Annotated in this window: 61 protein-coding genes (2 of these 61 cut by a window edge); 20 read left to right on the top strand and 41 right to left on the bottom strand. The window is 43.0% G+C overall.

The window, feature by feature from the left end:
- On the top strand, positions 1 to 68 hold the end of the coding sequence (locus NRF22_RS07085; protein ID WP_263779868.1) for a TetR/AcrR family transcriptional regulator. The gene continues 526 nt to the left of window position 1, outside the view; only the last 68 of its 594 coding nucleotides appear in the window; its start codon lies beyond the left edge, outside the window; its stop codon occupies positions 66 to 68.
- A 175-nt stretch (positions 69 to 243) separates the two neighbouring features.
- Here the strand turns inward: NRF22_RS07085 and NRF22_RS07080 are convergent, their stop codons facing one another.
- Positions 244 to 537, bottom strand: a complete 294-nt coding sequence (locus NRF22_RS07080) for a bacteriocin immunity protein (protein WP_263779867.1) — start codon at positions 535 to 537, stop codon at positions 244 to 246.
- A gap of 391 nt (positions 538 to 928) precedes the next feature.
- Between NRF22_RS07080 and NRF22_RS07075 the strand changes: the two genes are divergently transcribed.
- From NRF22_RS07075 to NRF22_RS07040, 8 genes are all read left to right on the top strand, one after another.
- Entirely contained in the window at positions 929 to 1,810 is an 882-nt protein-coding gene (locus NRF22_RS07075; protein WP_263779866.1) for an Rgg/GadR/MutR family transcriptional regulator, read from the top strand.
- 254 nt (positions 1,811 to 2,064) lie between these two features.
- Entirely contained in the window at positions 2,065 to 2,337 is a 273-nt protein-coding gene (locus tag NRF22_RS07070) for a hypothetical protein (protein WP_263779865.1), read from the top strand.
- Positions 2,338 to 2,340: 3 nt separating this feature from the next.
- Positions 2,341 to 2,736: a hypothetical protein gene (locus NRF22_RS07065; RefSeq protein WP_263779864.1), complete on the top strand. Its 396-nt coding sequence runs from the start codon at positions 2,341 to 2,343 to the stop codon at positions 2,734 to 2,736.
- Between the two features lie 105 nt (positions 2,737 to 2,841).
- Positions 2,842 to 3,015: a hypothetical protein gene (locus tag NRF22_RS07060; protein WP_007745487.1), complete on the top strand. Its 174-nt coding sequence runs from the start codon at positions 2,842 to 2,844 to the stop codon at positions 3,013 to 3,015.
- A 153-nt stretch (positions 3,016 to 3,168) separates the two neighbouring features.
- Entirely contained in the window at positions 3,169 to 3,549 is a 381-nt protein-coding gene (locus tag NRF22_RS07055; protein ID WP_263779863.1) for a hypothetical protein, read from the top strand.
- Between the two features lie 144 nt (positions 3,550 to 3,693).
- The gene (locus NRF22_RS07050; protein WP_263779862.1) at positions 3,694 to 3,897 is read left to right on the top strand and encodes a hypothetical protein; all 204 of its coding nucleotides are present in this window, start codon (positions 3,694 to 3,696) and stop codon (positions 3,895 to 3,897) included.
- A gap of 40 nt (positions 3,898 to 3,937) precedes the next feature.
- Positions 3,938 to 4,195: a hypothetical protein gene (locus NRF22_RS07045; RefSeq protein WP_263779861.1), complete on the top strand. Its 258-nt coding sequence runs from the start codon at positions 3,938 to 3,940 to the stop codon at positions 4,193 to 4,195.
- Between the two features lie 51 nt (positions 4,196 to 4,246).
- Positions 4,247 to 4,567, top strand: a complete 321-nt coding sequence (locus NRF22_RS07040; RefSeq protein WP_263779860.1) for a hypothetical protein — start codon at positions 4,247 to 4,249, stop codon at positions 4,565 to 4,567.
- Between the two features lie 380 nt (positions 4,568 to 4,947).
- On the opposite strand, the gene NRF22_RS07035 is transcribed toward NRF22_RS07040, so the two are convergent.
- From NRF22_RS07035 to NRF22_RS06990, 10 genes are all read right to left on the bottom strand, one after another.
- Complete coding sequence (locus tag NRF22_RS07035; protein WP_007745478.1) at positions 4,948 to 5,157, bottom strand: hypothetical protein; 210 nt, start codon at positions 5,155 to 5,157, stop codon at positions 4,948 to 4,950.
- 70 nt (positions 5,158 to 5,227) lie between these two features.
- Positions 5,228 to 5,617 carry a nuclear transport factor 2 family protein gene (locus NRF22_RS07030; protein WP_263779859.1) on the bottom strand — a complete coding sequence of 130 codons (390 nt, stop codon included), beginning with the start codon at positions 5,615 to 5,617 and terminating at the stop codon, positions 5,228 to 5,230.
- Positions 5,618 to 5,724: 107 nt separating this feature from the next.
- Positions 5,725 to 6,285, bottom strand: a complete 561-nt coding sequence (locus NRF22_RS07025) for a hypothetical protein (protein ID WP_007745468.1) — start codon at positions 6,283 to 6,285, stop codon at positions 5,725 to 5,727.
- 28 nt (positions 6,286 to 6,313) lie between these two features.
- The gene (locus NRF22_RS07020) at positions 6,314 to 7,132 is read right to left on the bottom strand and encodes a phosphoribosyltransferase (RefSeq protein WP_263779858.1); all 819 of its coding nucleotides are present in this window, start codon (positions 7,130 to 7,132) and stop codon (positions 6,314 to 6,316) included.
- A gap of 79 nt (positions 7,133 to 7,211) precedes the next feature.
- Positions 7,212 to 8,705: a glutamate--tRNA ligase gene (gene gltX / locus NRF22_RS07015; protein ID WP_263779857.1), complete on the bottom strand. Its 1,494-nt coding sequence runs from the start codon at positions 8,703 to 8,705 to the stop codon at positions 7,212 to 7,214.
- Between the two features lie 22 nt (positions 8,706 to 8,727).
- Entirely contained in the window at positions 8,728 to 9,309 is a 582-nt protein-coding gene (rdgB, locus tag NRF22_RS07010; RefSeq protein WP_263779856.1) for an RdgB/HAM1 family non-canonical purine NTP pyrophosphatase, read from the bottom strand.
- 49 nt (positions 9,310 to 9,358) lie between these two features.
- A complete protein-coding gene (gene pgmB, locus NRF22_RS07005; RefSeq protein ID WP_007745458.1) occupies positions 9,359 to 10,030 on the bottom strand; it encodes a beta-phosphoglucomutase in 672 nt (223 codons plus the stop codon).
- A 26-nt stretch (positions 10,031 to 10,056) separates the two neighbouring features.
- Positions 10,057 to 11,463 (bottom strand): DNA repair protein RadA, encoded by a 1,407-nt coding sequence (radA, locus tag NRF22_RS07000; protein WP_007745457.1) that lies wholly within the window; start codon positions 11,461 to 11,463, stop codon positions 10,057 to 10,059.
- A gap of 2 nt (positions 11,464 to 11,465) precedes the next feature.
- Entirely contained in the window at positions 11,466 to 11,918 is a 453-nt protein-coding gene (locus tag NRF22_RS06995) for a deoxyuridine 5'-triphosphate nucleotidohydrolase (protein WP_028291884.1), read from the bottom strand.
- A gap of 73 nt (positions 11,919 to 11,991) precedes the next feature.
- Positions 11,992 to 12,174: a hypothetical protein gene (locus NRF22_RS06990; RefSeq protein ID WP_007745455.1), complete on the bottom strand. Its 183-nt coding sequence runs from the start codon at positions 12,172 to 12,174 to the stop codon at positions 11,992 to 11,994.
- 108 nt (positions 12,175 to 12,282) lie between these two features.
- Here NRF22_RS06990 and NRF22_RS06985 point away from each other — a divergent pair, with 108 nt between their 5' ends.
- Positions 12,283 to 12,573, top strand: a complete 291-nt coding sequence (locus NRF22_RS06985; protein ID WP_007745454.1) for a GNAT family N-acetyltransferase — start codon at positions 12,283 to 12,285, stop codon at positions 12,571 to 12,573.
- A 5-nt stretch (positions 12,574 to 12,578) separates the two neighbouring features.
- Here NRF22_RS06985 and NRF22_RS06980 read toward each other — a convergent pair whose 3' ends face one another.
- From NRF22_RS06980 to NRF22_RS06965, 4 genes are all read right to left on the bottom strand, one after another.
- The gene (locus NRF22_RS06980) at positions 12,579 to 13,613 is read right to left on the bottom strand and encodes an AI-2E family transporter (protein ID WP_007745453.1); all 1,035 of its coding nucleotides are present in this window, start codon (positions 13,611 to 13,613) and stop codon (positions 12,579 to 12,581) included.
- A gap of 138 nt (positions 13,614 to 13,751) precedes the next feature.
- On the bottom strand, positions 13,752 to 14,363 hold the full coding sequence (locus NRF22_RS06975) for a DNA-3-methyladenine glycosylase I (protein ID WP_263779855.1): 612 nt from the start codon (positions 14,361 to 14,363) through the stop codon (positions 13,752 to 13,754).
- Positions 14,364 to 14,648 carry a hypothetical protein gene (locus NRF22_RS06970; RefSeq protein ID WP_263779854.1) on the bottom strand — a complete coding sequence of 95 codons (285 nt, stop codon included), beginning with the start codon at positions 14,646 to 14,648 and terminating at the stop codon, positions 14,364 to 14,366. It lies immediately after the preceding gene.
- Between the two features lie 131 nt (positions 14,649 to 14,779).
- Entirely contained in the window at positions 14,780 to 15,448 is a 669-nt protein-coding gene (locus NRF22_RS06965) for a 2,3-bisphosphoglycerate-dependent phosphoglycerate mutase (RefSeq protein WP_028291883.1), read from the bottom strand.
- Positions 15,449 to 15,571: 123 nt separating this feature from the next.
- On the opposite strand from NRF22_RS06965, the gene NRF22_RS06960 reads away from it, so the two are divergent.
- Together NRF22_RS06960 and NRF22_RS06955 are read left to right on the top strand one after the other, a co-directional pair.
- Positions 15,572 to 15,991, top strand: a complete 420-nt coding sequence (locus NRF22_RS06960; RefSeq protein WP_007745449.1) for a MarR family winged helix-turn-helix transcriptional regulator — start codon at positions 15,572 to 15,574, stop codon at positions 15,989 to 15,991.
- Positions 15,992 to 16,013: 22 nt separating this feature from the next.
- Entirely contained in the window at positions 16,014 to 17,417 is a 1,404-nt protein-coding gene (locus tag NRF22_RS06955) for a DHA2 family efflux MFS transporter permease subunit (RefSeq protein WP_007745448.1), read from the top strand.
- Here NRF22_RS06955 and NRF22_RS06950 read toward each other — a convergent pair.
- The 5 genes from NRF22_RS06950 to NRF22_RS06930 form a co-directional block, all read right to left on the bottom strand.
- Entirely contained in the window at positions 17,414 to 17,569 is a 156-nt protein-coding gene (locus NRF22_RS06950; protein WP_007745447.1) for a hypothetical protein, read from the bottom strand. The genes NRF22_RS06955 and NRF22_RS06950 overlap by 4 nt on opposite strands.
- Before the next feature lie 61 nt (positions 17,570 to 17,630).
- Positions 17,631 to 19,856 carry an alpha-galactosidase gene (locus NRF22_RS06945; protein WP_007745446.1) on the bottom strand — a complete coding sequence of 742 codons (2,226 nt, stop codon included), beginning with the start codon at positions 19,854 to 19,856 and terminating at the stop codon, positions 17,631 to 17,633.
- A gap of 131 nt (positions 19,857 to 19,987) precedes the next feature.
- A complete protein-coding gene (gene trpB, locus NRF22_RS06940; protein ID WP_263779853.1) occupies positions 19,988 to 21,196 on the bottom strand; it encodes a tryptophan synthase subunit beta in 1,209 nt (402 codons plus the stop codon).
- 318 nt (positions 21,197 to 21,514) lie between these two features.
- Entirely contained in the window at positions 21,515 to 25,099 is a 3,585-nt protein-coding gene (gene addA / locus NRF22_RS06935) for a helicase-exonuclease AddAB subunit AddA (protein ID WP_263779852.1), read from the bottom strand.
- Positions 25,096 to 28,575, bottom strand: a complete 3,480-nt coding sequence (locus NRF22_RS06930) for a PD-(D/E)XK nuclease family protein (protein ID WP_263779851.1) — start codon at positions 28,573 to 28,575, stop codon at positions 25,096 to 25,098. Before NRF22_RS06930 ends, addA begins: the two co-directional genes overlap by 4 nt.
- A gap of 166 nt (positions 28,576 to 28,741) precedes the next feature.
- Between NRF22_RS06930 and NRF22_RS06925 the strand changes: the two genes are divergently transcribed.
- Entirely contained in the window at positions 28,742 to 29,188 is a 447-nt protein-coding gene (locus tag NRF22_RS06925; protein WP_263779850.1) for an Hsp20/alpha crystallin family protein, read from the top strand.
- Between the two features lie 48 nt (positions 29,189 to 29,236).
- Here the strand turns inward: NRF22_RS06925 and dltD are convergent, their stop codons facing one another.
- From dltD to NRF22_RS06860, 13 genes are all read right to left on the bottom strand, one after another.
- The gene (gene dltD, locus NRF22_RS06920; protein ID WP_263779849.1) at positions 29,237 to 30,526 is read right to left on the bottom strand and encodes a D-alanyl-lipoteichoic acid biosynthesis protein DltD; all 1,290 of its coding nucleotides are present in this window, start codon (positions 30,524 to 30,526) and stop codon (positions 29,237 to 29,239) included.
- On the bottom strand, positions 30,526 to 30,759 hold the full coding sequence (gene dltC / locus NRF22_RS06915; RefSeq protein ID WP_007745438.1) for a D-alanine--poly(phosphoribitol) ligase subunit DltC: 234 nt from the start codon (positions 30,757 to 30,759) through the stop codon (positions 30,526 to 30,528). Before dltC ends, dltD begins: the two co-directional genes overlap by 1 nt.
- Before the next feature lie 10 nt (positions 30,760 to 30,769).
- Entirely contained in the window at positions 30,770 to 31,999 is a 1,230-nt protein-coding gene (dltB, locus tag NRF22_RS06910) for a D-alanyl-lipoteichoic acid biosynthesis protein DltB (RefSeq protein ID WP_263779848.1), read from the bottom strand.
- The gene (gene dltA / locus NRF22_RS06905; protein ID WP_263779847.1) at positions 31,992 to 33,518 is read right to left on the bottom strand and encodes a D-alanine--poly(phosphoribitol) ligase subunit DltA; all 1,527 of its coding nucleotides are present in this window, start codon (positions 33,516 to 33,518) and stop codon (positions 31,992 to 31,994) included. The genes dltB and dltA overlap by 8 nt, the downstream gene beginning before the upstream one ends.
- A gap of 9 nt (positions 33,519 to 33,527) precedes the next feature.
- Positions 33,528 to 33,674, bottom strand: a complete 147-nt coding sequence (locus NRF22_RS06900) for a teichoic acid D-Ala incorporation-associated protein DltX (RefSeq protein WP_171900381.1) — start codon at positions 33,672 to 33,674, stop codon at positions 33,528 to 33,530.
- Between the two features lie 76 nt (positions 33,675 to 33,750).
- Entirely contained in the window at positions 33,751 to 34,608 is an 858-nt protein-coding gene (locus NRF22_RS06895; protein ID WP_007745430.1) for an alpha/beta hydrolase, read from the bottom strand.
- Complete coding sequence (locus NRF22_RS06890; RefSeq protein WP_263779846.1) at positions 34,595 to 35,878, bottom strand: PTS sugar transporter subunit IIC; 1,284 nt, start codon at positions 35,876 to 35,878, stop codon at positions 34,595 to 34,597. Before NRF22_RS06890 ends, NRF22_RS06895 begins: the two co-directional genes overlap by 14 nt.
- 43 nt (positions 35,879 to 35,921) lie before the next feature.
- Positions 35,922 to 36,755: a PTS system mannose/fructose/sorbose family transporter subunit IID gene (locus NRF22_RS06885; RefSeq protein ID WP_007745428.1), complete on the bottom strand. Its 834-nt coding sequence runs from the start codon at positions 36,753 to 36,755 to the stop codon at positions 35,922 to 35,924.
- An 11-nt stretch (positions 36,756 to 36,766) separates the two neighbouring features.
- On the bottom strand, positions 36,767 to 37,594 hold the full coding sequence (locus NRF22_RS06880; RefSeq protein ID WP_007745427.1) for a PTS mannose/fructose/sorbose transporter subunit IIC: 828 nt from the start codon (positions 37,592 to 37,594) through the stop codon (positions 36,767 to 36,769).
- Between the two features lie 15 nt (positions 37,595 to 37,609).
- Positions 37,610 to 38,095 carry a PTS sugar transporter subunit IIB gene (locus NRF22_RS06875; RefSeq protein ID WP_318528717.1) on the bottom strand — a complete coding sequence of 162 codons (486 nt, stop codon included), beginning with the start codon at positions 38,093 to 38,095 and terminating at the stop codon, positions 37,610 to 37,612.
- Positions 38,092 to 38,529 (bottom strand): PTS sugar transporter subunit IIA, encoded by a 438-nt coding sequence (locus tag NRF22_RS06870; protein ID WP_007745419.1) that lies wholly within the window; start codon positions 38,527 to 38,529, stop codon positions 38,092 to 38,094. The genes NRF22_RS06875 and NRF22_RS06870 overlap by 4 nt, the downstream gene beginning before the upstream one ends.
- Positions 38,530 to 38,703: 174 nt before the next feature.
- Positions 38,704 to 41,547: a sigma-54-dependent transcriptional regulator gene (locus NRF22_RS06865; RefSeq protein WP_263779845.1), complete on the bottom strand. Its 2,844-nt coding sequence runs from the start codon at positions 41,545 to 41,547 to the stop codon at positions 38,704 to 38,706.
- 16 nt (positions 41,548 to 41,563) lie between these two features.
- The gene (locus NRF22_RS06860) at positions 41,564 to 41,962 is read right to left on the bottom strand and encodes a hypothetical protein (RefSeq protein WP_263779844.1); all 399 of its coding nucleotides are present in this window, start codon (positions 41,960 to 41,962) and stop codon (positions 41,564 to 41,566) included.
- 164 nt (positions 41,963 to 42,126) lie between these two features.
- Here NRF22_RS06860 and NRF22_RS06855 point away from each other — a divergent pair, with 164 nt between their 5' ends.
- From NRF22_RS06855 to NRF22_RS06840, 4 genes are all read left to right on the top strand, one after another.
- Positions 42,127 to 42,345 (top strand): DUF3923 family protein, encoded by a 219-nt coding sequence (locus tag NRF22_RS06855; RefSeq protein ID WP_263779843.1) that lies wholly within the window; start codon positions 42,127 to 42,129, stop codon positions 42,343 to 42,345.
- A gap of 144 nt (positions 42,346 to 42,489) precedes the next feature.
- Positions 42,490 to 43,794, top strand: a complete 1,305-nt coding sequence (rpoN, locus tag NRF22_RS06850) for an RNA polymerase factor sigma-54 (RefSeq protein WP_263779842.1) — start codon at positions 42,490 to 42,492, stop codon at positions 43,792 to 43,794.
- 53 nt (positions 43,795 to 43,847) lie between these two features.
- Positions 43,848 to 45,650, top strand: coding sequence for a M3 family oligoendopeptidase (locus tag NRF22_RS06845; protein ID WP_263779841.1), 1,803 nt, complete (start codon positions 43,848 to 43,850; stop codon positions 45,648 to 45,650).
- Positions 45,651 to 45,773: 123 nt separating this feature from the next.
- On the top strand, positions 45,774 to 45,977 hold the full coding sequence (locus NRF22_RS06840; RefSeq protein ID WP_028291878.1) for a hypothetical protein: 204 nt from the start codon (positions 45,774 to 45,776) through the stop codon (positions 45,975 to 45,977).
- Between the two features lie 28 nt (positions 45,978 to 46,005).
- Here the strand turns inward: NRF22_RS06840 and NRF22_RS06835 are convergent, their stop codons facing one another.
- The 5 genes from NRF22_RS06835 to trpX form a co-directional block, all read right to left on the bottom strand.
- Entirely contained in the window at positions 46,006 to 46,659 is a 654-nt protein-coding gene (locus NRF22_RS06835) for an MIP/aquaporin family protein (RefSeq protein ID WP_263779840.1), read from the bottom strand.
- Between the two features lie 107 nt (positions 46,660 to 46,766).
- Positions 46,767 to 47,330, bottom strand: coding sequence for an SOS response-associated peptidase (locus NRF22_RS06830; RefSeq protein ID WP_263779839.1), 564 nt, complete (start codon positions 47,328 to 47,330; stop codon positions 46,767 to 46,769).
- Positions 47,331 to 47,404: 74 nt separating this feature from the next.
- The gene (locus NRF22_RS06825; RefSeq protein WP_263779838.1) at positions 47,405 to 48,181 is read right to left on the bottom strand and encodes an ABC transporter ATP-binding protein; all 777 of its coding nucleotides are present in this window, start codon (positions 48,179 to 48,181) and stop codon (positions 47,405 to 47,407) included.
- Positions 48,174 to 49,070, bottom strand: coding sequence for an ABC transporter permease (locus NRF22_RS06820; protein WP_263779837.1), 897 nt, complete (start codon positions 49,068 to 49,070; stop codon positions 48,174 to 48,176). The genes NRF22_RS06825 and NRF22_RS06820 overlap by 8 nt, the downstream gene beginning before the upstream one ends.
- On the bottom strand, positions 49,067 to 50,089 hold the full coding sequence (trpX, locus tag NRF22_RS06815) for a tryptophan ABC transporter substrate-binding protein (RefSeq protein WP_263779836.1): 1,023 nt from the start codon (positions 50,087 to 50,089) through the stop codon (positions 49,067 to 49,069). Before trpX ends, NRF22_RS06820 begins: the two co-directional genes overlap by 4 nt.
- 284 nt (positions 50,090 to 50,373) lie before the next feature.
- Here trpX and NRF22_RS06810 point away from each other — a divergent pair, with 284 nt between their 5' ends.
- On the top strand, positions 50,374 to 51,243 hold the full coding sequence (locus NRF22_RS06810; RefSeq protein ID WP_263779835.1) for an NAD(P)-dependent oxidoreductase: 870 nt from the start codon (positions 50,374 to 50,376) through the stop codon (positions 51,241 to 51,243).
- A gap of 20 nt (positions 51,244 to 51,263) precedes the next feature.
- Here NRF22_RS06810 and NRF22_RS06805 read toward each other — a convergent pair whose 3' ends face one another.
- Together NRF22_RS06805 and NRF22_RS06800 are read right to left on the bottom strand one after the other, a co-directional pair.
- Positions 51,264 to 52,526: an MFS transporter gene (locus NRF22_RS06805; protein ID WP_263779834.1), complete on the bottom strand. Its 1,263-nt coding sequence runs from the start codon at positions 52,524 to 52,526 to the stop codon at positions 51,264 to 51,266.
- A gap of 167 nt (positions 52,527 to 52,693) precedes the next feature.
- Entirely contained in the window at positions 52,694 to 52,930 is a 237-nt protein-coding gene (locus NRF22_RS06800) for a DUF4044 domain-containing protein (RefSeq protein WP_263779833.1), read from the bottom strand.
- 400 nt (positions 52,931 to 53,330) lie between these two features.
- On the opposite strand from NRF22_RS06800, the gene NRF22_RS06795 reads away from it, so the two are divergent.
- Both NRF22_RS06795 and NRF22_RS06790 read left to right on the top strand, forming a co-directional pair.
- Positions 53,331 to 53,798, top strand: a complete 468-nt coding sequence (locus NRF22_RS06795) for an HXXEE domain-containing protein (protein ID WP_263779832.1) — start codon at positions 53,331 to 53,333, stop codon at positions 53,796 to 53,798.
- A 271-nt stretch (positions 53,799 to 54,069) separates the two neighbouring features.
- Positions 54,070 to 56,343, top strand: a complete 2,274-nt coding sequence (locus NRF22_RS06790) for an excinuclease ABC subunit UvrA (protein WP_263779831.1) — start codon at positions 54,070 to 54,072, stop codon at positions 56,341 to 56,343.
- 171 nt (positions 56,344 to 56,514) lie between these two features.
- Here the strand turns inward: NRF22_RS06790 and NRF22_RS06785 are convergent, their stop codons facing one another.
- Positions 56,515 to 57,671 carry the 3' portion of a TIM-barrel domain-containing protein gene (locus NRF22_RS06785; protein ID WP_263779830.1) on the bottom strand. Its footprint extends 1,045 nt past the window's final position, so only the last 1,157 of its 2,202 coding nucleotides appear in the window; the start codon falls outside the window, past its right edge; its stop codon occupies positions 56,515 to 56,517.

The raw sequence follows: 57,671 nt of genomic DNA, 5'->3' as shown, positions 1-57,671 counted from the left end.
CCGATCAAGCCGCACTAGAACTGCTCATCGATGAGATTATTCTACCGATTTATTTAGAACATGAATGACTATGTTTATTTTTGAAAAAACGCAATGTTACACCGTTAAGCTAGCAACTGCCGGTTCATTTTGAATGGCGTTCGGCGGCAACTAAACGCTTTTTAGTTAGAAATCATTTTTCGTGCGCATGATCAGAATCATTTCTCTCATGCAGGCGCGAGACTGCTAAGATTCACGTGTTACTTAAAAAGAAGTTCCCCAGACGGTAAATAAGCCACCGCCAAAGCCTTTATCACTAAATTTCATCAGTTCTAGATAAAGTCCCTTGACGCTCTCTGACATTTTTCGGCTAACAGCCAGAGGTGTCAGGCCACCTTGCAGCCTACTGACAATTCTGGGAAAATACTGTTTCTTTTCCAAGGCATGCTGACCATCAATCAAAAGTGATCGTTCGTCATCACGAATATCGGTTGTTAAAATCAGATTGATTTCCTGCAGGATGTGGTCTTCATTACTCAAACCCTTATCTTTTTTCATGATTGTGCCCTTTCTCTCGATTGAATGATTTAATCTTTCGCACGCTTTTGAAAACTGTATCCAGCAGCTAACCGTATGTGACCATCTATATGCTTTGAGTATATCCAGCCATTAGCTTAATAATATAGCACTTTTCTGTTTGAAGACAAGCAAAAGACAGGCAGGCCGAAAATCTAACTTGAACCCCATCTGCTTGTGCGAAAATTTTACTTGATAATCAAGATATTAAAAGCATTTTTAATATATTCACTTCCTTGTCCATCTGGATCGATAATGATATATACACCCAAAATGGTCAGAAATAATAATTGGAAATTTCGAATTAGTTTTTTCATGATATTAGCCCTTTTTTGTTTACCATACTATCAGATATATGTCATAATAATTCCAAATGTACGAGGAAGATTTTAAAAAAGCCGGCAAGCTGTTCAGAGAAATTAGAAAAGACAATCACATTTCAGGACAGGAACTAGCTCAAGGAATCATCTCTTATTCCTCGTTAAACAAATTTGAAGTGGGCAAAAATCATCTTACCTTTTTGGATTTAGCCCGGCTCTTAAAAAGGATGAATGTAGATTTAGATTCCTTTTACGAACAAGTTTCTTCGACAAAGGAAATTGATTTAAGTCTCAGGGGTCGGTATGGGCAATTTCTAAGAGAAGTCAGACGTGATTACGAGGCTAACGATTTAAGTACGATAGAAACTAACGCCAAGCAGTTGCAAGAAGATTTTGGACACGATGGTAATGTGCTCAATCTGATCGAATTAACAACGCTTGCTGCATTAATTAAAGAATCAGAAGGGCGGTTCCATCTTAAAGAGACAATCGTTGAGCAATTAGAAGACCATTTTATGCAGCTTCAAAATTGGGATGCCTTCAATTTATCAGTTTTTAATAATACAGCACCCCTGGCTTCCACTAAAATGATAGAAGTGGTCGCAAAAGAACTCGTTTATAAGGATCAGGTAGGCCCTTTACATAGCAATATTTTGACTACTTTGACTAATATTGTTGACCTTTTATTCAGAAAAAACCAACAAAAAGAGGCGAAAGCAATGCTCGCTAAGGTCAAACACCTATTAGGTAAAGATGAGCCTCTGCTGCTTGTACGTTTCAAAGTCCAATTTCTAGAAAACTTATTTGAGCTAGACATCGAAAAAGGTCGTGACAAGAATCGCATTTTGATCCAACAGCTTCGTGACTTAGGCGCTGATCGCCTAGCTTCTTCCTATGAAGATTATCTTCAAAAATACTTAAGCTCTAACAAATGAAGCTTTACTCGCAAAAAAGGTAATGAAAAGAGTTGCTAATTCGCTTATTTAGCGAATTTTTTTGAATGCATATTAAAAGCAGTAGTCTGAACTTAATTCTAAGAAAGGGAGAAAATTAAAAAACGAAGAAGAAAATTCTAGCTTCAGCCTTGGTTGCAGTAACACTGTCGACAGCAGTCACGCCACTAGCAGCCTTTGCGGACACTGCTAGTCCGATTAATAGCAACATAGCCATAACTTATAATCAGCCTTATATGAGCCCGAATGTTGGGCAAGGAGCCGCGGTAGGCAAAGTTCTAGAAAAAACATCTGGTTACGTTTCTATTAGAATCACTAAAAGCCAAGTGGATGCACTATTTTATATCGGTGGCACAATTGTTGGGCTTGCATCAGGTGAGGCCGCACCTGCTCTAAGTTTTATTATTGGTGCAATTGGTTATAATGTTTCTCAAGTAAACTATAAATATGTAGAGTTATCTTTCAATTACAAAACACATAAATTCTATGGTATACACGTAGTGAGGTAGAAAATGACTTTATCAAAAATAACAATGATAGGTAAATGGCTGGCTTTGAGTCTGTTTTTGCTCACCATGATCAGCGAACCGAAAATACTGAGACCAACCAATCTGGCTAGTATCGCTTTTATCCTACTAACCTTATGGGCTGTGGCACGTTTTTATTTCTTGTACAACAGTTATAACCCGTCTCGTCGCTTACTGTGGACGATCATCTCGGATGTTGTCGCTTTGATCTTATGGCCCATCTCAGTTTTACAAATCCAGCCGGTCGGCCAATTTATGACAGGGCTCTTACTCTATTTGTCTTTTTATCTATCGATCATGATCTTTATGCCCAGCCCAGCCTGGTTCAAAGCAAATTTTAAACACTGGTTTAGGAACTTGTTCTTCCTAGACCGCTACTAATATTAAGGTTTCATCTATTAAAACCCATCTAAAGATGGGTTTTTCTGTGCCAAATCAGAATTCAGAGAGGATAACAGAGGTAATTTCATTGAAGGATGATAGGATATGAAAAAAGGTTTTTGCTTTCGCACAATCTCAGTGATCATTCTGTTAGTCATCTTATGGGTTAGTAATCGTCTTAAGCTTCCCTATCATGACTTAGCCGGCTATGTATTGATCGTGCTTGGCGTGTTAGTTGGTTTTTGGGGTAGCCATCTGGATCGTCAAAATAAAAAATAAAACGCTGTTCGTAAAATAAGTGACGAACAGAGTTGCTAATTCGCTCATTTAGCTAGTTTTGCTTAAACGCATATTGAAAGTGCTAATCTGAACTTAATTCTAAGAAGGGAAAGCCTAATCAGGTCAGAGTATCGAACCTACTAAGGTGCCATCATGGAAAAGACAAGCAAATTTCAGCCAGTTCAATACGTGAAAACGGTCTGTCAAACAGCCTTGTTCGTCTGGCTGTTGATAGGCTTAACTGTCTTTTTGATTCAAGGGCAATCAACTGTTTCACTCAATTCTGCTTTTGTTAGTTTTACGATTGCTTTTCCGCTATTGTTTATGAGACTGGACCATAGTTTCCAGCGTTTAGGCAAGACAAAAGCAGGCCTGATTATTTTCTTGTGTCTCTATCTGCCTACAGAAGCCTTGGCTATTTTTCACATTGATCATTGGACTTTGACTCTTCTTAGTTATGCTGCTGTCTTAGTGATCTGGATCATACTGAATTTGATTGTGGCCTTCGTTAGAAGGGCAAAGGCGGTATCGTGATGTTAGCAAATGGCATTGACCATGGTGGAATTTATGGGTAAATATATCTACTAGTAAGATTCTTGGTTAACCTTCTCCAGATAGTCTATTCAAAAAAATTGGTCACCGATTATCATCTCTTCGCCAAAATAAGGAGGAATGCGAATGAAAAACAAAAATGCACAAGCAGCGGCTTTAGCAGCTGGAATCAGTGTCTTAATTGCTGGCTGCATCAATGAATTTTTCCTCAACACGTTTTTAAAGGGTACTTGGTTGTTCATCACACAAATCATCGTTGTCTTGATTGCGGCTTTCCTTGCGGGCTATACAGCTAAACATCTAGATAATAAAGATCACCAAGAGAAGTAATCCTTGATACAACTTGTCTAAGAAAAGAGGAAACGCAAATTTGAAAAAACTTATCAAGGCAACTTTAGGTTACGTCCTCTTTTTCCTGATTTTTGATTTAGTGATCTCTTTTGGTCTTCGCGGCATCATCGACCTTGTAGCCGGCCACGGTTATCAAGTTGCTACTTATGTCAAACGAAGTATCTTAGACATGCCCAACACTTTTATCTTCTTTTTCTTTTGGGGCTGGGTAGAATATTCTTATCGAAAACACCAGGCTAAAAAACGAGCCAATGTCAGTAACACTAATCCTAAATGAAAGCTGATAGAAGAATGATCCGGATGATCCTTTAACCATAGGAGCTGATTATTGATCAGACAAGACAAACAAATTTTACAATTGCAGATCAACAACAAAGAAACAGAGATTCAAGTGACTGGCACTCTGGCTAAAAAGCTGCGTTGTTTAATGAAAGTCAAAGCCGGCAACATTGAAAAAATCAATTATTCCCCTTCAGCCAATATCAGCTTTGATCATCAACTACGCCGAGTCCTCACCGAGGCCGGTATCCCCTTGCTGCAAGCTTATCGAGTTATTCGCCTGCTTTCCGCTGATGTCCTGCTGCAGATTCTCAGAGCATATGACATCAGCGGAAAGCCAGATGGGCTTGTTTTGACAAGAAAATATTGAACCAAGTCAGCAAGTAGCAAACAGCATAGACTTTTATAAAATTCAGTGAAAACGAAAGGAAAGTATCGTCATGACATCAAAATAAAAAAGGCCTTAGTGGCTTCTTAGCAGCGCTTTCAGCTTTAGCTCTGCTTTTAGCCCTTTCAACAAAGTCTGTTATCTACATCATTGCTTTCCTGGTTATTTGGATTATCATTGGCAGAGTTAAACGGTTCTAAAGACCAGAAAAACCTATCTAGTTCCAACTAGATAGGTTTTTCTTGCTTAAAATTAAAATATAAGTTCATATGTTCGGCAATCCGGACAAGTTTTATAACTTTTCTTTCTACTTTAAAAAGTGATTTTCCTTGGTATAGGCAACCCGTATTATCCATCATTCATCATTTAGCAGTGTTTCTGCGATAACCGAGATATCCAGCTACGCTTAATGCGTAAGCGATGATCAACACAGTTCCCACGGTAAAAGCAAAATCGATAGACATTTTAAAAACATTGAGCCTATAGATTGCCACAAAGCTTGCAAATAAAATCTGCAACAGCCACATAATCATGGCTTGGCCAAGAATTTTTTTGTAAATAATTTTTTTCATCAGTTCTTACTGCCATTCTGCTTAATTAATTGATTCAGATTTTCAACTTCTTTTTTTGCTATCGTCATCATTATCGACCATAGGAACTCTTTTTAAAGGGATAAAATACGTCATGTTTTGTCTCATATTCAATAATCTCCGAAATTTTATTTTGACTGTTAAATTTTATTTTGGACAAACCATCAAAAACATATGTTTCCTTCTCTTTTGCTCGAAAAGTCCATGTGACAAAAAAATAATGGCCATCCTCATAGACATCGTGAAGGTGCCAGTCTAACACTACTTGTTTTTTTAGCTGACTTTCGATCCATAAATGAAGTTCATCTAAATTTCTATAACATGCACCGTAACATTCACGATAATAAATATCCCAGTCAAAGAGACAGTCAATATTTAAAAAATCTCGATCAACCCACATTTGAAAATATGAACGAATTGATTGAATTGCATCTGCTGCCATATTTTGTCCTTTCCAGCGACAGTATGAACCACCAATAGCAATTTAAGAATAACAAAAAAGATACCCTTAATCGTTGTTAAAGATATCCTTTTTCAATTTCGTTCAATTTAACGGAAAATATTTTGGAAAATGCTGACGACCTTTTGAAAGTCCATGGCAGAAAACTGTGTAAAGTTTACAACTGTATACACATAAAAAGCGTTGATCAGAGAAAACACAAAAGCAATAATAGCCATCTGCCTGGGGCTCTCAAAGAGGCTCATGATCGCAAACAGTAATGATAGCAGCAAAAGCAGCACGCCAAAGAAGAATAAAGCGGCCACAAATGACCCGGTATTATCATTGCTGCTGACGCTGCCCGCGTTTAAAATTACACGGGGATTGAGCACAATCAGAATTGGCGACAGCGTAAACAGCAGACTTAGCATTGATAAGATTAAGGCATTAATGCCATTGTGCCGGTTCTTGCCACGTGCCGCTTTTTCCAAACGGCGTTTTTCTTTGCGGCTTAATTGGCTCTCATCTTCGCCAACAGCAGGCAAAGGTTGATCAGCGCCACTATCATCAAGGCTGAACTCCTGACGGTTCAAAGCTTCGCGAAACTCGCTAGGCCTGGGATCGCGACCGTTGATTTTTTTGAATTCTTCTATCCACTCGGCTTTATTCATCGCATCCTACCTAGTCAACTAGTCCGCTTTAATCGTCATAACTCAATTCATCAGTGGCATTGGCGTTATCCAAGAAATTGCCGGCAACGTTGTATACGGCCACTGTGTCAGCCAAAGAACGCGTGATAAACATATCGTTTTCGTAAACCAAATCAATTTTTTCGTCAGCCACAATCTGCTTCAATTGACGCGATGAAACAATCTCCATCTTCAATTCATCAAAATGAACACCATGACGGTTCAAAAAGCTTTCCAGCTTGTCGCAGTGCTTTTCCCGCAATCCAGAATAGATGACTTTGATCGGATAACTGGGCAAAGTGACCGGAATCCATTCGCCAGTCAAGGCATTTGTCGCAATAATTCCTTCAAAACGCATCGCGGCATCGGCTAAAGCGGCTTTTTTGTGCAGGATATTCCACTCGTAAAGTTTGGGTTCTTCTAATGTTTCCAAGTGAAGATCGACACGATGGCCGCCTTTTTCCGTCGCATAGACAGATAAAGTCGTCACTTTTTTAGCTGTCGCGTCATCTAGTTTAGCCGCGGCCTGTTCAAAGACGGTACCCTCGTCGGTCGAATCGTCAACTAACAGGATATTGCTGTAGGATTTCGGAAATTTGGCTGATTCTTCCTGCAAACGATAACCAATTTTTTCACTAGCCATATTGGCATTTAGTTCGTTAAAGCTGACAACCGGTTTATTTAAAAATAAACCAATCAAGGTGGCCGGAATCATGCCTCGTCTTGGTAAACCGACAATCAAATCAAAATTATAAGACTGCAGTCTGGCCAAATTTTCCTTAATTAAATTGTTTAAATCATCAATCGTGCGGTAAAAATACTTTGGCATAATTCCTCCTTCTTAACTATTATAAAGTAAGCCATTACGAACAGTTGCAAGATCGGATTATATTGCCTTAGAGTATGAATTAGACCAATGTTTCCTGAATGTTTTTCAAGGTCCAATCCCGGCCCATCACAGCCAGAATTTCCGGCAGATTCGGTCCTTGCACTTCGTGTGTCGTGATCAAGCGAATCGGATTCCACAAGGGACGGCCCTTAATCGCCAGGTCAGTTTGTAATTGACGAATCAGTTTCATGAGATTTTCAGCTGTGAAGTCATCAGCAGTTAATGCAGCAGCGGCTTTTGCAAAAGCGGATGTCACTTGTTTACCTGCTTCCGTATCCAGCCAGGCAGCTTTATCTTCGTCTGAAATATCGTGTAATTTGAAAAATGGATAAGTGGCCAAAGGCGCAATTTCACTCGTGGCTTTAATCCCATCAACGCCAGCAATTTCAATAATCTTGGCCAAATGATCGGCTTGTTGATCCGCTTCTTGTTGGCTGATCAATCCGGCTTTGACCAATTCAGCGATCAATTGCGGCATGACACGGTCTTTTTCAGCCCGCATCCACTGGTTATTGACCCAAGCCAGTTTTTTGGCATCAAATTTAGCATTGGCTTTTGTAAAACGTGTCTCGTCAAACATGTCCTTAAACTGTTCGCGTGTGAAGATTTCATTTTCACCAACCGGCGACCAACCTAGCAGGCCGATGAAGTTGAACATGGCTTCCGGCAGATAACCCAGTTCACGATATTGTTCAATAAACTGCAGCGTATCTTCATCACGTTTGGACAGTTTTTTACCCGTCTCGGCTTTAATAATCAGTGCCATGTGACCGAACTTAGGTGCTTGCCAGCCTAAAGCATCATAAACCATCAGCTGTTTAGGCGTATTGCTGACATGGTCATCGCCGCGCAGAACATGAGTAATTTCCATCAAATGATCATCAATCACAACGGCAAAATTATAAGTCGGCATGCCATCGGCTTTTTGAATAACCCAATCGCCGCCGATCTCTTTGGAATTGATTTTGACTTTGCCCTTAACAATGTCCTGCCACTGGTAGTCGTGATCTTCAGACACGCGAAAACGGACAACGGCTTTTAAGCCGGCGGCTTCATCTTTTACCTGAGCAGCTTTAATCTGGTCAGCGTCCATGCCTGCATATTCATAGACATAATGTGGTGCCTGATGAGCAGCGGCTTGTGCTTCTCGTTCAGCCTTTAAAGTCTCTTCAGTCTTATAGGATTTATAGGCTTTGCCTTGATCCAAAAGTTCCTGGATGTAACGGTCATAAATGCCTAATTTAGCGCGTTCGGTCTGCCGATAAGGCGCATATTCCGGATTTGGTTTGTCCGGCCCTTCGTCCCAATCAACGCCTAACCATTTCAGATTATCCAGCTGGCTTTTCTCTCCGCCGGCCACATTGCGGGCTAAGTCAGTATCCTCAATACGAATAACAAATTGCCCTTGATAATGGCGTGCAAAAAGCCAATTAAAAATCGCTGTCCGAGCATTACCAATATGTAAGTGCCCCGTCGGACTAGGAGCGTATCTAACACGAATTTTTTCAGTCATAACAATAGTATAGTTTACGCGATCAAGCTGTAATTTGCGAAATTAAATCTTTTAAGGCTCTGGCGCGATGAGAAACTGTGTTCTTTTCTGCTTTCGTGGCCTGGCCGAAAGTCTTGTGCAACTCTGTCGAGAAGAAAATCGGATCGTAACCAAAACCATCTTTGCCTTCTTCATGATCTAAGATCAGGCCTTGACTGTGACCTTGGGCAACAATTTCTTTTGCCAAGCCGATTAAAACGATCACGGTTGTAAAATGAGCTGTGCGTTTTTCTGCTGGGACGCCTTCTAATTCGGTCAGCACTTTTTGAATATTAGCTTTGTCATCGTGATCACCAGCATAACGGGCCGAGTAGATACCCGGTCGGCCATCCAAAGCATCAATGACCAAGCCCGTATCTTCAGCCATGACAAAATTATTCGGATAGGCTTGAGCTACAGCACGTGCTTTGATTTGAGCATTTTCTTTGAAACTGCGACCAGTTTCATTAATTTCAGGAACTTTGTTCAAATGGTTGAGATCAACAATTTGAAATTGATCTCCCAGCAAAGATTGAATTTCTTCTGTCTTACCAGCGTTTTTGCTTGCGAGAATTATTTTATTCATATGTTTTATGATAGTAAAAAAACGCCTGTCTTTGGCGCTTTTAATGCAATCAATTCATTTTGTCATGAATGGCTGCCAAAGTAATGTCTTGAGTTCGGTCAAAATATAAGTCCGGTTCAGCTTTTTTAGCTGCTAAACCAATGCCTAAAGCCGTTTGACCAGCCGCTTTAATCGACTGGACACCAGCGGCCGCATCCTCCAACCCAATCAGAGCCATTGGCGGAAGCGCAAGCAATTCTCCAGCCTTGATAAAAATCTCCGGATCGGGTTTGCCGGCACTAAGACTAGCTGGATCGACAATGCCTTGAAAATAATCCGTGATCTGCAGTTGTTTGAGAATAGTGACTGCATTTTTAGAAGCACTGGCAATACTCATTCGGTATCCGGCCGACCTCAATTCATTTAAAAAAGCCCCAATGCCCGGCAGCAAATCATCGGCGGTTAATTTTGTAATCAGTTGCTGATAGTAACGATTCTTTTTCTCAGCCAATGATACTTTCTCGGCCTGTGTATAGTCGTCTTCATGATGACCAGCTTTTAAGATTAAAGCCAAAGAATCCATTCTCGATAGACCCTTAAGCTGATCAGCCAAAGCTTGTGTCCAAACAGTACCAACTTCATTAGCTGTCTGGTGCCAAGCCTTCTCGTGAAAACTGGCCGTATCTGTGATGACGCCATCCAAATCAAAAGTCATTCCTTTGATATCAGAAAAAACTGCCATAAATTACCTCGCAAAGCTATTATAAATCAGTTCAAATTGTCCTGCCTCGTATAACGCTGCAAGCCCAGCCCGATTTTCAGCGCTTCTTCCAGCGTCGCGACACCAATCACTTGCAGACCCTCAGGCAGAATCGTTCCCGGAAGATTATTTTTGGAAATAATCGCACGCTTAAAACCCAGCTTGGCTGTCTCTTTGAGACGATCTTCAATCAATGAAATCGAGCGGACTTCACCACCCAAGCCGACTTCACCTAAAAAGACATCCGAAGGGCTGGTCGCTTTTTCATGATAAGAACTCGCCACGGCTAGTGCAATTGCCAAATCAGCCGCCGGTTCATCAATTTTGACGCCGCCTGTAATCCGCACGTGGGCATCTTGGTTCTGCAGCAGCAGATTAGCGTGTTTTTCCAAAACAGCCAGGATTTGAGCGACACGATTACGATCAACACCAGTCGTGACACGCTGTGCATTACCAAAGACAGTCGGCGCGACCAAAGCTTGTACTTCAACTAAAATCGGTCGCGTGCCTTCCATACTGGCCGTGATTGAGGACCCTGTCGCGCCGGCCAAGCGTTCTTCTAGAAAAATTTCTGAAGGATTAGATACTTCGCGCAGGCCGCGATCACGCATCTCAAAAATACCTAATTCGTTGGTTGACCCAAAACGATTCTTGACCGTTCTTAAAATACGGTATTTGTAATTGGCATCCCCTTCAAAATAAAGAACCGTATCCACCATATGTTCCAAAATCTTCGGCCCGGCAATTGCACCGTCTTTTGTCACATGGCCAACAATAAAAATCGTAATTCCGTTCGTCTTGGCAATCTGCATCAGATCAGCCGTCACTTCACGAACTTGGGCAACAGATCCGATTGGAGACTGCAAATCGGGTTCCTGCATTGTTTGAACAGAGTCAATCACCAAAAAATCAGGCTCCATCTGCTGAATCACAGATTCGATCTGCTGCATATCTGTCTCCGGATAGACAACAAAATCGTCAGAACCAACACCCAGCCGATCAGCTCGCAGTTTAATCTGGTTGGCCGATTCTTCACCAGAAACATAGAGAACACTGCCACCGGTCTCGGTCAGCTGGCCGGATACCTGCAGCATCAAGGTAGATTTGCCAATGCCAGGATCCCCACCGATTAGAACCAGGCTGCCCGGTACAATACCACCGCCTAGGACACGATTTAATTCCTGCATGCCGGTCTGAACACGCGGTGTTTCGTTGCCAGAAATTTCCGATATACGTTGCGGCTTGGCCACGCGGCCATCAAGACTGATTCTAGCCTTGCGGTTAACAACGGTATCCGGCACAATTTTTTCTTCGACTAACGTATTCCACTGACCACAATTCGGGCAGCGTCCTAAATAACCGGCACTCGTATATCCACAGTTAGAACAGACAAATTGTGTTTTTTGTTTTGCCAACTTTACTCCCCTGTCGAACCAAATCCGCCTTGACGGAGGCCGGCTGCACGATCATCGTCCACAGTCAAAAAGGGCATGAAGATTGCCTGCACGATCCGGTCGCCTTTTTTAATCTGAACATTTTGGCCAGAGATTGACTGTATCTGCACAAAGATCTCGCCCTCATTTTTTTCATTATTATAGTAGTCAGCATCAATCACACCGACTGAATTAGGCAGCACCAGGCCGCGCTTATACGGTCCTGAAGAACGATTGATCAAATACAGGACTTCGTTCGTCTGCATATAAGCCTTCAAACCGGTTGGAACCAATTTGATTGTGCCGTCTGCCGGGATCAGCATATCAGCAGCTGCTTGGATATCATAGCCAGCGGCATGAGCAGTGGCTCTTTTTGGTAATTGAATACCTGCCTGCTCGTATTTTGTAACAATTTCAAATCCGCGTTCTTTTGTCATATAACTCATTATACGGAATCAGCTGATTATTTAAAAAAGGCCAAAATAAAAACCGAAGCTGTCTTCGGTTAATTTACTTGCTGTTTTCTGAATACTCATCCAGCATATGATCACCACTAGGCATATGCCGCTCGTAGGTTTGTTCCATGCTCTCGATGTGTTTGTTCAAGTAGTCCATTTGCTGAGCCGTACCAGAATGAATATCCCGTAACTCCTCAGCCGTATAATGACCGCGTTTGACAAATTTCATGTTCATATTGCTCTCCCTATTGCGATAAATCTGATTGGAGATTTTTTATTTGTTCCCAAAATTAATAGCTACAACCCCATTATAAAAGCCATCGAAGCTTTGTAAAATAGACTTATGACAGAAAATGCAATTAAGCAGGAACATGGCCGCTATTTCATTGAAAATTCGGATGGCAAAACAATAGCCGAGCTGTTATACAGCGAAATCGCTGGAAAGAATGCGATCAGTATCGACAGTATTCGAGTAGATCCCGACTATCGCGGGCACGGCTTAGCGAGCAGAATACTCAAACAGGCAGTAAGCGATGCTGCTGCTGCAGGAAAACGCGTCAAGCCTGTTTGTCCCTATGCTAAAGCAGCATTTTTAAAAAATCCCGAATACGCCAAACTTACTTTTAAAGCATAAAATACTCAACCATTATTTTTCGGCTTGCGGCTTTTTTCAGAGCTGTGAATACCAAAAATATCCAAGAAAAAGGAGACAATCGGTAATCCCACAATCAGTCCCCAATCACCAATTAGCTTGCTCATCACGATTAAGGTAATAAAAGCAATGAAGACAGGTAAATCCGTCCGGTCGGCCATAAGGCGTGGATGCAGAAAATATGATTCGAACATGTGAATCACGATAACCAGCACAATCACTTCGGCAACACGAATAAGGCCGCCAGAAGCAAAAGCAATCACTGTCAGTGGAATGACAGAAATTAAAACGCCTGCAACGGGTATCAGGCCAAGAAGAAAGACGATAATTGCCAGCAGGAGCAAGTCAGGCATTCTCAAAAAGAAAAGACCGATAGTCATTAAAAAAGTATTAATCGTACAGATCAGCAGCTGCGTTTCGATAATTTTGCCTAAGATCAACACAAATTTGCGTGCCAGAAAATGCACATTTCCGAAAAATTCGTGATAAGGCGATTTCAAAAATTCTTTGCCGAATGAAAGAATCCGTGGGCGGGAAATGCTGTAAACAAAGCTAAGAAAAACAGCCAGCACAAAATGTGTCAATCCGCGGCCGACATGGCCGGCTTCACGAAAACCCGTTACCACGACGTTCCGGCTATTGGACACCATCTCGCTACTATGAATGAAGCGATTCACTAATCGGTTAATACTGCGATTTAAAAGCGGGTGGTTAATGATCGCTTTGGAAACCATTTGTGGAATGACCTTAAGCTGGTCGACTAGCAAAGGCGCAGCGTAAGAAATAGCTGCCGCCAATAATCCCAAGATCAATATGTACAAGGACACCACGGCAAGCAGATAAGGAACTTGAAAGCGTTTTTTAAAATACAAGCTGGATTTAATGGCTAAATAAGCGAAAATTGTTGTCAATAGAACAATCCCCATGAAAGCACGTAAAAAGTAAATCACAAGAATTAAAAGTGCTAGTGTCAGATAGAGCTTGACATTCTTCCGTTTTAAAAATTGGATAAAATCATCCATATATATGACCTGCTTTCATATTTTTTGTCACTTGACGGTCCAAAGGACGAAAGGGCTGTTACGGACAATTAGAACAAAAATTCACTGCAGCAAACGGATATTTGACAATATTTTAATTTTTGAATAGAAAAATGATAATTAGTCTAATTGCCGATTTGGGTTGAAAGCACAAACAGCTTCATGATCATTGATAACGCCGGCGCCTTGCAGATAAGAGTATATTGTCACCGGGCCGGTAAACTTGAAGGCATCTTTTTTCATCTGTTTGGCTACCAACTGCGATAAATCATTTTGTGCCGGAATCTGGACAGGATCGGTAATGTGGTGGTCAATTATCTGACCATCGGTAAAATGCCAAAGATAGTTATCAAAAGAGCCATACTGCTTCTGCGTGTTTAAAACGGCACGCGCATTGTTAATTGTCGCCTGTAGTTTTAGGCGGTTGCGAATCAGGCCGCTATCAGCCATCAAAGAATCGATTGAGGTTAATTCGGCGACCTTTTGAATATCAAAATTAAAAAAAGCACGTTGAAATGCAGCGCGTTTTTTCAAAACAATTTCCCAGCTCAAACCAGCCTGATAAGTCTCCAAACAAAGCAGCTCGAATAAATAACGGTCATTATGGCTAGGACGGCCCCACTCATTATCATGATAAGCAGTCATATCGTCCCAAACTTTATAGTTTGTCAGCCATTGACAACGCCGTTTGCCATCATCGGCTTTTAAAGATTGTGTCGATAAAACCGTCACTTATTCAGCCTCAGCCTCAGCCTGGCCATCACTAAGCGGAATATCAAGATCAGCCGTCTGAGTACCGCCTGCAAATTCAAAGGAACCCGATGCGTGGTAATTATCGCCGCTTTTAGATCCTGTGAAATACAATTGGACATCCGTCACATCGGCGTCGTAAGATTCGGCTGCAGAAATAAATTCACCATTGATGGCCGAAATCCAGACAGGCAGATTCAGATTTTTATAAGAAAAATGCAAGGCCGTCGACAGCAGCGCTTTCTTCATTAATGTTTGATCATCCATAATTACCTCCTCAATTCATTTTATACTGCCTAGTATTGCATGAAAATAAATTAAAATATAGGGACTTGAACTTTAATCAATCGAAAGCTGTATCTGCAAAACAATGTCTGTGGGCATTTTCGGTACTAATTTTACAGATTGGTCTTAGAGAGAATGTGCAATTGATTATCAAAATCATAGACAATCGGCTCACCGTTTCCAACTTCGACATTCATAAAATCCGCATCATTAACCCGATCCAAGAATTTTAAAAGAACGCGAATGGAAGAGCCGTGAGCGACCAGCAAAACATTTTTCGATGCCCTTAAGTTTGCCGCGATTTGGTCCTCCCAAAAAGGTTTGACACGTTGCCAAGACATCTCAGCTGATTCGCCCAAAGGTTCGATCACGGCCGATGCCCGATAACGGCGGTCCTGATCAGGATGCTGTAAAAGCGGCGGCATCAAGGTATAGCTGCGGCGCCATTCACGAACCTGCTGGTCGCCATATTTTTTGGCAGTCTTAGCCTTGTTTAAGCCTTTCAAAGCGCCATAATGGCGTTCATTTAAACGCCAGCTTTTTATAATCGGCAGCCAAGGCTGATGAATTTCGTCCATCACAATGTAGCTGGTAACGATTGCGCGCTGCAGGACTGAAGTGAGGACGATATCAAATTGAGTGTCCGATTCTGCTAACTCACGCCCGGCAATATGCGCTTGGGCAATGCCTTTATCAGTCAAAGGTGCATCCGACCAACCCGTAAAGACATTATCACGATTAGCGGTTGATTGGCCATGACGAATTAAAACAAGTTTACTCATAGTTAAATAGTAACGAAAATTCATCTGGATTGTGCAGTATCAAACGTGAAGCTGGTTGGTTCTGACTGCGAACTGTTTCTCAAATTATACAACCTGTTGTATAATTCTTGAACGGAGGTTCCTTTGTCAGACCAGGACTTTACACTTGAACGCCAAATTTTAAAACTGGGTCATCAGCTGATTGCTTGGCGCAGCGTCGACCTCAAAAAGCATCAGTTGACGTCCAACCAATCAGAGACTTTGTTTTACTTTCGTGCACATCCGGATGCGGATATTGTTGATCTAAAAAATTATCTCAAAATCAGTCATCAGGCTGCATGCCGAATGATTGAGCGCCTAAAAAGCAAATCTTTGCTTCAGACAGGTATTTCAAGCGCAGATAAGCGTGTCAAACAAGTTTATCTGACAGAAAAAGGCCGCCAGCTGTGTCATGAATTGCAGATAAACGGCAGCCAGGCCGGCCGGACAATTTTAAATCGGCTCAATGACCAGCAAAAGCAGGAGCTCGCTGATTTATTAAATAAAATCAGCGATCAATCATAAATCTATCTTTCAGGAGCAAAAAATGGCAAATAAACAAGTTCGTCGGCCCTTTGTGGTCATTTTAGGTATTTTAGTCGTTAATTTTCTCGGATTATTTTCCGAGACTTCGCTTAACATCGCGCTGCCCGTCTTGCGCGAGACTTTTTCGGTCTCGTCAGCAGCGATACAGTGGCTGGTCATCGCTTATATGCTGATGATCGGTTTAGCGTTACCACTATCGACTCTAATTTCACACTGGTTTAAGACCAAAGATATTATTATTTTTGCGATTTTTATTTTCGCTCTAGGATCGGTGATTGCGGCCTGCGCAAACAGTTTTACCGTCTTATTGATCGGCCGAACCATCCAAGGAATCGCTACCGGTCTCTTCATTCCCCTTATGTTCACAATTGCCACGATTATTTTTCCCAGCAATAAATTCGGCAGCGTCATGGGTGTGATTGGTGTCGTTATGGGTTTTGCACCAGTCATCGGCCCGACTTTATCAGGAATTATTATTGATTCTTTGTCTTGGCGCTGGATTTTTTGGCTCTTTTTGCCTTTTCTGCTATTATCACTGCTCTTGACGATTTTCACGATGCCTAATGTGATCGAACAGACACATCCAAGAGTTGATTGGCTGTCGGTTATCTTGTCTATGCTTGGTTTCGGCTTGCTGGTCAGTTCGGTCGGCCTTATCAGCAACTTAGGCATCGCCTCTCCGATCGTGATCATTCTGATTTTGCTATCCCTATTGATTTTGTTTATTTATATCCATCGGCAATTGCGTATCAACCGTCCCATCTTGAATTTCAAAATACTAACCAATTCGCGCTATCGCAATGGCACTTTGATTGTTATTTTTAACTTCGGTATTGTGCTGGCCGCCATGTACTTATTGCCGCAAATGCTGCAAAACGGTTTAGGCCAGAAAGCAAATACGACGGGCTGGATTTTACTACCAGCCGGTGTGTTAAACGCCGTGATTTCCGTGATCGCCGGCCGTCTATCTGACCGTTTCGGTGCTCGATATCTCGTCTTGACAGGTACTGTGATTTTTATCGCCGGCTTGATTATGATGTCGATCATCAATTTAAAAAGCGGCATTCCTTATATTATCTCTGCCCAAAGTATGCTGCTGTCAGGCTCGGCCATGCTGTTTCCGCCGGCTCAAAGTTATTCACTGAGAAGCCTGTCAGCCGCACATTCCAGTGACGGCAGCACAATTATGAATACCTGTCAGCAGATTATGGGTGCTTTATCAACTTCAATTACAAATAGCCTGCTGGTCTTCGGCGGGACACTGCATCCGCTGCAAAACACAGCAGCCAGATTCATGTCTGCTTCGCGCTTTGCCTTTATTTTCGCTTTTGTACTGGCTGTTCTGATTCTAATCGTCGCCTTTCAAATCAAAGGCAAGGACAAGACTAGCAGGCAAACCGCTTAAAGACGCTCTAAAAGTAAATCCCATATGGCCGAAAAAGCTGCAATAATCGGATTTTTGCCAGCCTGTCGAGCTTCTCTGTATGACCTTCTTGCAAAAACGAGCAACAAAACAACCGCAATCAGCAACAGTGCCAGAACAATGATTATCGTCATAAGGGCTCCTTGTTCTCATTATATATAGTAAAAACCTCAACGAAAATAATCGTTGAGGTTTTTACTCGACAGCTTGTGCAATGAATAGATGGGCACTGAAATCTGCTGAAGCAGTCATTGGCTGATTAATGTCTAAAATCTGATCAACGGCGTAACCGGCGTCTTCCAGTTCGTCACCGAAAAATGTTTCCTCACTGCCATTGATGCGATATAGGCGATCTGGCGATAAGCCCATAAAATACAGGCGCAGATAGGCTGGATTAGGCCGATTGAGAAACTGGTATCTCGCCGCAATTGCTAGTGTCCGGTCAGCATTGACAACTTCCCAGCTGGCGACATTTTTATCGCCGGCAAAAGGACTCTGTAAGCGATAAAAAGTACCGAATTGGAAAAGCTGCCGATGCCGTTTGTAAAAAGCAACCTGTTTTTTAATTTCCTGCTGTTCTTTTTCGGACAGCTTTGTGATGTCCAGTTCGTAACCCAAATCACCGAAATAGGCAACGCGTCCCCGTGTCGATAGCGGCGTGATGCGACCAGTCTGATAATTAGGTACGTCAGAAACGTGGGCCCCCATCATCGACGGTGCATAACCATAAGAAGTCCCATATTGGATTTGGATCCGTGAAAGTGCATCGGTGTTGTCACTGGTCCAAGCCTGCGGTGCGTAATACATCATGCCCAAATCAAAGCGGCCACCGCCCGAAGCACAGGATTCAAATAAGACATCTGGGAAACGATCAATCAGACGCTGGTATAGATGATAAACACCCAAGATGTAACGATGTGCCATTTCTAATTGCCGGTCAGCTGGTAATTGGCTGCCGAACATATCAGTAATGTAGCGATTCATGTCCCATTTCACATAATCCAGATGCGATTCTTCAATGCGCTGCGCCATCATTTGGAAAACAGTGTCAACAATTTCATTACGCGTAAAATCGAGAACATACTGATTGCGGCCAGCGATTGGCTGACGTTTTGGCGAAACGATTAGCCAGTCTGGATGCTTTTTGTAAAGCTCACTGGCCATGGAAATCATTTCTGGTTCAAACCAGAGACCGAATTTCAGACCCAGCCCGTGCACAGCGTCAGCTAGATGAGGCAAGCCTTGAGGCAGTTTCTTTTTGTCGACGAACCAATCACCCAAAGACGTGTGGTCGTCATCGCGATGGCCAAACCAGCCGTCATCCAGGACGAAAAGCTCAATGCCTAATTCAGCAGCTTTCTTGGCGATTGCCAATAATTTATCTTCATTAAAATCAAAGTAAGTCGCTTCCCAATTGTTGACTAAAATCGGCCGCGGCTGTTTGGCAAAACGCGGATTGACTAAATGATTGGCATAAAAATTCGTCAGCTGCTGGCTCAATTGGTTAAAACCCTGCTTAGAAAAGCTCAAGACGGCTTCAGGTGTTTGAAAACTCTCGTTGGGATCAAGCGTCCAAGCAAACTCTTCAGGGTGAATGCCAATTAAAACACGTGTCAGATCATAATGATTCACTTCGACCTGATCAAGAAAATTACCAGAATAAATTAGATTAAAGGCAAAGACGTCGCCTGTATCTTCGCTAGTTTCTGGCCGTGCCAGCATGATAAAAGGATTTTCCTGATGGCTCGAAGCGGTTCGCAGGCTGCCGACACTCTGGATACCGGGCTTTAGAGCATTTTTGACTTCTTGTCTTTCTCGCGCCCAAGAACCGGCAAAACTAATCATCTGGAAACGGCTGTCCGGCAGATCCAATTGTGCACTCATAGCCCGCCTTAAAATAATTTTGTTGTCACTTAAATTACTAAAAGTCGTGCTTCGGACGATCACATCTTCCTGTTCAAAGACACTGTAATGCAGGCTGGCTTGCAAACCAGTCAATGGGTCAGCAAGATCAATCGTCAACGTCTGCACACCTTCAGATGGTTGGCTAAATGCTGAAGGCAGTTCGGACAAACGTGCCTTACCGTCTTCGATATGATAGCCGGCATATGCCAATTCACTGATTCGGCTGCCGTTCTCTGCTGCAATCTGATAAGCGGGATCTCTAAAATCGCCGCGGCCAAAAGCAGCATATTCGGTCTTCAAATTATCGGGCTGAAAATCATCAAAGTCCTTTCCCCAGGCAACCATCGCTTCGCGCCGCTCGCGTTTGGCCAGATTGTCATAGTGATCTTTAACATGGATTTTGCGGCCAAAGTATAATTGGCCTAAATCACCGTTTGCCATCACATGAAAAATATAGCTGCTGTGAGCTGTCTGCAGATGAAACACTTTTGCTTGCTGATTGACACTAATTGACATGAATTACCCCTTATAATCATTTAAAGCATCGCTTACATAATACTTGCAAAATAAGTAAGCGCTTACCGTATATGATTATTGTATTGAACCTAGGGCTTAATTTCAATCATTCAGCAGCCATAATCCTTTTTTCACAAGTCCCGGCCGATATAGTGGGCAACTTGTTCAACATCTTTATCGCCTCGTCCCGACAGATTAATAATCACAATCTGGTCTTTAGACATTTTTGGCACCATCTTGACAGCTTGGGCCACAGCGTGTGAACTCTCAAGGGCCGGAATAATGCCTTCCAGCTTCGACAACAATAGAAATGCGTCAACGGCTTCTTTATCCGTGATTGCGTAGTATTCAGCGCGATGCGTATCTTTCAAAAATGAATGTTCAGGACCAACGCCTGGATAATCAAGACCTGCAGAAATTGAATAAGCTGGCAGCACGCCGCCTTGTGCATCTTGTAAAAGATAGGAAAACATACCATCAGCAATACCAGGGCGGCCGTTAGTCATCGTAGCGGCGTTTTCTGGCGTATCAACACCTTTGCCGGCTGCCTCAGCACCAATCAAACGCACATTTTTGTCAGGAATAAATTCTGCAAAGGCACCAATGGCATTTGATCCGCCGCCAATGCAGGCAATAATCGCATCGGGCAGGCGGCCTTCTTTTTCAAGAATCTGGCGACGAGCTTCTTTGCTGATGACACTCTGGAAGTCTTTGACAATCGTCGGATAAGGGTGCGGGCCGACTGCTGAACCTAAGACGTAAAAAGTATCGTCTAGGTGCTGAGCGTAGTAGCCTAAGGCTGCATCAACTGCGTTTTTTAAGGTGGCTGTTCCAGCTGAAACAGAATGAACCGTTGCGCCCATCATTTCCATGCGAAAAACATTCAATTTTTGCCGCTGCATATCCATGGCACCCATAAAAATATCGCAGGACATACCAAATTTAGCAGCTGCCGCGGCTGTAGCGACACCGTGCTGGCCAGCCCCTGTTTCGGCCACGACCCTCTTTTTGCCCATGCGCCGTGCTAATAAAATTTGTCCCAAAACATTATTTAATTTGTGGGCACCCAAATGGTTTAAGTCCTCACGCTTTAAGTAGACTTTTGCGCCGCCCAAATATTTGGTCAGTGATTCGGCGTAATAGAGCGGCGTTTCCCTGCCGGAATAGTCCTTTAAATATCCAGCCAACTCTGTGCGGAATTCGGGATCATCTTTATATTGCAGATAAACCTTTTCCAATTTATTCAAAGCTGTTTTGACGGCTTCAGGGACATATTGTCCACCGTAATCACCAAAATAGCCGGTTCTTTTTACTTGTGCTGCTGTATTTTCTTCTGTCATTGTCTAATTCCTCATTATTTTTATTTTTACGGAGTCTAGACGGACGACCATTTAGATACAAAAAGCCGCATAGCGATTGATCCATCTTAGCTATGCGGCTGAATTCGATTCAAAAGGAAATCGTGACGGCATAGACTCTCTTCAATACAAATCAAAGCAAGTCTACGCTTAGAGTAAACTTACTTTCTGCTACGCCAGTTTTGCCAACGATTCAAAGTAATTGCCATCATCAGATTTCCTTTCTTAAAAGTTGTGTTTATTATTATCTGTTTAGATCATGAAGTCAAGAAAAAAAGGCAATAAATTAAAAATAGTTGTTTATAAGTGAATCAGTTTCTCGCCCTCTAAGCCTGCTATCACGCGATCAGCCACCTTTTTGCCTGGATACATGCTTGCCAAAGCAGTTGCATAAATATTCAGCTGCCCGGCATAACGCGCCGACAAATCAGCCATATAATTTTTCGTCAAACGATCCGTCTTGTAGTCAAACAAGATAACATCATCACCGTCAATAAAATAGCCGTCAATAATACCGTGAACTAAGACTTGATCGCCGCTACTGATACCCTGATAGAGTTTTTCGGCCGGCAGGAGCATGGCAAACGTTTCCTCACGTCTGAGACTGTCAACATGCGCTTGAATCTGCCTGCCTAACTCAGAATGTATCAGCCATTCCAGCTTGTCTAATTCAATCGCTTGGGCCAGCTCGGGATCACTAATAGTCTGATGAATTAAATTCGTCAGGTAATCTGTGGTCAGTTCTTTATGCCAGTCAATTTTTTCCAAGATTAAATGCGTGGCAGTCCCTTTATCTGTCGAACTGATATGTGTTCCCTGGCTGGACTGGGCGAAATCCGGCTTAGGCAATTCCGTGATTTCTGCAGCTGGTTGGTCATCGTCATCCATTTCCGGCAAAAGCAAAGCGTCTGGATCCTCAAAAACACGTTTTAATTCACTGACGTTATGATAGGCCGCCAGATTACTTTCTGTCTGAAAGGGATATCGGTAATCGAGAATTTTTTCTGCCCGTGATAAATTAATTTCCGGGTCGGATTTAATATCTGAAGCCGTCACTGCGGCCGTATCGTTTTCCGTTTCTTGTGCAGCCATGTCTATAATTTGGCTATAGTCAACCAGTTTGATTGAAAATACCAAGTCGGATTGATCAGCTTGTTTGACCAAATCCGTCAAATCAATCCGGCCAGTCTTAGCTAAAGCCATACCAATCCACTGCTGATAGCTCGTCGCACGCAATCGATCCTGCACAGCCAGCACGGCCGGGTCTTTTGAAACAGGTGTCTCCCAAGATAAAGCTAAATCAGTCTGCGATCCGCTAGCACCAATTAGATACAGGCGCTGTTCGGCACGCGTTAAAGCAACGTACAAGAGCCGCATCTCTTCAGCCCAGTTTTTTTCCTTAATCTTTTCTGCAACAACCATTTTTTGCAGGGTCGGAATTTTTACACGCGAAACCGGATCAACCAGATCAATCCCGATGCCTTCGTCAAAATCTGCCACCATCGCGCCTTGCGTATCGCGCGCATCAATTTTTTTGTCAAGGTTCAAAAGAAAGACGATTGGAAATTCCAAACCTTTGGCTGCATGAATCGTCATAACTGAGACAGCTTGCTCACCCATATCCGCCGGCGCTTGGGAAAAGTCTTCAGTCGCGTTCATCAACTGTTCGACATAGCGAATAAAACTGAATAAACCAACAAAACGATTGTCTGATAATTGCTGAGCGTATTCGTATAAAGCGTGCAAGTTGGCTAAACGTTGTGTTCCGCCGACCATCGCCGAAACATATTCTGGCCAATTCGTGTCATCGTAAATCTGCCAAATCAAATCAACAATCCGGTTATCAGCCGCGATTTCCCGATAACGATTCAGCTGCTGGAGAAAGTTGATCAGTAAATCTTTTAAATCAGCGTCGGTGCCGGTTTCAGCATACGTTTTCACGGCTGTAAAATAATCGTGTTTTAAATCCACTGTGCGAATCTCGGCCAATTTATTTTCGTCCAAGCCATAAATCGGTGACCGTAAAACAGCTGCCAAAGGAATATCCTGATGCGGGTTGTCAATAATTTTTAAGAAACTTAAAATCACAGAAATTTCAAATTCCTGCAGAAAATTACCAGCCGCGACATTCACTGGAATATTGTGTTTGAAAAAAACAGCCTGCAGCTCGTTTTCCCAAGCATGCGAGCGCCCAAGAATGGTAATATCTTTAAATTGAACTGGCCGCATGCTTTTTGAGTCGCGGTCAAAAAGCTGCTCGTGGCCAACTAAATCCTGAATTTTAGCCGCAATTAATTCAAGTTCGGCGTCAGTCTTGCCAAAATCCGCCTCTGTCTGTTGGCCGTCATCAATCACGATCGACATCTCAGCAACTTTCTTCAAGTCGGCCGGATAATCTTTGTTGGCCGCCTTTAATTGGACATCCCCTTTGTAATCAATTCCGCCTAATTTCTGGTCCATTAATTGATCAAAAACGGAATTCGAAAACTGCGTGACATTTTTTTCTGAACGATAATTATCAGCTAATTCGATCAGACGACCGCCTTGATGCCGACCATAGGCACGATATTTTTCCGTAAACTTCTTCGGGTCAGCTTGACGAAAACCGTAAATACTCTGTTTTAAGTCGCCAACCATAAACATATTGTGGCTGTTTGCCACACTCGTGAGAATACTTTCCTGCAAATCATTAATATCTTGGTATTCATCGACAAGCACTTCATGATAACTGCTTTGAACTTCTTCACGAATACTGGGAACTTTGAGAATCTGATAGGCAAACTGCTCGCCATCTGAAAAATCCAGCAGCGATAGATCGCGTTTTTTAGCAGCAAAATGTTTCCGAAATAGTTTTGTCAGCCCAACTAATTCTGTGACAATTTTATCGGCATTTTGGCTAATCAGCAGCCATTGATTTTCGTTAAGAAGCAGGAAATCCGTGGCAATTGAGCGATACGAGTCCCGAGCGGCCTTGATCTGCTTATCGACAAACTGATGAAAATACTCAGCTTCACCAGGTGTATTGCCCTTTTTGCGAGCGGATTTCGGCCAAGGATGCTGATCATAATAATTGCGAATCTGCTGCCAGTCATTACTTTTAAAACTGTTAATCAGCCCCTGCATCATGGCGGCAACATCAGTCAAATAAGGTTCGTAACTGCCATAATCCTGCAATTTTTCAATCTTCTCTTTGGCTGAGACGATCTGGTAATAAGCTTCGACAACCTTATCAGACAATTGTGGTGCTAATAAACGCTGCCAAAAATCGCCAGCAGTCAAACTATTTCCCAAGCGATAATGGCGGCCGAGCGAATCCAGCCACTCATCGGCTTCGGCACGCGCTTCGGCCATCGAATTCAATCTAATGACCAGTTTTTTCAAATCCTGATCTCGGCTGGCTGAAGAAAAATTCGCGAGCAGTTCCAGAAAACGGCTGTCTTTATATGACGAATTAAAAGTATTATCAATCACTTCTTGAATCAGCAAATCTTTTTCGGTCTGATCAGCCAAAATGCGATAGCGCGGGTCCAAGCCGATTGCCGCATAATATCGTTCGATAATTTTTAATGAAAAAGCGTCTAAAGTCCCGATTGCCGCGCTATTTAACGATAGCAGCTGCGCCTGTAAATGTTTTTTATCGGCCTCTGCGCTAGTCTCTCCGATCCCTTGACGAATGCGTTTTTCCAGACGACTTTTCATTTCCGAAGCTGCGGCATCTGTAAAAGTCGAAATCAGAAAACGATCAATATCCTGGCCTGCCAACAGCTGCTGGTAGACATGTTCAATTAAAACGGTTGTCTTGCCAGAACCAGCCGAAGCAGCAACCAGCAGATTTTCATCAGGAGCATGAAAAATAACAGCTTTTTGGTTTTCAGAATAGTTCATTTTTCCTGCTCCTTTTTCAATAAGGCCAAAATGCCTTTTCTGTTATTGGGATAAACATTCAAATCATGATAACGATCGCCAAAAGAACGATCGAAATTCATAACTTCCTTATAATCGGAATAAGTCAGTGCAGATCTCTGGTCGCCCTCCCGCAAAGGATACAAAGGAAAACGCCCTTGACTAATGGCATTGCCGGCTTGGACCAGTTTGTCCTGGTCATGTTTCATCAATAATTGCAGATCTTCTTTAGATAAGACATCATCGCTAGCAGCATGCTGTTCATTTTTTGTTAACGAAAAATGATAAAAATCGGCCTTCTCGCCAGCTTCCAGATGCTGCAAATTATCCAAATAGGCTGAATCGTCCAGTAAAAGACCACGGAATTGGAAATCCGGCCGCTGAAACTGTGCATTTTGGCCAAAGACCTGGTCCAGCGGCACACCCTTGGACAGCATATCTGCGATTGTGGCCGGCTGATTTTTAATCTGGGCGAAAACAGCCCCGCCCAACTGGCGAAATCCCAGCTGCTGTGTATTTTTTAAAAGATCCATCCAATAAGTCAACAACTGCAGCTCACTGCCAACATAAGCATCGCGAAAATTAAATTGTTTGCCATTGGACTTGTAATCAATAATTGTCGCAAAATCATGATTCTGATCCTGGCTATCAATGCGGTCGACTTTCCCGCGAAGATATAAGCGGTTGCCGTTTTCCAAAGTGAAATCCAGACCAATCAAAGGCGCCTGCTTGTTATCCTGATCCAAGCGGCCAAAAGCTGCCTCAGTGCGGATAGGGCGTGATTGGTTAAAGGCATTGGACAGCCGCATCAGACGGAAAGTCAATGCAACATCCTGTGTGAGGCTTTTAGCAACAGCCTGGAAATGGTCATCTGAATCCAGAATCTGAAAATCTTCTTGCTGCAGCAGGCTCTCAGCAGCCTGACGACTGCTTTCATCCAGTTCTTGATTGCTTAAATCGCGAAATGCGACTTTTTTTTCGATCATCCTATCAACGACTTTTTCAAAAATCGCATGATAGTAACTGCCTGAAAGCGCAGGATCCAGGGTAAATTGGCTCCGTTTTTTCAAACGCAGGCCATACTGCAGAAAATATTCATAAGGATTACTGAAATAGCGTTCGATTTGAGAAATTGATAAACGCAAATCTTTGCCAAAAAGCTTATCGACCAGGTCTTTTCTCAAAGTCACAACTTGATTTTCATAATGGCTCGCGGCCAAAACTTTCTTAAAGTTGGCGTTTCGCAAGGCAATTAACGAATATAAACCGTCAATAAAAGCAGTCCCATATGCTTTTGCACTGCGGCTGACGGCAGTAACCGAGCTATTGGCATTGCCCAAATAATTGACGAGATCCGCCTTCTTTTCAGGCAGATCCGGCACTTTGACTTCGTGCAAGTCCGAGACTTCCGGCAATGACAGGCGGGACAAATATGGCGAAAGCTCATTTTTTTTGCCATCGCTTCTAAATTTTGGATAACTGAAGACAACTGATTCTGTAGCAGATAAGACGGTCGAATAAAAACGTAGATTCTCGGCGGCCATCTGCTGACGGCTCGTGTCCTGCAAAAAATAATCTTTTTTGGCTTCAGCAAAATCACTGACTAATTGCTGACGATCAGAATCATCCAATAGGCTTTTAGAATCAATCTGCGCCGGCAGACTGTCTGAAGTCGCACCAATAAAGTAAAGCAGGCGGTAATCCTGCCGTTGGACAATTCCGCTTTCGGAAATCGTAATCTGATCCAGACTGGCCGGAATACCTGAAAAGGTGGCCGCTGCAAAACCATCTTTTAACATCTGCAAAAAATCCTGGCCAACAAATTCCTTGTCGGCAATCAAATGATCGATCTGTTCTAGGCTGTTTATCAGCATTTTCCAAGCCTGAACGCCTCGGTCATCGCCGCGATTGGCTTGTGCAATAAAGACCTGATCGACTTTAAAGTCCAGCAGCCAAGTCATTAAGGTCCTGACCGCCTGCCCATAAGTAGTCACTTTTGCAAAACGGTCCTTAAAACTATCCAGCAGCTGCACAATATAGACACGCATCTGATTAACCATTTGGTTGATTCGCTGGTCTTGTGGATCGCTTTTGGCCACATCTTGTTCATCACTGACCGCGACATACTGAAAATCACCATTACGCCAAAGAGCCTCTTTAGGGTTAGCTGCCAGAACAAAGTTTTCCAGATAATCCAAAGAATCTTGAAAATTCGTTTCGGATTCCCATTGGAATAGGCCGCTTTTTAAAATCCGCATAACCCGTTCGTAATCGAATTCTGCACTTGGTGTCAACAAACTTTCTAAAACAGAAGCTAAAGGATGATCAGACATGCGGGTATCACTATCCAAGAAATAAGGCAGATCATAGCGCTGGAAAAAGTGCGGCAGAATATCTTTGTAATTGTCCAAACGCTGAGCAATCACCAAAATGTCACGTGCCCGCAAAGTTGGATCGTCGACCAATTTGCGGCGAATCGAGCGGGCAACAAAAGCCGCTTCGTTTTCCTGGCTGCTGACGGCCCTGATCGACATCTGAGGCAATGGGCGTTTTTCTTGGGCAAAACCCTGTGTTTCTAATTCACGCCAGCTCTTTTCAAAATTCTGCTGCGACATAGATAAATTTCGATCGCGATGAATCCGCTCGATCTGGGCATCAGGAAAATTTTCTCTAATCAGGCGATTCGTCTTAAAAAAGAGATTGCCATCCCCAAAACGATCACTGGCACTATCGCCGATCAAAGCGACCGTCACTTCAGAATCACTGCCTAGTCTGCCTTGTCTATCCAAGGCAATAATTGCTTGTAAAACAGACATCTCAGTATTGGTAAAATTAGAAAAACCTTCAAAATAGAAATTTGCGTGCGATAAGTCTAAATCTGCCAAATCTTCAGCAAAATTTTTCAGCTTATCCTCAGGCAGCTCAAAGTCTGCCAGTAAAGGCAGAACTTGTGCTTCAATAATCGCCAGAAAATGAATTTTGTCAGCTAAACGATCTTGGCCGCTATGTGTTACCCCTAACTCAGCGGCAGTCAATCCGGAATCCCAAATTTCCTGCAGCTGTGCGGCAACATTGGCCACAAACCCTGGCAAACGGGCAGAACGCGCAAAAATTCCCAATTGTGCTAAGGGCAGATCCCGCAAGACTTGTCCAACTAGAATGGCGATTGATAAATCAGTCAGCGCCGTTTTCCCCTCTTCTTGTTTGGTCAAGGCCCAAGCCAGGCGTGAGAAAGAGTAAACCTGCAAGCGTGAAAAGGCCTGGTTATCTTGAGTTTTTGCGCCCAATAAGCCTCCAAAATCCTTTAAAACACCGACCTCTGACGAAAATTTAATATGGTTGGGTACCACATAGAAAAAACGCGCCTGCGGATCCGCCTGATATTTTTTATGTATACGAGCCAATAACTCGGAGCGAAAATCACTATCAGCAAAGGCTCGGATAATCTTTAAGGTCATAAGCCAATTTTAGCATCGTACAGGACAACACTTCATTCATACGAAACGTAATCAAAAACTTTCAGATTTTTGTTTGACCTTTATTGACTTTCTGACCAATACTGACTATTATAATAGGTGTAAGCGATAGATATGATATATCACTTAGCAATAGGAGGTATTGAATATGGCAAATGATTTAATTGATAGGAATGATGGACTGATGGACGTCGGCGATATGATGGGAAATTTGATGAATAATTTCTTTGGCCCGCGTGATGAGTTTTGGAACGGTATGCGTCGGAGTAATCCTTTGATGCGGACCGATGTTTCCGAGGATGACAAAGCTTACGCTTTACAGATTGAACTGCCCGGATTAGACAAAAAGGATATTAAAATAGATTACGCTAACAATAATCTGTCCGTATCGGGCACGCTGAATCGTGATTCGGAGCAAAGAGATAAGAAAAATCATCTCGTTGCCAGTGAGCGCCGCTCTGGCAGTTATTCTCGCAGCTACTATCTCCCTGGTGTTGATGAAAGCAAGATCAGCGCTAAGTATGAAGATGGCATCTTGAAGCTTGTTTTACCAAAGTCTGATGAGAATCAAGCACATCATATTGAAATTCAGTAAATCCAAAAAAGCCACTGTGATGATCAGCGGCTTTTTGTTTGTCCAAATTTATTTTTTAATCAGCTTGCGTGCATCTGATTCTGTAAAACGCAGCTGCTGCCATTTTTTGGATAGGAAACGATTATTAATCCGATAGTGAGGCTGCTTCTGCTTTTTGGTGAGAAAAGGATATACACCCTTATCAAAAGCCAACCAGCCGCGCCAGCCTAGGTGAATCGTATCTTCCATGAAATAAGGCTGGTCACCATCTTTGGACAAATCCAATACCCGGTTGAAAGATTGCTCATGCAGTTGATATTTGATTTTACGCACAGCACGCTGATAACGCGCTTCTTTTAAGCCTGTATAGGCAGCCCATTTATGATTAACAGGTGGTATTACAATCATGACATTGATATTGGACTGAGCAAATTGAGTCAGCAGCAACTGCAAATCGCCATACTCCGGTGAACGCAGGTAACTGGCTCTCCTTTGAACGCCGCGCAAACGCCGCACGCCAATCGGCCGAATTTTGCTGCGATAGAAACGATTAGAAATACCAAATGCGTTGTTGCTGCTCCCCCTAGCTGCCATACGGCCTGCTATGCGGCTTAGGCGACCATAAGAAAATTTCTTTGGCAGGTATTGGCTTTGCTTTAAAATTCGCCGGTCATAATTATCATTGATATGAAAATTACTGAATAGCTCATCTTCATGTTCTAAAACATTTTTTCGAGTTCGGATTTCCCATTTTTGAAAAGGGGTCAAGGCTTTTCCTTGGGCAATCCGCCGATACATAGCGGCTAAATCATCTTTGCGGCCTTTGCCCTGCAACGCAAGAAAGCGACGAGCTGCATATCGATCGACAGCTGTATTCCTTGCACGGCATAGCCAATCAGCACCTTGCAGATTGGAAAAATAAAAGTCAAAAGCTGCAGGTTCAGCTCCAACATGATCAAACCACTGCGGCGAAATAACAAAAACAGCCTGCTTATTTTGTAATTGCGGCAAAATGGTCTGCATGCCAAAATATTGTGTCAGTGACTGTGTTCCCCGCCGGCCTAATAAAAACGGCCGGTAACTGCGTTGATATTTAACCGCTAGCACTGAAGGATGGAAGGCATCCATACGTTCCCATTCAGAAGACCCGAAAAAAGGAATGTAACGCATATGCTGATCCGATAACGCTTGTTTTTTTAACTGCTGATTCTTAAAAACGACAGAATTCAAAGCAACTGCTGCCCGCTGTTCATCTTTGGATGAAAAGTGAGAATAATTAAAAGGCGCAAATAACAAAACAAGCAGAATCGCGACAGCCAGCAGTACGGGTCCAAAAATTCTCCAGAGCTTTTTCCCCATTAGTGATTCATCAGCTCCTTGACCTGCGCAATCACTTTATTGGGCGTATCCCATTGGCTGCGATCGAATTCAGAGACTGGTACATTGATCGAGAACTTTTCCTGCAAAGCTAAAATCAAATCAACAGTCGCCATTGAATCTATGAGACCATTTTCAAAAAAATTCTCATCACGCTGGTCAGACAAATCTTCACCAGCAATATTTTTTAAAATTTCTAGAACTTCTTTTTCCATTTTTACACCTCTATTTTTTGATAAACCATAAAACATTCAAGAATCCCGAGAACAACAAGAAACTGAACATCACCACGTGAAAAGTAAAGATAATCGCAATGCCTTGTGTCAACCAATTAGACTTCAGCCATTTTAGATGGCGGCGCTTATAACGCAGCCAGGCATCGTTAATCATTAGACCCAAGCCATGAAATAGGCCATAGGCAATATAGTACCAAGTGATGCCATGCCAAAAACCCATCAGCAGCATATTCAAGACATAAGCCACACTTGAATAAGTGGTGGATTTTTTGAATAATCGTTTTTTCTTCATGGCGAAGACCATCCGCATGAAAACGTAATCTCGAAACCAAAAACTCAAGCTGATGTGCCAACGATTCCAGAACTCTTTCAGGTTTTTTGACTTAAAAGGAGCCTTAAAGTTCATTGGCGTTTCGACGCCCATTAAATACGAAATGGCGACAGCGAATAAGGAGTAGCCCGCAAAATCAAAGAACAAGTAAAAACCATAAATATACATGACCCACAAAAGTTCAAATGATGGCCCCTTGCCAGCCGCCAAAGCCATATTTTCAGCATTAGGAAGCATTAAGCTGCCGAAGATATAAGACAATACGAATTTATACAAAAAACCGATAAACAGATATTTAACAGCTTTGCCAACCAAATCCACATAATGGTTCCGGTCCGGAATCTGCTGATAATCTTTTTCAAAACGCCGATAACGATCAATCGGGCCCGAAGAAAAGGTCGGCATAAAAACCATGAATCTAAAAAAATGCCAAGCTTTGAAATCTTTTTGGACACCGTCCCGCATTTCCATAATCACGCCGACCGCACGAAAGGTCAGATAAGAAATACCAAGAAAACCGATGATCGATTTGGCGCCTTCATCGATGGCTGGCGTCATTTTCACAATGATCAAGGGCAGAATGGAGGCGAACACAGCTAGATAGAAAACCCAGGCCTTATTTTGGCGATTCCGGTAGACATGATACAGCCAGACGGCTAGCAGCTGCCAGATAATATAGCCGATTAGAGCTAATCCCTGACCCAGCTTATCGTCTGTAAACATTAAAACAATGAAAACTAACGAAAAGACGGCTTCATAAATCTTAAAACGCCGGCCGAAATATAAACCGATGGCTAAAGGCAGTATGGCTATCAACAGGTAAATAAAGTAAGTCGGATCCGCATAGGGCTGTAAATTAGGCAGTTGATTTCCGAAAAAATCAAACATTATTGACCTCAGCGATGGCCTTTTTGATGTCAATTTTTCCGTTGGCTGAAATCGGCAAACTGTCTTTGTAAACAAAACGGCTGGGAATCATATAGGACATCATCCGTTCTTTCAAATCTTCTTTAAGCGCTTTTGTTAAATCAGCATCCTTGGCAAACTGATTATCTTTGGGCACGACCCATGCCAGTAATTGGGCAACTTTATGATCCGAATCGTATCGTGGAATAGCCACGGCTTGTTTGACCAAATCACTTTGACTTAAACCATGGTTCACTTCCTCAAGCTCGATCCGGTAGCCGTGCAGTTTGATCTGAAAATCTTTACGGCCCTCATAATGCAGCAGACCGCGTGCATCCAAACTGCCTAAGTCTCCGGTACGATAAGCCCGCTGCCCTTGATAATGGAAAAAGGCTGCTGCAGTCTTTTTTGGATTGTTCAGATAGCCCTTTGAAACACTTGGGCCGTAAATAATGATCTCCCCAGATTGGCCACAAGGTACGGGTTTCCCTTGCTCATCAAAAATCGTGACTTGCGTATCAGATTTGACATAGCCCACAGGCAGACGATCGAATTGATTTACAAGCTGCTGAGTTATTTGAACTCCCGAAACAGCTACAGTAGCCTCAGTCGGCCCGTACGTGTTAAAAATTTTAGCGCCAGGAAAACGTTCTTGCAGCTTGTCGGCAGTCTTTTTAGTCAGCTCCTCACCGCAGAAAAGAAAATGACTCAGTTGAGGTAAATGAACTTGATCGAAATCCGGATTTATCAGACAGACTTCTGCAAAAGAAGGCGTCGAAACAAAAACCTGCAAATCATACTGCGGCAGAATCTCAAAGAGTTTTTTGAAATTATCAGCAACTTCTTTTGGCAAAGCCCGCAGCTGCCCGCCGGCTAACAATGCCGGAATCCAGTCCATGACAGATAAATCAAAAGAGAAAGGTGCTTGGGCTAAAGTGGAGGCATGTTCAGGAAGATTAAAATCAGAACCTAGTTGCCAATTGGCAAAACTTAAAATGTTGCTGCTGCTGATCTGTACGCCCTTGGGTTGACCCGTTGTACCAGATGTAAAAATGATGTAGAAGGTATCATCACCAGTGACGGCATGAGTCATCTTGTAGGCAGTCTGCTGCAAAAAAATATTTGCCAGCTGATCAGCTTGAATCACCGGCCGGTCTGAAATTTTTATCGGCAACGCATCACAGGCAATCACAAGAGCGGGATCAGCAATGGTTAAAATCGCCGTTAGCCGCTCGCTAGGCGAGTTTACATCGACAGGGATATAAGCGTGACCAGATTTAGCAGCAGCCAAAAAACTCGCAATCATCGAAAATTCCTGACCACCAAAAATCATGATCGGTGCATTTGTTTTGATTGGCTGACAATCGATATAAGCAGCCAAGGAATCAGAATATTCTTTGAGGTCGCGATAACTGTTATGTCTGCCCAAATAATCATATGCCGGTGAATCAGGATGGATAGCGGCTTGTGCATTGATTGTTTCTAAAATATTTTTAATCATAATCACCTGTTAAAACTCGTTATAGATAAATCCGCCATCGTTAATACCGGTATATCCATATAAATAAAGCAAAATGACCAGCACGACAAAATAAAATACTGTTTCTAACAAAAATTGAACGGCTGGACGATGGAAAAAATCAAACAAAATCTTCACGCCTTCTCCTTTTCGTAATCTCAAATCATGTTACATTAATTACATCTCTATTGCAAATTTGTAACAAAAAATAAGTTTAGTTGGTCCCACCATTATTCGTATTCGGCAATGGGGAAATTGGAAAATCAAGGATACGTCTTTGAATTAATTCAATGATTTGTGGATTAGTGGGTAGGTCAGAATGTTGAGAATCAGCGCCAGAAACCGTAATTTGCGTATAAGAATGAACAACGTTTTGAAAAATATAGCGGCCGGCAAGGACACTCTCGATCGGCACAATCCCATCATCTTTGTAGGTCTCAGTGCCGGCAATCGAATATACAACAAGAGAAGGCGGTAGATGATGACGCCTTTTTATCAAATCGGTTAGCAACTGTGTCCGATCATTGGGCGAACTTTCAGAAAAATTGTAGGGTGAACCAACAGTCATCAAAGTACCAACCGTATTTTTTTTGCTGTTAAAGTAATTTTCTAAGTAAATTGTCCAATCTAATCCACCATTGGAGTGACCAAAGGCATTGAAATGATTGAAATGATAACGTTTCTGCAAAGCCTGCATGGCTAAATTCAGCCAACGTGCCTGACGCTTAATCGTCTCATAACCATCGCTGTTATTTTGAAAACCAATCACAATATAAGGCTGCTGGTCATTAGCTTTGATACGGCCGGAATAAGTAATTGTGTTATTCGTATTGACTCTGACGCGCAATAAAGAGTGCGGCGTACTTTTGCTGTTCAGAATTAGAATCAAGTTATTAAAACGCGTATTGCTGGCAGCCGAGCCAGGAATCATAATCGTAGGATTCAATCTAGAATTATAGACAACTGCCTGGTTTTGAATACTCTGCCGCACCCAATTGCGGCCGACGAACAACGATGCCAGTGAGAAAAGCAGCAGAAATAATCCAGCAGACACATTTTTAATCTTTTTCATCGCGATCCCTTTCTAACCAGCGATTCACAAAAGGAAAATAGATCAGCATCCCCACTGCTAAATTGATAACAACCAGCAGCAGATTTCGCCAATCAGCACCTGATGATAAAAAAGCCACGAACAGACTCGGTGTTCGCTGAGGAAGCTGATAAACAGCAGGATTAACCAAATTCATTTTTAAGGCAATTGCTGAGATCGATACAGCTGCTAAAGGTGCCAATACAGCAGGCAGCAGCAGCAAAGGATTGAAAAAAATCGGCAGTGCGAAGGCCAGAATCTGATTGCTATTAAAAAGGCTGGGCAACAGAGCAATCTTAGCCATTTTTTTGGATTGCGCGCGCCCCTTCAACAATAAAAGCAGAATTAAGGCGAAACTCATCGAAACGCCGCCAAAAACTGCAAAAGCATCATAAAGCGTGTGCAGGCTTAAGACGTTTGGCACGGTTGAAACTTTATTGTCCAAAGAAGCGTTCAAATTACCAATCGCTGCCGGAAGAGAAAAAGTGTTACGTGTTAAAGCCAGTGGTACCGGTAATCCCAGCCACAAGAAAAGACTCGCCGTGATGGCCAGCAGGAGAACACCAGCAAAATTTGTTGACAGCAAGTAGACAAAACGGTCATTAAACCACTGTCCCAGATTAACCATCTGGGCAAATTGGTGATTTTTTAAAAGATATGCCGCCGCTAAGGCTGCCGAAACCAGGCATAAGAGACAAAACATGATCAATAATTGCCGATTAAACGTATTCGGATGCCGAATCAATAGCTGCATACAGCGCGTGAGCACAAAAGTGACTGCTGCCACAACGAGCAGGTTTTGGCCGGAAGCTTGAAAAAGAAAATCGTTGCTGAACAACAAAAAAGTCACAATAAAATTAACCAGAGGAATTAAATCATGGCGGTTGTCATGGTCAAGGGGCTCCATTAAATGCTTAGCATAGAAAAAAGCAAACAAAGGCAGCAGCAGACGCGTCAAGTAAAAGTCCAATTGAGATAATTCGATTGCCGGAGCTTGTAAAAAAGCCGGTAGTTTGATATTAAATACGGTCAGAAAAAAGCCCGGTTGCGTCAAGAAAATAGACACAAACAGGTGGAAAAAAACCGTCACAACGACAAAAGGCAGCATTTTTTTCAAAGCTGCATAAAAAGCTGCAAAGAAAGAAACTTTGTTCATCGCGTTCTGCCAGTGTTCCAATTGTGTCAACAAGGCTGCCAAGGTTTCCTTCATCTTACAACAGCCGCTGCTATGATCAAAACGAAAAGCAGCCAAAAAAAATCTGCTCCTTTCAGAGCAGATTTGTACAAACAACGATTTAACCAAGAAATCCTAACCACTTGCCGATAATACCTAAAGCGAAAATACCAAAGATAATTGTCAAAGGACTGACGCCTTTTTTCAGCAGCCAAGAAACAAACAGTGTTAATACCAGCGCCAACGCGCCCGGCAGAACCGTATCCAATATATTTTGTATCGTTTGCGTTTTGCCGCTAATCCTTGTTGCAACAATAGGAATATTAATCGTCGTCCACTTGGAGACCAAAGCACCCATGACGAATAATCCCATGATAGAGGCGCCTTCAGTCAGCTTCTTGATGCGATCGCCAGCCATATCGCTGATAATCTCACTGCCTTTTTGATATCCGTACTTGAGCAGATACCACTTGATAGAAAGACGAATGGCGTTGATTAAAACAAAGAACAAAAGCGGCCCTAAGATACTGCCTGTTTTAGCAATACCAGCACCTAAAGCTGCCAGCACTGGCCTTGCCGTTCCCCAAAGCAGTGGATCACCGACACCAGCCAGCGGGCCCATGAGCCCGATTTTCATGGCGGCAATCGCAGTGCCGTCAACCTTGCCGCCATTAGCTTTTTCCTCTTCCATGGCTGATGTAACACCAAAGATAGGTGCTGTCAGCCAAGGATGTGTGTTAAACCATTCCATGTGCCGTTCCAAAGCCTCATTACGCTCTTTGCCCGGTGCATAAAAGCGCTTGATAGCCGGAATCATAACAAAGCAGTAGCCCATGTTCTGCGCACGCTCAAAGTTAAATGAACCAAGCAGAAACCAGGAACGTACGTACATGTGGCGCAGATCGCTTTTGGTTAAAGTCTTTTTTGTGTCTGTATTTGCTATTGCATTATCCATTATGTCTCCTCTCAATCATCCAAATCGTCATCTAAGTCATCATCGCCGTTTGAAGCAGAAGCCGTTGCCAGTTTCTCACTAGTACCGCTGCTATGATGATTGTTTCCATTATTGTTGTTGTACTTCAGCTGGATGTAAAGCAGAGCAAAGATCAAACCCAAGCCGCCAAAACCAACTAGGTTGAAGTTCGTAAATGCAGCAAACAAGAATCCTAAATAGAAGAAAGGCTTCAAATGCGGTACATCCATCATGTTGATCACCATCGCATATCCGACAACCACGATGATACCGCCGGCAATCTGCAAACCACCTGTGATAACAGTTGGAATTGCTTTTAATCCCGCCTCAACAGCACTCGTACTAATCATCATGACAATAGCTGTCGGCACCATCACGCGCAATGCCTGCAGACCCATGGAAATTACATGCATCCATTCAATTGCGCGGTAATTGCCCTTCTTGGCAAAATCATCACCTTTATGAACAAAGAAAACCACAATCGTCCGAACAAAGATCGTTAATGCCTGACCGGCTGCAGCCAGCGGCACAGCAATCGCAATACCCTCACCAATGTTGGCGTGTGTGTTGATAACCAGCAGCGTTGACACAATTGAGGCCAAGGCGGTATCCGGTGCCATAGCCAGACCGACATTCATCCAGCCTAAGGCCATCATTTCCAAAGTACCGCCCAAAATGATGCCCATGTTCAAGTTGCCCAAAATCAAACCCACCAGCGTGCAGGCAACAAGCGGCCGATGCGTCTGTCCTTCATCCAAAACGGAACCGACGCCAGCAATGCCGGCCACTAACAAAACTAAAATACCCTGTATAATATTCACTTTCCGTTATCTCCTTTATGATTTATCGTCGAGGATTTTCATGAAGTCTTTGCTGGCATCCCCCGGCAGCTGCTGCAGATCCAGACTGATCCCTTTATCGGCCAGTGCACGAAAGGCCTTAACATCCTCTGGTGTCACACTGACTGACTCTGTCACGTGGATTTTGTCCGGCGCAAAACGCATACCGCCAACATTCACTTTTTTAACTCCAACGCCAGCGTTAACTGCCTCCAGCAATTCTGTCGGATTACCAAAAATCAGCATGGCTGTTGTATCTTCATATTTAGGGTTTTGAAACACCCGCCCCATTTTTTCCGGGCTGACTGCACTGGCTTTCACATTAGACGGCGCCACAGACAAAACCAGTGTTTTACGCATCGGATCATCAGCAACTTCTTTACTAACGACGATAATACGGTCTGCCGGCAGCAACTTGATCCACTTGGTCAAAACCTGGCCGTGGATATAACGGTCGTCAATTCTTGTCACTGTTACTTTCATAATGTATCCCCTCCTTCGTCGCTAGCTGTCGTGTTCACACTTTTAATCTCGTCACTAAAGACGCGTACAGTTCCAGGTGCAATTTCCTTCAGATGCGATACGATAGCTGACAGTGATCCAGCCAGCATTGAACCTGCCTCCAGCAGCATTGGCAGATTAACTCCAGCTACAATATCGCGCTCCGTATGACCATAGACCAGTTGCGTCGCTGCGTTGTAGGGGCTGCCGCCAAAAAGATCGACAAGAAACAAAACCTCGCTGCCTGGCGCTAATGTGCCTAAGACCGTTTGATAATGTGCTTTTAAATCATCAACACCCTCACCCTTTGAAAATGTCACAACATGAATCTGGTCACTGTGACCGAAAATCATCTCAAAAGCACTTAGCAGACCAGGTGCTGCTTGTCCGTGACCACTCAGAATTATTGTTACCATTCTTATTCCTCCTCACTTATCTACATGCAAACAGCGTGCCAGACTTGTTTTAAACAAAAAAAGACGAAAAAAATACCTCTGTCATCCGTAAAAAAAGCAGAACAGGGGTGTTTTAAAACAACTGATGATTATTTGGAACGATTTACGATTTTTTTGAAACAAGTTGGCCGGAATTTAAAACAACTTTGAAACACTTTCCCCTTCATCAAGAAATATCGAAGCAATATATTTCTTTTCGTCCAAGGGCAGCGTGACAGCTAATTCTTTCTCATAATAAGTCAGCGACTGGCTAATAAATTTTTCCGCACGCGCCAAGGCAGGGGTGGTCGGTTCCGTGAAAGTCAAATTGTCTTGACGCAATGAACGCTCAAAAGCAAAAGCCGTATGAACAATACTTTTGATAATCAGGCTATTGGAAAAACGGTGATTCAAACGCTGCTGGACCTGGTCAATCCAATTATTCAGCAATTGATTAATTAAATAAGGATTCAAGTAGACCAAATGTGCTTTTAAAATATCTTCGCATAAGTCATAAGCCACAATCGTCTTGTCAGACGAAGGCTGCTGCTGAGGCAAAGTTGGTTCATGGCGCAAGACAGCCTTCAACACATCCTCGCCATTTCCACCAATGAGTTCCTCTAACGACACGTAAGGTACCGGCAGGCTTGGCCGTTTTGTCCCAACAGCTGCGATGACCTGATAGTCAAGTACGATTTTAGCAATCTGTTCCGTCATTTTTAAAGCCGAAACCGTCTTAACGCTGATTGCTTCCTTTGTATTGCTGTGAATAATTTGTTCCAATATGTCCTGGATTTTTTTGGCAGTCCCGCTGCCTGTTGTGCAAATAGCCAGAATCACTTTTTGTGCGGCAGTTTCATTGGGCAGATCGCCCTGCATCACCAATTCGCGAAAATCTTCGCGGACAGAATTATAAATCGAGCCAAGATCCATATTCAAATAATTCACCTTGCGAATCACATCCAGCACAATCGAAGTTGTGACATTTGCGATCGTTTTAATTGCGACGCCTGTTTCGGCTGTTAAACGCTGTTCTAACATCGCTAAAGAACCCATATCAACGAGCAGCAGGACGCCTTTGCCTTGATCCAAACGAGGTACGATCGCAGTCATCTTGCGAAAAATATCTTCCGGCGACAAATTAAGCGGCATGTCCAGCGCTTGTGCATAATGGCCGCCGAACAATTCATTGGCTACCTGCACCATCGAAGAAGCCGTACTATTGCCATGCGAGACCACGAGCACACCAACTTTGTGGTCAACAGACAGTGTCTCAATCGAAGCCAACAGCATCGTCAGGTAAATGACTTCAATATCCGGCAGGTAAACGTCAAAACTACTTTTAATTCTCATAGCAAACAACTTGGCCACTTGATACTCTTTAGCATGGCTCTTTTTAATCTCTTGGATTTCCGGTTCCAGCAGCAAGTCTGTTTTAAGGCCGCGTTTGAAAAAAGCGTCAATATGCATGCCCATATAATAGATAAAACGCTGATCCAGCTGCGTATGCAGTTTTTCTTCGGCCAATTTTTTCAGCTCATGAGTGAAATCCAGTAATTCCGGCGAGACAAATTTTGCTAAATTCTGTTCGACACGTCCTTGATCAAAGAAATTTTTGATGTGCAAATGCAGATCAGTCATGATATATTGGTGAATTTCGTCGTCTGAAACGCCGTGTGACTTTAACAAACCGACTTTGTTTTCAATTTCGCTATAGATATTGCCTTCGCTATTCTCAGGCTGATCAGCCGAACCGTCGACATTAAAAACCGTATTTGTATCAACGAGCGACAGCAATTCCTTGGATTTTTTCAGATTAGAACTGCTTGATAGCCATTCTTGGCGAATTTCTTCAGGCAGATCATTAACTTTAACTAAGACCCTATCCGTTGTATTCAAACTGTTTAAAAAAGCTTGCGCACAAACCAGCTGAATCTGAGATTTTAGTTGGCCAACATTACCGTAATTGTTGACCGTAATCAAAGCCGTCAAGACATCAATGGCTACTACCAGCTGTTTTTTGATTCTTTGCGCTTCTTGTTGAAACAAATACTTGGCTAAAGAAACCTTTTCGGATAAAGTCCGTTCGGCCAAAGAAGGAATACGAATCGTCATGGGAATCCGACGCAGAAAAGTACTTAAGAGTGCGGAAGCCGGATCCTCGGTTGTGGCACCAATAATTAAGACATTGGCCGTACGATCCTTGCTGCTTTCGCCCAAGCGGCTGAAGTGGCCGTTATCAATGAAATAAAACAGCATTTCCTGTCCTTCAGGAGGCAGGCGATGAATTTCATCCAACAGCAAGATGCCGTGATCGGCTTGTTCAACTAGGCCAGGCGTATCTTTGTCAGCACCTGTATAAGCACCTTTCACGTAACCGAAAAGCTGAGACATCAGCAACTGAGGGTTGTTATAATAATCAGCACAGTTAAAAGCCATCATCGGCGCGTCTGCACTTAATAAGCCGCGGGCTTTGGCAAAATCGTAAATTTTCCTCGCAAAGAAGGTTTTCCCGGAACCTGTCTGTCCGACCAGCAGCATATGCAGGCCGTGCGGTGGATAGGAAGCGGCGGCTTTAGCTTGAGAAATGGCGTTTTTCAAACTCCCTTGGGCACCGATGACCTGTGCAAATGGGTCGCCATGGAGGTCAATAGCGATTTTTTGTGCAGATACATTAGCTGGTACGCCAGCTGCTGCTTTAGCAGTTAAGCTCGATTCCAGCTGCTGTAAATCTGTAAATTCATAATAAGCCAAATCTGAGATACCGAATTTTTCCCGCACCCAGGATATAGGCAGAAAACGTACCGGAAAACTCTTGATTTTCACCGCTTTTTTGAGCCTCACGAGTTTATTTAATTCTAAAGAACAATTCGCACGGCTCACTTGTGTCTGAGCAGCTAATTCTTCAGCTGTGCTGCCGGGTCGTTTTTTTGCTTGATCAATCGTCTGCTGGACCCAGCTGTCATTCAGGCTTCTCTCGATCTTATCGATTCGTTTCATAAGACCCTCCAAAGAATTAGGCTTTGGCCAAACGCTGCCGCAGCAGTTTTAAATTCTTTACGTGCCAAGATGTTTGATTGATTTTCGGCAGGCTCATTTTTAAGGTTAACGGCTGATGACTATGCGGGTCCTCTTCGGTTGTTTCGATGATTAATTGATCCGCCAGTGCTTTGCTTTTGAGAGTGATACTGGCAATCTGATTTTTTGTAAGCACAAAACCGTTTGAAAATGCATCGAAAGCGTCATTATAGCGAGCTGCAAAGAAAAAATCATCACCGATATAGACGCAATTTGTGACTGGATTTAAATTCACAATATTCACAGAAATCACGGCATGACCTGGTTCATACACCAATTTAGGATCTACTTGCTGCATATATGTTTTGAATAATGCTTCTTTAATAAATAAGCCCATCGGCTGTCTCCTTAACTTAAAACAAATTCCCTCACATATCCATTTTCCTCTAAATTGTGTGTGAAAACAAAATTGTTGTAAACCTGTTTTAAAACACGTATGTATAATTGGATGAAACAGCCGTTTTGAGCTGGGAGCAAAATATTATCATAGATGGAGGCAGCATGAAAGTTTGGAAAATCAGTTCCTGGACCTGGTCAATTATTTTCGTGATTGGTGCCTTATTTTTATGGTTTCGCCGAGCTGATGGCTCAGGCGCCGCTAATAACGCGGCTAATCAAGCTGCGTCTTTAAGCACCTGGTTCATTTTGTTTGTCGTCATCCTGCTGGCCCATATGATCTGGCACCATTCTTTAAGGGCACGCAGGCCAAGGAACCATTAAAATGATCAAAAGATCCATACGGATCGTCTAAATACAAGGCCATCTTTTTTCCCGATGGAGGCATGTGAACCATATCGAAGTAAATTGTGTTATATAGTTTATATGCGTAGTTCTATCATTGAGTGATAGAGAAGAGAGTTTTCAGTGAGACAGCAGAATTTATCCCAGCGGCCGCAGCAGCGCCAAGGATTCACAATGACGCAGCAGCTGCAGCAATCCATTCAAATGCTTCAGCTGACCAATCAAGAACTAACCAGCTTTCTTAATGATGCCAGCAATAATAATCCCTTTTTAGATGTCAAACTACCCGCTTGGTATCAAAATTCTCTGGATGGGCTTGTTTCTGCTGACAACAATAGCTGGATCGAAGCACAAGCAGATCGAGATCAATCTTTAGATAACTACCTGCTTGATCAAATTAATTTAACTATGCGCGATGCACCTTTGAGAGATTGGGTGATTGCGCTTGTTTTTCAGCTTGATGAGAATGGTATATTGCCACTTTCACTATCTGATATCCAACGAGAACTGGCCATTTCCAAAGTCCAAGCCATGGATGCCTTAACACTGCTTCAGCAGTTAGACCCGCCTGGTATCGGTGCACAATCACTCAGCCAAGCAATGGATCTGCAAATTCAACGCGATCCCCAAGCACCGAAATTAGCCGCTGTACTCATGCAGGATGAGCCTGATTTATTAAAAAATCAGGATTTGCAGTTATTAGCCGACAGGCATCATAGCAGCACCGCTCAGATATCTGAGGCATTACATTACCTGCAGCGTTTATCACCTGCACCGGGCGCTTTTTTCAATCAGCCGCGAACCGAAGTACTGCTGATTCCGGATATTGCTATCCATCTGGTAGCTGACCATCCAGTCGTCGAAATTCTCAAAGTTAATCAACCAGAATTAAAGTTCAACGAAAGCTACTTCAATCGTTTGCAAACTTCGCCAAATAAAGACATTGATTTAGACAGTTATCTTAAAACTCAGCGCCAGCAATATGACTGGCTAACAGCTAGCCTCGATCAAAGGCAGCAGACGCTTTTAGCTGTTGGGCAGGTACTAGCTGATAAACAGCTGGCCTTTTTCACGCAAGATGATCATCCGATTGCACCTTTATTGATGCGGGAAGTCGCCTGGCAGTTACATAAAAGCGAATCCACAATCAGCCGCACGATTCGTTTAAAAGCCCTCCAAACCGATTTCGGGATTTTTCCATTAAGAGATTTCTTTACACGCCGGTCATTTTTTGAAACACACTCCGATCAAGAAATTCAAACCCGGCTGCTGAAACTAATCGCACAAGAGGATCCTAAATCACCCTATTCGGACAGCGAACTGACTGCCATATTAGTCAAAGAAAATATGCCAATTTCTCGTCGAACTGTGGCTAAATACCGGCTGCAGCTTAAAATTCCGGCTGCGCGCCATCGAACATTAAAATAAATTGTCATCAGGCCAAGGAAAGCTATAATAGTTTCATATTATAAGGAGAAAAAATGACGTACTCACAAAATTGGAACATTGATCGCGTGTTCCCAGGGCTGGATTCTAAGGAACTCGAATCAGCCTTTCAAGCGGCTGAAGGCGAAAATCCGTCCCTGGCATCTGAACTAACTGCATTATCCCAAGCATCGAGCAATCAGGCCATTTTGGCTGCTGCTGATTCGCTGCAGACAGCTGAAGGTAAACTGCATACAATTGGTTTTTACTTGAATGCCTGGAGCTCAGTCAATTACGGTAAAAGTGAAATCGGCCCTAAGTTCGACCGTTTATCAAAAATCGAGATTGACTACACAGTACAAGAACAAAAGTGGGGTAAATTTTTAGCTGCCTTGTCTGATACACGTTTTAAAGAACTTTTAGCCGATGATAAAGCCAAGCCGATTGCCTTTATTTTAAATGAAAGCCGAGAAAAAGCCGCTAAACTGCTTGATGATCAGACGGAAAAACTAATCAACGAATTTCAAGTAGATGCACTGCATGCCTGGTCAGCACATTATGACACGATTTCTGCAGGTTTGAAGACCAGCTACACAGATACAGATGGCAAAATCCAAGAAGTCTCGGCTGGCCAAGCACTGAACCTGCTGGACGGCATCAAAGACAAAGATGCACGTGCCGACTTGATGAAAAACTATGAAAAAATGTGGGGAAAAGCTGAAAACCTGTCCGCTGACACACTGAATCATTTAGCTGGTGCCCGTCTGACTGACTACAAAGCCCACGGTATTTCTGATTTTCTGGAAAAACCCTTGGAATTGAATCGTCTCTCCAAAGCCTCTCTGACAACCATGTGGGACACAGTTGCTAAAAACGAAGGCATGCTGGTCAAATTCTTTGCCCGCAAAGCCAAACTGTTGGGATTGGATTCTGACCAGATCTCCTGGCAGGATCAGACAGCTCCCGTGCAGGTTCCTGGTTATCAGCCGCGGACCTTGACTTACGATCAAGCTGCCAATTTTATTATCGATAATTTTTCCAAATACTCGCCAAAAATGGGCGCTTTTGCCAAACATGCCTTTGAAAATCAATGGATTGAATCCGAAGACCGTCCTGGCAAGCAGCCTGGCGGCTGGGACGAATCGATTCCCGCTTTAAAAGAAGACCGTATTTTCCTGACCTTCACTGGATCAGTCAACGATGCCGCAACCATTGCACATGAATTGGGCCATGCCTTTCACTCGCATAATCTGTATGATCTGCCGCAGTGGCGTCAAAATTACGCCATGAACGTGGCTGAGACAGCTTCCACTTTTGCCGAAACGATTATCAATACGGCTAATGTTGAAGCAGCACAATCAGATGCTGAAAAAATTACTCTGTTGGATGCCAAAATGTCCAATGCAACAGCTATGTTTATGAACATTCGCGCCCGTTTCATCTTTGAAAGCAATTTTTATAAAGAACGCCAAAAAGGTGTCTTGACGCCTGCACAGCTGAATCAGCTCATGGTCGCAGCACAAAAAGAGGCCTTTGCCGGTGCCTTATCTGATCAAGGTGTTCATCCCCATTTTTGGACCTCCAAGCTGCATTTTTACATTGACGATGTGCCCTTCTACAACTTCCCATATACCTTCGGCTATTTGTTCAGCTTAGGTATCTTCGCTTGGGCACAAAAACAGCAGGATTTTGAGACTGCTTATATCTCCTTGCTGCGCGACACTGCCAACATGAGTTCTGAAGAATTAGCGAAAAAACATCTCGGTGTTGATCTGACTCAACCTGATTTCTGGCAGGCTGGCGCTGATCTGATTAAAAAAGATGTCGATGAGTTCTTGGATTTGACTGAAAATCTTTAATATTTAGAAATTAAAAGACGACTATGTGCCGTCTTTTTTTGATTGCCAAACTTTTACCTTCTTTTAAAGTTGCCTTGCTATCATTATCTATAGGTTGAACTTTAAATAATCGGAGGAAATCTAATGCCTTGGAGTGAGAAAGAGTATCCAACCTCAATGAAGAATTTGAAAAAAGTCGCTCGTGATAAAGCTGTCGACATTGCTAACGCTTTAAAAGAGAAAGGCTATAGCGATCAAAGGGCTATTGCAATCGCGACTGAACAAGCTGAGAAATGGTATCAGGATCATCACGATCAAAGAGACCCTTTCAAAAAAAATAAATCATAAAAAAGCGAACCTCTCTGGGTTCGTTTTTTTAATCTTCGCTTTGCAGCAAAAATTTTGACACGTATGCTGCAATGATCGCACCGACTTCTGGGGCGATGATATAAAGCCACAAGTGCGATAAGGCCGAACCGCCAGCGAAAAGTGCCGGCCCAATCGAACGTGCCGGGTTCAATGACCCGCCAGTCAGATTTAAGGAAAACACAATCATTAAAGCCAAAGTAAGGCCAATAATTAAGCCGGCAAAATCGCTATTGCCGTGTTCTTTGCTAGTGACGTTAAGAATAATTGTCAAGAACAGGAAAGTGGCTAACGTTTCAACTGTGAATGCCAGCCCGACAGAAATTTTCGGAAAATCTGTCTGACCCAATTGATTGGCAGCTTGGCCTAGTCCTTTGGCAAACAGTTGGACAAGCCAAGAAGCTAAGCAGGCCGCGATAATCTGAGACACAATGTAGCCAATTGCATCAGCCAAACCAATGCGCTTATTCAACCACATCGCAGTCGTCACGGCTGGATTGAAGTGGCCGCCGGAAATACCGCCAAAAGCATAGGCAGAAATTGTGACCGCCAATCCAAAAGCCAGTGCGATCGTCAAAACACTGCCGCGAGCAATCACAACTGAGCTCGTGCCAATGAAAACCAATAAAAAGGTGCCTAGAAACTCGCTCACATATTTTCTCATGCGATATCCTTCCAAGAAAAGAGAATAACTTTATTTTAAGTTTTTTCATTGATAAAAGAAAGTTATTGCTGTAATTTACGTGAATGTGGCCAAATATACGTACAAAATTATACTTTTTTAGAAAAAAGTTCGGGCATTGGATTCGCAATCATCTCGCTAGCGGCATTAAAATCCGAGAGCCAGGCGGCAATTTGTGTTTTCTTTAAAATCAAGGGCATGCGATTATGGACTGGTGCAACCGACTGATTGGGCTCAGTTGTAAACAAGACACTTCGTGCTTGACCATCAAAAAAGTTGTAACATCCGGCAATATAAAGTGCCTCATGATGGTTCGCATAATTGAACCAGACCTTTTCCTTGTCTAAGTTCCATTCAAAGAATCCTGTCGTTGGATAAACACAGCGCCGTTTTTTAAAGCTTTCAGCAAAAGTCCGTTTCTCTAGCAAAGTCTCTGAACGCGCATTAATCAAAAGTCGTTTGTTGTCGAAAATTGGAAAACCCCAGGCCATCCCCACAACTTTAATTTTCCCTTGATCGGCAATGACTACAGCCGTTGTATCTCCTGGGAAAACTTCGCCGGTCTTGATTTCATAGCCGTTAGCCTGAGCCAACCGTGTGATTTGGCTGATTTCTGGCGAAAAATCAGATTGAAAAGTATACCGACCGCACATTTTCGGACTCCTCCTCACATTGCTTCTATCTTTATTTTATCTTAATCGCGTCATAAATCGGTCGGTCAGCCGCTTTAGGCCTCTGCATCGAAAAATGAGAAGAGTTTATCTTTTGTCAAAGCAGCCTTTTCATCACGATTAAAATCATGTGAAACGGCACCATTATCAATCACAATCAGACGGTTGCCGTATTTTAAAGCATCGTCCATGCGGTGCGTAATCATGAGGCAGGTCAGATGATCCTCGTTGACCCGCTGGGCCGTTTTCTGCATTAGTTCGGCACTGGTCTTTGGATCCAAGGCAGCCGTGTGCTCATCTAATAGTAAAATATCCGGCTTTTTGTAGGTCGCCATGAGAAAACTCAAGGCTTGACGCTGACCACCAGATAAATTTTCAGTCGCTGTATTTAAACGCTGATCTAGTTTATTGCCCATTGGAGCTGTGATACGCTTGAAATCCGCCATTTTTGAACTCAAATGACGCGGCAGTAAACGGCGTTTTTCACCTCGCTTAGCAGCCAGTAACAAATTTTCAGCAACGGTCATACGCGGACTGGTCCCCATCTTCGGGTCTTGGAAGACACGACTGAGAAAAGCTGTCCGTTTCTCAGCTGACACAGACGTAATATCCTGGCCGGCATGAAAAATCTGGCCGCTATCAGCCGGTAAAGTACCAGCAATCACATTGAAGAAAGTTGATTTCCCAGCACCGTTGGCACCAAGGACTGTAATAAAATCACCATCAGCCACATCCAAATTGAAGTTTTTCAAAATTTCTGTCTCGCTGCCGTTATCAGAATGAACCTTGACTGTGACATTTTTTAAAGACAAAATTGCATTCGTATTAGTCATGGCTGTTTGAAACTCCCCGCTTAATTAAATTGTCAAAATGAAGCAAATGGCTCAGACGCGGCAGCATCAGGCAGATAGCTAACAGAATCGACGACAGTAAATTCAGATCGTTGGTCGAAAAACCTAGCTGCAGGACGATCAGCAGGACAAAACGATAAATAATTGAACCTAAAGTAATCGCAACCAGACGCTGATTCATTGTCAAATTGCCAAAGACCACTTCACCGATAATGATGGAAGCCAAGGCGACAACGATGATCCCGATACCCATATTGATATCGGCATAGCCGTTGTTTTGCGCAATGATTGCACCACCGAGAGCGACCAAACCGTTTGAAACCATCAATCCTAAAATCGTCATTCGATCAGTATTAATCCCGATCGAACGCGCCATTGTCGGATTGTCGCCTGTAACAATGAAGGCTTGTCCCAGATCACTTTGCAAAAAATAGATTAACAACAATGTCACAATGGTAACCGAGACAAGGCCGACGATAATCGCATCAAAATAGCGTGGCATCTGCGAAAGGGATGAGAAAATCGTTTGCCGGCCGATCAAAGAAATATTAGCTGAGCCCATAATACGCAGATTCACAGATAAGCAGGCTGTCATGACCAGAATACCGGCTAGTAAAATCGGAATTCTGCCTTTGGTATATAAGAAGGCAGTAATCGCGCCGGCCAGCATACCGGTCACAAAAGCCGCAAGGCTGGCAATAAATGGATCAACACCATGTGTGATCAGACTAACAGCTATTGCGGCTCCCAGAGGAAAAGTACCCTCGACAGTCATGTCGGGGAAATTGAGAATTCTAAAAGTTAAAAACAAAGCGATACCTAGAATCGACCAGAGCAGGCCTTGCCCGATCGTAGAAACAATCAAATTCATTTAAAAATTTCTCCTTTGTCCTTGGCCTGTTTTAAGACTGATGCCGGCAATGTGATACCGAGCAGTTTTGCTTCAGTCGTGTTCACAGACATGATGCCCTTGCGAATAAATTCAATCGGATAATTAGCTGGCTTTCTGCCCTTTAAAACATTAGCAGCCATGATTCCGGAAACTTTGCCTAACTGGAATTGGCTGACAGCTAATGTTGCTAGCCCACCGTCATGAACCATCGTATCAGCGGCTGGAAAGGCTGGGACTTTAGCGGCATTAGCCACATTAACAAGTGTCTTCATAGCACTGGCGACGCCGTTATCCTGTGGTGCGTAAACAGCATCAACTTGCGATACCATTTGGCCGGCAATCGTCTGCATGTCATTAGTTGTTGAAATCGTGTACATCTTAACTGTATAACCAGCTTGCTGAGCAAGCTTTTGCATCTTCAAAGCATTATAAGTGCCGCCGTGATCAGAAGTTGTGTAGATAATCCCTAAAGTCTTGGCTTTGGGTACAATCTGTTTAATCAGATTCAAATGCGATTTTAACGGTGATTCGCCAGAAGTACCTGTGATGTTGGCACCTGGACGCTGATTAGATTTAATCAAACCGCTGCCGACCGGGTCTGTAATGCCGGCTAAGATAACTGGTGTTTTGCCTGCAGCTGCTTTAGCCAATGACTGAGCTGCTGGTGTTGCAATACCAACCATCAAATCTTCATTCTCATTGGCAAATTTTGAAGCCATCGTCTGCAGATTTGCTTGATCAGCCTGCGCGTTTTGGTAATCAATCTTCAAATTCTTGCCGACGTGGTATCCTTGTGAACGCAGGCCGGCCACAACACCACGGTGGATCTGATCCAAAGCCGGGTGTGTCACTAACTGCAGAATGCCTACCTTAACCGTTTTGGGCCCTGCTACTTTCTTGACATTGTTGTTGGCGCTTGGTTTTGGCATAGATGCCCGGTAAAAGGCAAAGGCCAAAATAGCCACAACAACTGCTATTAATCCATAAATTTTCTTCATCTTCATTCTCCCTTATCATTCAATCAGCAAAAGAAAAACCCGCAAGTGAGCGGGTCCGGCCAATTGTTCATCTAAAGATACGAGAACAAAAGAAAAAGCCCGCTATTGGCGGGCCTCAGTGAACAAATCACACAAAAGCAGCCCGCTTAACCGAGCCACCACCATGCTGAATTGTTCTTAAAGACTATTTTCATAACTGATGTTATTTATCATACACTGTTTGGCCGAAAAAACAACGTTGTCACAAAACTGTTTTAAACTTATTTTGTGAACAGGAGGCAAACATGAAAATTGCTTTTATCGGAACCGGTGTCATGGGCACCGGAATTATCAATAATTTTTTAAAGGCTGGTCAGACTGTGACTGTCTTTAATCGCACAAAGGCACATGCGCAAAAAGTCTTAGATCAAAGCGCAGTCTGGGCAGATTCAGCCGCGGAAGCAACTATCGGACAAGATGTCGTCTTTACGATGGTTGGCTACCCGAAAGATGTCGAGGAGACCTATTTTGGGGATCAGGGTATCTTTAAGCAAGCCAAGGCCGGACAGATTCTCATTGATATGACTACTTCAACACCAACGCTAGCTGCAAAAATTGCGGCGACCGGTAAAGAAAAAAAGATCGGCGTCTTAGATGCGCCCGTTTCCGGCGGTGATATCGGCGCGCGGGACGGCAAGCTAACAACGATGGTTGGTGGCGATCGGGCAGCTTATGACAAAGTACTACCTTTATTACAAATCATTTCTAAAAAAGTGAACTACTTTGGTGAAGCCGGCAAAGGTCAGCACGCTAAAATGGCCAATCAGATCATGATTGCTTCAACCATGCTGGGCCTGGCCGAGTGGCTGACTTATGCCAAAACGGCCGGGCTGGATTTGCAAGAGACTTTGGATACACTGTCAGCCGGAGGCGCAGATAATTGGTCCATGGAAGCTTACGCGCCGAGAATTTTGGCTGGTGATTTCAAGCCTGGTTTTTATGCCAAACACATTTTAAAAGACCTGCGGATTGCCTTGGACGAAGCTAAAAAAATGAACTTGGACTTGCCCGCAACAGCTCTGGCCGAGCGTAGTTACGCTAAATTGGCCGAAGAAAAAGGTTTGGGCGATTTAGGCACACAAGCCATCGTCAAATTATGGTCGCAGTGGGCTTGAGCCTAAATAAAAAACGGTTTTTAATCAAGAGCCGTTTTTTTATTATCTGTTTTTTCATCAATCTTGCGAACTGCCGGCAGAATCACGGCGGCCAGTGTCACAAGCAATGTACCGACGCCAGCCAGTAGGAATAAACGTGTGATACCAAAATTATCGGCTAATGGGCCGGCAAACATCAAGCCGACCGGCGCACCAATATTTGTTAAGGCAGCTAGGACACTCATGACACGGCCCATCGTCTCGGCTGGGATTTGTTCTTGAACAATGGCAATGAAAGGCGAATTCATAAAGGCTAAAGCAAAACCAGCAATAATATTCAAGCTGGCAAAAATCCAAAATCCTACAGGGGTTCCCGGGAGAAAAGCGAAAACAGTAAAGGATAAGCCCAGTAGCAACAAGCCAAGAAAAATAGCGTAAAAACGATTTTTGCCAGCACCGCGAATACTGATATAAAGACCACCTAGCAGACTGCCGACAGACCAGACCGTTTCTACGATGCCGGCTTGCCCGATCGTGCCATTAAAATGCTGGGTCGTCATTAATGGATAAAGACTTGCGCCAGGCATAATCAGCGTAATTGCGACTAATGACAATAGGCTGTATTGAAAGATGCCACGATGTTGTGCTAAAGCAGCTAGCCCCAGGCCAAAATTCTTGAAGAATGAAACTTGTTCTTCCTGTGCAGTCGGCTTGGGAACTCGCGCTAACAGAATCGTTGCTGAACCAAAGATAGCACCGATCACATCCAGCAGAATAATCCACTGAATGGACATCAATCCAAACAGCACGGCTGATATACCTGGTGCAATGACCATTGTTAATGATTGCAAGGTTTGAATCTGACCGTTTATTTTCGTTAATTGTTCTGTCGGCACAATGGCCGGCACGATTGTATTTAACGTCGGCTGTTGGAAAACCTGAGTCACAGCTCGTACAAAAATCGCAATCAGCAATAAAGTTAATAAAGCATTACCGGCAAACTGACCAATCGTAATTGAAATAATAATCGCTACCAGCGCTGCCATCAAGTCCATGCTGATCATAATCACCTTGCGTGACCAGCGGTCAATCACGACGCCGGCAAAGGGTGCCAGAAAAATCCATGGCAAAAACATCACCAGCGTCGACATAGAAAGCGCCGTTGCTGATTTTAAAACAGCTGTGATGTACCACATGAAGGCATACTGGACAATCATTGTGGTGAGCCCAGAGACAAATTGCCCGATAAAAATTAAGTAAAAGTTGCTCCGCCAAGAAAGCTTTTGCTGAAAAGAGTCTGACATGTATAATCCGTTATGCTTATGCTTGTCTTGTTGCTCATTTTAGAGACTAGCTCTCTTTATTATCCTATAAAAAAGGCCTTAATTGTGACAAAAAATGTCGCAGCCGAAGCCAAGCCAAATAAAAACCGAAAAACCATACAGCTTCCGGTCTATTCAATATCAAATGATTACAAAATAGCAATCAGGCCAACAAGTACGGCCACAATTGTGGCAGCAGCCATCAAAACAGCCATTGTGATCGTTAAATAATCAAAACGGCTTTTATGCTGTTTCTTGTTATTGTCAGAGGCCATGCGGCGGCGAGCCATCTTAGAACGTTCAGCCAAAATTTCTTCAGCCGACTTACTTGGTCTTGCATAATCAAAACTGCTTGCACTTGTTTCTTTATTAGAATTTTCCATCATATTTCTTAACAGTCTAACAGCTTTGCAGACAAAAGCCAAATCGGTCCGTATTAATCGTACAGTCTTTGTTCCTAATTCTAATAAATAATTTTAATACCGGTACTGCTCCATGTTTGTAACCATGACCCCCTGTTCACTTGATCAAAACCTTTAAATTTAGTGGCATATCGCTCACATTGAAAACGATACTATTAGGATTAATCACTATGTAGTTGGCCATTAAAGTAACCTTTCCATGACCTTTCTATGAAATTTTCTTGCATGTTAGAATAACAAATGAAAAGAAAAAACGAGTGGTGAAAAGTTGTGTCCTTTGGGATATGGCATCAGAGATAGCACTCAAGCATCCAATATTAATTTTCCAACCCACCAAACAACACAGTAAGGAGTGCATTGACCTATGATTTATCTTTTATTTCCTTTATTTTTCATGCTGCACGAGCTGGAGGAAATTGCCTTTATGCCTAATTGGGTTGTTAAGATTAAAAAAAACGCAAATAGTCGTTTTGTAAACTTGATTCCAACGACTAAGGCAAAAAACTTTACCTTGATGGTATTGGAGGAATATCTGGTACTGCTAATCATAGCGGTTATTTGTTACAAAAAACAAGCTATCAATTTTTATTTGGCCCTGATGCTGGTTTATAACCTACATATTTTGGTTCATATAGTACAATCCTTGGTACTAAAAAGCTATATACCAGGACTATTTCTAGGAATTGTCTCATTTGGCTTAGTCGGCTGGTTAATGTGCTGGCAAATTGCTGCCATCAATTGGATACGTGTTTCCTTATTTTTACCATTGGTGGTCACAGCTATTGTAGCCAACCTCGTTTTGATTCATCAGGTTGACCACTGGAAAAACTGATTAAGTCAATGAGGAAAAAGTTGAACCAGTCTCTTGGTTATTAAGACTGAGATAACGATGAATCCATTTCCATCTATATGGAAAGAAATAAGTCCTTTACTGATGTCAGCTGATGTATACCCAGACTAAAACTAGCCTTTTAATTTATTGGATTAACAGAGTCATCAGATTTAAAAAAACGGGATTTCGCTGTGCCCATTGACGACCGCTTGACCATTGTTTTACACTGGACTAACTGTTGGTGGCCGGTACCATAAAGAGGAGGAATTATATGACGCAAGATGATTTATTTAGTGATGGCGAAATTACAGTTCACGGTGCCAGACAGAATAATTTAAAAGATGTTGATATACGAATCCCCAAAAAGCGAACAACTGTTTTTGTTGGATTATCTGGTGCCGGTAAATCATCATTGGTATTTGACACCATTGCGGCTCAATCACGTCGTGAATTGAACGAAACATTTCCCAGTTTCACGCAGCAATATCTACCTAAATATGGACAGCCTAAAGTGAAAGCCATTGAACATTTACCCGTTGCCATCGTTATCGAACAGAAAAAAATAGGTCAGAACCCCCGTTCAACCGTGGCAACCTATACAGGTGTCTATTCATTACTACGATTACTTTTTTCCCGAATTGGCAAACCGTTTATTGGTTATTCTGATACTTTTTCTTTCAACATGCCGCAAGGAATGTGCCCAGCATGTCAAGGACTTGGTTATATAGAAACACTTGATGAATCTGCTTTGGTTGATAAAAATAAATCTTTAAATCAAGGGGCTATTACATTCGTTAGTTTTGGTATCAATACCTGGCGTTGGAAACGTTATACAAATAGCGGCCTATTTGATAATGATAAACCGTTGAAAAATTATACAGATAAAGAGTGGGAATTGCTCATGCATGCACCTCAGCAGCCACTTCATAACGCCCCAGCCAAATGGCATCCAACGGCCTTGTACGAAGGAATCGTGCCACGAATTTACCGCTCAATTCTCCACAAAGCCGAAGCTAAACACCACAAAGAGGAGATTGAGAAAGTGGCTACTCACGCGGTTTGTCCTGCATGTCATGGAACAAGGGTCAATGATCTGGTCCGTTCAAACCATATTAATGGCAAAAATATCGCCGACGTGTGTGCCATGCCTCTATCGGATGCAGCCGCTTTTTTAAACCATATCAAACTGCCGCTAGCAAGTTCAATTATTCGTGAATTAACAACAATGCTTAATTCATTGATTGATATTGGCTTGGGCTATCTATCCTTGGACCGGGGAACAAACAGTCTATCTGGCGGCGAATCCCAGCGAATTAAGATTGCAAAATATTTAAATAGTTCGTTATCAGATTTGGTCTATATTTTGGATGAACCCAGTGTTGGCTTACATCCCCATGATATCCGTTTGGTCAAGCAAGCACTTTTAAAGCTGCAGCACCAAGGAAACACAATTTTGATCGTAGAACATAATCCCGCGATGATGACTGGCGCCGATTATGCTGTTGAAATTGGCCCAGTTGCAGGAAATGAGGGTGGTCAAGTGACTTTTGCTGGAACTTTCGATGCGTTGGTTAAATCTGATACACTGACCGGGCAATATCTGCGCCGACCGTATGCATTTAAAATACCACGCAAGCCCAGCTTAGATTGGCTAAAACGCGATCATCTTCGTGCGCACAATTTGAGAGACGTCAATGTTCAAATACCACTGGGCATGATGACCGTTTTAACTGGGGTTGCCGGATCTGGGAAAAGTTCCCTCGCACAATCATTGATGAATAGTATCAAGACACCGGTAATTAATCTAAAACAGCGCGCCGCCAACGTTAATTTACGTTCGACACCACTGACCTATTTAGGAATCTTTGATAAAATCCGGCAACGGTTTGCTAAGGCTAATAAAGTTTCCAGTAGTTTATTCAGTTATAACGGCCAAGGAGCTTGCCCGGTTTGCAAAGGCAAAGGTGTCACAATTACCAACATGGCCTTTATGGATCCGGTTGTCCAAACCTGTGAAGCATGTCATGGCCGACGTTATAGTCCTGAAGCCCTTCGTTACAGGTATCATAGCCATACAATTGCCGATATTCTGGAAATGAGTGTTGCTACTGCTAGTAAAAGTTTTGCGCACGACTTGGTTATTGGCCCACGCATCCTTGACTTACAGCGAGTGGGACTCGGATACCTCAAATTAAATCAATCGTTAACCACTTTATCTGGCGGTGAATTGCAACGGTTGTCGCTAGCCACACAATTGAACGGTCAGGGAAATATGATCTTTCTAGACGAACCAACTGCTGGTCTGCACATGCAGGATATTGACAAATTATTGAATTTATTTAATGAGTTGCTTGCGCAAGGCAATACATTGATCTTGATTGAACATAATTTGACCGTGATGACACAGGCGGACTGGCTAATAGATATCGGACCGGATGCCGGTAGTTTTGGCGGCCGGATTTTGTATGAGGGTGCTCCTCAAGGTATCTTAAATCAGTCTAATTCATATACAGTAGTTGCATTAAAACAGGCATTAAACAGTTAGAAATCCTTGCCATATTCTAGTTTTTCATTTCTAATTGCAGCATCAATTGGACACCTAGTCGTATAGAGGTTAGCTATCAGTTTTAGAACAACATTATCACCGATGCTAATGGGGTTTTATATAGGTGTTTATTCCAAAATTCCAAACCAATCTTTTAATTAGGCTTTCTCTTTAGATGTCGTTCAAATAAGACTGTCTGACATAAACTAGTTCAGTTAACGTATTTTTCAAATCCTTGTCTTCTAAAGTATTAAGCAGATTGATATAGCCGAGCGCGGTGAAATCAGCTGATTTGAAGGCCTGATACAACTGTTGTTTCAAATCAAAAGCAATTTTGGCTTTTTGAAGGCGGCTGAAAAGTTCTTTGAAGACATCTTCTTTTTTTGGAACAATCACTTCCTCGTCAATCTGCCTATTTTTCGGAATAATATGATCAGGATCTTCAATCGTGTAACTCAGTTTGTGTCCCTGGCCATGCCAGTTGAAAAACGTTTTAGCCAGTTGATTACCCGCATGTTCAACCAGGCAATAATGACCATCGCTGCCTGCAAAAATCTGGATCAGCAGGGTCTGGGGCAGATGATCAGGCTTGTCCATAACATGCGGGTTTGTCACAATCAACGATCCTCTTTTGACAAAGACCGGGAGACTGTCGATACCGCGATAGGCATTAAACACCGTGTCTCCTTGGTATGGCAGATGGGTCAGGTAATCAATCCAGTTGCCTTTTGGCAGCCAAACCGTGGTATGGCCGTCCTGAGTCGTGGCATCGTGCGGCGCTGTTATCGGTGAAACCAGCATATGTGAACCGAAGAAATACTCATTTTTTTGTTCATAGGCTTGTGTTTCTTCCGGATAGTCATAATAAAGAGGCTTCACGAGCGGTACACCCTGGACATGTGTTTTAAAGTTAGCCGTATCCAAATAAGGCAGCAGCTGAGCTCGCAAACGCAAAAAACGTTCCTGGCTTTCTTGAAAGTCGCTGCGGTAATTCCATGGTTCTTTACCGGAAAAGAGATTATTTGAGGAATGCAGGCGGTTAATTGGACTAAAAACGCCGAATTGCAGCCAGCGGGTAGCTAGTTCGCCATCGAAATGACCGTGCATGTGACCGCCAATATCATGACTCCACCAGGTATAGCCGATATTAGCCGCCGTGATCGTAAAATAAGGCTGAAAATTTAACGATGCCCAAGAGATGATTGTGTCTCCAGAAAAGCCCAAGGGATAACGATGGGACCCTGGGCCGGCGTAGCGGCTCAAAGTTAGACCAATCCCATTGTGTCTTTTGGCACTGTCTTGATAATGGTAATGGTTCAAGAGCCAGA

Source organism: Oenococcus kitaharae, assembly GCF_025758695.1.
Lineage (GTDB): Bacteria > Bacillota > Bacilli > Lactobacillales > Lactobacillaceae > Oenococcus > Oenococcus kitaharae_A.
Note: the sequence above shows the minus strand (reverse complement) of the source record. Positions and strands in the feature narration are given on the sequence as shown.

Coding starts and splice junctions, on each gene's coding strand:
- NRF22_RS07080 (WP_263779867.1), bottom strand. CDS start 537: ATGAAAAAAGATAAGGGTTTGAGTAATGAAGACCACATCCTGCAGGAA.
- NRF22_RS07075 (WP_263779866.1), top strand. CDS start 929: ATGTACGAGGAAGATTTTAAAAAAGCCGGCAAGCTGTTCAGAGAAATT.
- NRF22_RS07070 (WP_263779865.1), top strand. CDS start 2,065: ATGAGCCCGAATGTTGGGCAAGGAGCCGCGGTAGGCAAAGTTCTAGAA.
- NRF22_RS07065 (WP_263779864.1), top strand. CDS start 2,341: ATGACTTTATCAAAAATAACAATGATAGGTAAATGGCTGGCTTTGAGT.
- NRF22_RS07060 (WP_007745487.1), top strand. CDS start 2,842: ATGAAAAAAGGTTTTTGCTTTCGCACAATCTCAGTGATCATTCTGTTA.
- NRF22_RS07055 (WP_263779863.1), top strand. CDS start 3,169: ATGGAAAAGACAAGCAAATTTCAGCCAGTTCAATACGTGAAAACGGTC.
- NRF22_RS07050 (WP_263779862.1), top strand. CDS start 3,694: ATGAAAAACAAAAATGCACAAGCAGCGGCTTTAGCAGCTGGAATCAGT.
- NRF22_RS07035 (WP_007745478.1), bottom strand. CDS start 5,157: ATGAAAAAAATTATTTACAAAAAAATTCTTGGCCAAGCCATGATTATG.
- NRF22_RS07030 (WP_263779859.1), bottom strand. CDS start 5,617: ATGGCAGCAGATGCAATTCAATCAATTCGTTCATATTTTCAAATGTGG.
- NRF22_RS07025 (WP_007745468.1), bottom strand. CDS start 6,285: ATGAATAAAGCCGAGTGGATAGAAGAATTCAAAAAAATCAACGGTCGC.
- NRF22_RS07020 (WP_263779858.1), bottom strand. CDS start 7,132: ATGCCAAAGTATTTTTACCGCACGATTGATGATTTAAACAATTTAATT.
- gltX (WP_263779857.1), bottom strand. CDS start 8,705: ATGACTGAAAAAATTCGTGTTAGATACGCTCCTAGTCCGACGGGGCAC.
- rdgB (WP_263779856.1), bottom strand. CDS start 9,309: ATGAATAAAATAATTCTCGCAAGCAAAAACGCTGGTAAGACAGAAGAA.
- pgmB (WP_007745458.1), bottom strand. CDS start 10,030: ATGGCAGTTTTTTCTGATATCAAAGGAATGACTTTTGATTTGGATGGC.
- NRF22_RS06995 (WP_028291884.1), bottom strand. CDS start 11,918: ATGACAAAAGAACGCGGATTTGAAATTGTTACAAAATACGAGCAGGCA.
- NRF22_RS06990 (WP_007745455.1), bottom strand. CDS start 12,174: ATGAACATGAAATTTGTCAAACGCGGTCATTATACGGCTGAGGAGTTA.
- NRF22_RS06985 (WP_007745454.1), top strand. CDS start 12,283: ATGACAGAAAATGCAATTAAGCAGGAACATGGCCGCTATTTCATTGAA.
- NRF22_RS06980 (WP_007745453.1), bottom strand. CDS start 13,613: ATGGATGATTTTATCCAATTTTTAAAACGGAAGAATGTCAAGCTCTAT.
- NRF22_RS06970 (WP_263779854.1), bottom strand. CDS start 14,648: ATGGATGATCAAACATTAATGAAGAAAGCGCTGCTGTCGACGGCCTTG.
- NRF22_RS06965 (WP_028291883.1), bottom strand. CDS start 15,448: ATGAGTAAACTTGTTTTAATTCGTCATGGCCAATCAACCGCTAATCGT.
- NRF22_RS06955 (WP_007745448.1), top strand. CDS start 16,014: ATGGCAAATAAACAAGTTCGTCGGCCCTTTGTGGTCATTTTAGGTATT.
- NRF22_RS06950 (WP_007745447.1), bottom strand. CDS start 17,569: ATGACGATAATCATTGTTCTGGCACTGTTGCTGATTGCGGTTGTTTTG.
- NRF22_RS06945 (WP_007745446.1), bottom strand. CDS start 19,856: ATGTCAATTAGTGTCAATCAGCAAGCAAAAGTGTTTCATCTGCAGACA.
- trpB (WP_263779853.1), bottom strand. CDS start 21,196: ATGACAGAAGAAAATACAGCAGCACAAGTAAAAAGAACCGGCTATTTT.
- addA (WP_263779852.1), bottom strand. CDS start 25,099: ATGAACTATTCTGAAAACCAAAAAGCTGTTATTTTTCATGCTCCTGAT.
- NRF22_RS06930 (WP_263779851.1), bottom strand. CDS start 28,575: ATGACCTTAAAGATTATCCGAGCCTTTGCTGATAGTGATTTTCGCTCC.
- NRF22_RS06925 (WP_263779850.1), top strand. CDS start 28,742: ATGGCAAATGATTTAATTGATAGGAATGATGGACTGATGGACGTCGGC.
- dltD (WP_263779849.1), bottom strand. CDS start 30,526: ATGGGGAAAAAGCTCTGGAGAATTTTTGGACCCGTACTGCTGGCTGTC.
- dltC (WP_007745438.1), bottom strand. CDS start 30,759: ATGGAAAAAGAAGTTCTAGAAATTTTAAAAAATATTGCTGGTGAAGAT.
- dltB (WP_263779848.1), bottom strand. CDS start 31,999: ATGTTTGATTTTTTCGGAAATCAACTGCCTAATTTACAGCCCTATGCG.
- dltA (WP_263779847.1), bottom strand. CDS start 33,518: ATGATTAAAAATATTTTAGAAACAATCAATGCACAAGCCGCTATCCAT.
- NRF22_RS06895 (WP_007745430.1), bottom strand. CDS start 34,608: ATGAAAAAGATTAAAAATGTGTCTGCTGGATTATTTCTGCTGCTTTTC.
- NRF22_RS06885 (WP_007745428.1), bottom strand. CDS start 36,755: ATGGATAATGCAATAGCAAATACAGACACAAAAAAGACTTTAACCAAA.
- NRF22_RS06875 (WP_318528717.1), bottom strand. CDS start 38,095: ATGAAAGTAACAGTGACAAGAATTGACGACCGTTATATCCACGGCCAG.
- NRF22_RS06870 (WP_007745419.1), bottom strand. CDS start 38,529: ATGGTAACAATAATTCTGAGTGGTCACGGACAAGCAGCACCTGGTCTG.
- NRF22_RS06865 (WP_263779845.1), bottom strand. CDS start 41,547: ATGAAACGAATCGATAAGATCGAGAGAAGCCTGAATGACAGCTGGGTC.
- NRF22_RS06860 (WP_263779844.1), bottom strand. CDS start 41,962: ATGGGCTTATTTATTAAAGAAGCATTATTCAAAACATATATGCAGCAA.
- NRF22_RS06855 (WP_263779843.1), top strand. CDS start 42,127: ATGAAAGTTTGGAAAATCAGTTCCTGGACCTGGTCAATTATTTTCGTG.
- NRF22_RS06845 (WP_263779841.1), top strand. CDS start 43,848: ATGACGTACTCACAAAATTGGAACATTGATCGCGTGTTCCCAGGGCTG.
- NRF22_RS06840 (WP_028291878.1), top strand. CDS start 45,774: ATGCCTTGGAGTGAGAAAGAGTATCCAACCTCAATGAAGAATTTGAAA.
- NRF22_RS06835 (WP_263779840.1), bottom strand. CDS start 46,659: ATGAGAAAATATGTGAGCGAGTTTCTAGGCACCTTTTTATTGGTTTTC.
- NRF22_RS06830 (WP_263779839.1), bottom strand. CDS start 47,330: ATGTGCGGTCGGTATACTTTTCAATCTGATTTTTCGCCAGAAATCAGC.
- NRF22_RS06825 (WP_263779838.1), bottom strand. CDS start 48,181: ATGACTAATACGAATGCAATTTTGTCTTTAAAAAATGTCACAGTCAAG.
- NRF22_RS06820 (WP_263779837.1), bottom strand. CDS start 49,070: ATGAATTTGATTGTTTCTACGATCGGGCAAGGCCTGCTCTGGTCGATT.
- trpX (WP_263779836.1), bottom strand. CDS start 50,089: ATGAAGAAAATTTATGGATTAATAGCAGTTGTTGTGGCTATTTTGGCC.
- NRF22_RS06810 (WP_263779835.1), top strand. CDS start 50,374: ATGAAAATTGCTTTTATCGGAACCGGTGTCATGGGCACCGGAATTATC.
- NRF22_RS06805 (WP_263779834.1), bottom strand. CDS start 52,526: ATGTCAGACTCTTTTCAGCAAAAGCTTTCTTGGCGGAGCAACTTTTAC.
- NRF22_RS06800 (WP_263779833.1), bottom strand. CDS start 52,930: ATGATGGAAAATTCTAATAAAGAAACAAGTGCAAGCAGTTTTGATTAT.
- NRF22_RS06795 (WP_263779832.1), top strand. CDS start 53,331: ATGATTTATCTTTTATTTCCTTTATTTTTCATGCTGCACGAGCTGGAG.
- NRF22_RS06790 (WP_263779831.1), top strand. CDS start 54,070: ATGACGCAAGATGATTTATTTAGTGATGGCGAAATTACAGTTCACGGT.